Source organism: Bifidobacterium pseudocatenulatum DSM 20438 = JCM 1200 = LMG 10505 (assembly GCF_001025215.1).
Lineage (GTDB): Bacteria > Actinomycetota > Actinomycetes > Actinomycetales > Bifidobacteriaceae > Bifidobacterium > Bifidobacterium pseudocatenulatum.
The window spans coordinates 403699-460686 of record NZ_AP012330.1; the positions used below are offsets into that span (position 1 = coordinate 403699).

60 protein-coding genes, 2 tRNA genes and 2 pseudogenes (2 of these 64 cut by a window edge) are annotated in these 56988 nt (G+C 56.7%); 59 read left to right on the forward strand and 5 right to left on the reverse strand.

From position 1 onward, the window contains the following. The 9 genes from BBPC_RS01575 to BBPC_RS01615 all read left to right on the forward strand — a co-directional run. On the forward strand, positions 1-928 hold the 3' portion of the coding sequence (locus BBPC_RS01575; RefSeq protein WP_003836045.1) for an ABC transporter permease. 65 nt of this gene lie to the left of the window's left edge; the window shows 928 of its 993 coding nt (coding positions 66-993); the start codon falls outside the window, past its left edge; the stop codon is at positions 926-928. A gap of 8 nt (positions 929-936) precedes the next feature. Next, complete coding sequence (locus BBPC_RS01580) at positions 937-1866, forward strand: ABC transporter permease (protein WP_226678156.1); 930 nt, start codon at positions 937-939, stop codon at positions 1864-1866. 5 nt (positions 1867-1871) lie between these two features. Next, positions 1872-2723: an ABC transporter ATP-binding protein gene (locus tag BBPC_RS01585; RefSeq protein ID WP_003836043.1), complete on the forward strand. Its 852-nt coding sequence runs from the start codon at positions 1872-1874 to the stop codon at positions 2721-2723. A gap of 11 nt (positions 2724-2734) precedes the next feature. Beyond that, positions 2735-3556 (forward strand): ABC transporter ATP-binding protein, encoded by an 822-nt coding sequence (locus tag BBPC_RS01590; RefSeq protein WP_199801680.1) that lies wholly within the window; start codon positions 2735-2737, stop codon positions 3554-3556. Positions 3557-3642: 86 nt separating this feature from the next. Next, positions 3643-5274, forward strand: coding sequence for a glycoside hydrolase family 43 protein (locus BBPC_RS01595; protein WP_003836041.1), 1632 nt, complete (start codon positions 3643-3645; stop codon positions 5272-5274). Between the two features lie 256 nt (positions 5275-5530). Continuing rightward, positions 5531-7573, forward strand: coding sequence for a right-handed parallel beta-helix repeat-containing protein (locus BBPC_RS01600; protein WP_004220043.1), 2043 nt, complete (start codon positions 5531-5533; stop codon positions 7571-7573). A 1-nt stretch (position 7574) separates the two neighbouring features. Then, on the forward strand, positions 7575-8714 hold the full coding sequence (locus BBPC_RS01605; RefSeq protein WP_004220042.1) for a glycosyl hydrolase family 8: 1140 nt from the start codon (positions 7575-7577) through the stop codon (positions 8712-8714). Then, positions 8711-10300 carry a glycoside hydrolase family 43 protein gene (locus BBPC_RS01610; RefSeq protein ID WP_004220041.1) on the forward strand — a complete coding sequence of 530 codons (1590 nt, stop codon included), beginning with the start codon at positions 8711-8713 and terminating at the stop codon, positions 10298-10300. The genes BBPC_RS01605 and BBPC_RS01610 overlap by 4 nt, the downstream gene beginning before the upstream one ends. Beyond that, positions 10297-11748: a carboxylesterase/lipase family protein gene (locus tag BBPC_RS01615; RefSeq protein WP_004220040.1), complete on the forward strand. Its 1452-nt coding sequence runs from the start codon at positions 10297-10299 to the stop codon at positions 11746-11748. The genes BBPC_RS01610 and BBPC_RS01615 overlap by 4 nt, the downstream gene beginning before the upstream one ends. Before the next feature lie 366 nt (positions 11749-12114). Here BBPC_RS01615 and BBPC_RS01620 read toward each other — a convergent pair. Beyond that, positions 12115-12202, reverse strand: a tRNA-Ser gene (locus BBPC_RS01620). Between the two features lie 234 nt (positions 12203-12436). Between BBPC_RS01620 and dinB the strand changes: the two genes are divergently transcribed. From dinB to rpsI, 8 genes are all read left to right on the forward strand, one after another. Next, complete coding sequence (gene dinB / locus BBPC_RS01625) at positions 12437-13741, forward strand: DNA polymerase IV (RefSeq protein ID WP_004220039.1); 1305 nt, start codon at positions 12437-12439, stop codon at positions 13739-13741. 67 nt (positions 13742-13808) lie between these two features. After that, a complete protein-coding gene (locus BBPC_RS01630; protein ID WP_004220038.1) occupies positions 13809-15173 on the forward strand; it encodes a CapA family protein in 1365 nt (454 codons plus the stop codon). 79 nt (positions 15174-15252) lie between these two features. Then, positions 15253-16239: a D-2-hydroxyacid dehydrogenase family protein gene (locus tag BBPC_RS01635; protein WP_004220037.1), complete on the forward strand. Its 987-nt coding sequence runs from the start codon at positions 15253-15255 to the stop codon at positions 16237-16239. Between the two features lie 65 nt (positions 16240-16304). Continuing rightward, a complete protein-coding gene (locus tag BBPC_RS01640; RefSeq protein ID WP_004220036.1) occupies positions 16305-16943 on the forward strand; it encodes a YigZ family protein in 639 nt (212 codons plus the stop codon). Between the two features lie 54 nt (positions 16944-16997). After that, positions 16998-17705: an AbrB family transcriptional regulator gene (locus tag BBPC_RS01645; protein ID WP_004220035.1), complete on the forward strand. Its 708-nt coding sequence runs from the start codon at positions 16998-17000 to the stop codon at positions 17703-17705. 69 nt (positions 17706-17774) lie between these two features. Further along, complete coding sequence (gene malQ, locus BBPC_RS01650; protein WP_004220033.1) at positions 17775-19937, forward strand: 4-alpha-glucanotransferase; 2163 nt, start codon at positions 17775-17777, stop codon at positions 19935-19937. A 345-nt stretch (positions 19938-20282) separates the two neighbouring features. After that, positions 20283-20732, forward strand: coding sequence for a 50S ribosomal protein L13 (gene rplM, locus BBPC_RS01655; protein WP_003836021.1), 450 nt, complete (start codon positions 20283-20285; stop codon positions 20730-20732). Between the two features lie 20 nt (positions 20733-20752). After that, positions 20753-21244, forward strand: coding sequence for a 30S ribosomal protein S9 (gene rpsI / locus BBPC_RS01660; RefSeq protein WP_003836019.1), 492 nt, complete (start codon positions 20753-20755; stop codon positions 21242-21244). A gap of 83 nt (positions 21245-21327) precedes the next feature. Here rpsI and glgX read toward each other — a convergent pair whose 3' ends face one another. Then, on the reverse strand, positions 21328-23775 hold the full coding sequence (glgX, locus tag BBPC_RS01665; RefSeq protein WP_004220032.1) for a glycogen debranching protein GlgX: 2448 nt from the start codon (positions 23773-23775) through the stop codon (positions 21328-21330). Between the two features lie 312 nt (positions 23776-24087). Here glgX and BBPC_RS01670 point away from each other — a divergent pair, with 312 nt between their 5' ends. Continuing rightward, the gene (locus BBPC_RS01670; RefSeq protein ID WP_004220029.1) at positions 24088-24489 is read left to right on the forward strand and encodes a VOC family protein; all 402 of its coding nucleotides are present in this window, start codon (positions 24088-24090) and stop codon (positions 24487-24489) included. Between the two features lie 168 nt (positions 24490-24657). Here BBPC_RS01670 and BBPC_RS01675 read toward each other — a convergent pair whose 3' ends face one another. Further along, positions 24658-25788, reverse strand: coding sequence for an ROK family protein (locus tag BBPC_RS01675; RefSeq protein ID WP_022245321.1), 1131 nt, complete (start codon positions 25786-25788; stop codon positions 24658-24660). Between the two features lie 217 nt (positions 25789-26005). On the opposite strand from BBPC_RS01675, the gene BBPC_RS01680 reads away from it, so the two are divergent. The 36 genes and pseudogenes from BBPC_RS01680 to BBPC_RS01850 all read left to right on the forward strand — a co-directional run. Further along, complete coding sequence (locus tag BBPC_RS01680; RefSeq protein ID WP_033524200.1) at positions 26006-27274, forward strand: MFS transporter; 1269 nt, start codon at positions 26006-26008, stop codon at positions 27272-27274. A 73-nt stretch (positions 27275-27347) separates the two neighbouring features. Then, a complete protein-coding gene (locus tag BBPC_RS01685; protein WP_004220024.1) occupies positions 27348-28388 on the forward strand; it encodes an NAD(P)-dependent alcohol dehydrogenase in 1041 nt (346 codons plus the stop codon). A gap of 39 nt (positions 28389-28427) precedes the next feature. Next, a complete protein-coding gene (locus BBPC_RS01690; RefSeq protein WP_004220023.1) occupies positions 28428-29399 on the forward strand; it encodes a helix-turn-helix domain-containing protein in 972 nt (323 codons plus the stop codon). A 353-nt stretch (positions 29400-29752) separates the two neighbouring features. Further along, positions 29753-32482, forward strand: a complete 2730-nt coding sequence (gene adhE, locus BBPC_RS01695; protein ID WP_004220022.1) for a bifunctional acetaldehyde-CoA/alcohol dehydrogenase — start codon at positions 29753-29755, stop codon at positions 32480-32482. A 477-nt stretch (positions 32483-32959) separates the two neighbouring features. After that, complete coding sequence (rpsJ, locus tag BBPC_RS01700; RefSeq protein ID WP_003808013.1) at positions 32960-33268, forward strand: 30S ribosomal protein S10; 309 nt, start codon at positions 32960-32962, stop codon at positions 33266-33268. 17 nt (positions 33269-33285) lie between these two features. After that, positions 33286-33927, forward strand: a complete 642-nt coding sequence (gene rplC, locus BBPC_RS01705) for a 50S ribosomal protein L3 (RefSeq protein ID WP_003836003.1) — start codon at positions 33286-33288, stop codon at positions 33925-33927. Positions 33928-33933: 6 nt separating this feature from the next. After that, positions 33934-34599 (forward strand): 50S ribosomal protein L4, encoded by a 666-nt coding sequence (gene rplD, locus BBPC_RS01710; RefSeq protein ID WP_004220019.1) that lies wholly within the window; start codon positions 33934-33936, stop codon positions 34597-34599. A gap of 5 nt (positions 34600-34604) precedes the next feature. Further along, positions 34605-34901 carry a 50S ribosomal protein L23 gene (gene rplW, locus BBPC_RS01715; protein ID WP_003808021.1) on the forward strand — a complete coding sequence of 99 codons (297 nt, stop codon included), beginning with the start codon at positions 34605-34607 and terminating at the stop codon, positions 34899-34901. 36 nt (positions 34902-34937) lie between these two features. Then, positions 34938-35768, forward strand: a complete 831-nt coding sequence (gene rplB, locus BBPC_RS01720; protein ID WP_003835999.1) for a 50S ribosomal protein L2 — start codon at positions 34938-34940, stop codon at positions 35766-35768. A gap of 15 nt (positions 35769-35783) precedes the next feature. Next, positions 35784-36062 carry a 30S ribosomal protein S19 gene (gene rpsS / locus BBPC_RS01725; protein ID WP_003808025.1) on the forward strand — a complete coding sequence of 93 codons (279 nt, stop codon included), beginning with the start codon at positions 35784-35786 and terminating at the stop codon, positions 36060-36062. Positions 36063-36078: 16 nt separating this feature from the next. Further along, complete coding sequence (gene rplV / locus BBPC_RS01730; protein ID WP_003808026.1) at positions 36079-36438, forward strand: 50S ribosomal protein L22; 360 nt, start codon at positions 36079-36081, stop codon at positions 36436-36438. Positions 36439-36440: 2 nt separating this feature from the next. Next, complete coding sequence (gene rpsC / locus BBPC_RS01735; protein ID WP_003835997.1) at positions 36441-37244, forward strand: 30S ribosomal protein S3; 804 nt, start codon at positions 36441-36443, stop codon at positions 37242-37244. Between the two features lie 8 nt (positions 37245-37252). After that, the gene (gene rplP, locus BBPC_RS01740) at positions 37253-37672 is read left to right on the forward strand and encodes a 50S ribosomal protein L16 (protein ID WP_003835996.1); all 420 of its coding nucleotides are present in this window, start codon (positions 37253-37255) and stop codon (positions 37670-37672) included. Beyond that, positions 37672-37929, forward strand: coding sequence for a 50S ribosomal protein L29 (gene rpmC, locus BBPC_RS01745; protein ID WP_003835994.1), 258 nt, complete (start codon positions 37672-37674; stop codon positions 37927-37929). Before rplP ends, rpmC begins: the two co-directional genes overlap by 1 nt. After that, a complete protein-coding gene (rpsQ, locus tag BBPC_RS01750; protein ID WP_003808036.1) occupies positions 37929-38189 on the forward strand; it encodes a 30S ribosomal protein S17 in 261 nt (86 codons plus the stop codon). The genes rpmC and rpsQ overlap by 1 nt, the downstream gene beginning before the upstream one ends. A 91-nt stretch (positions 38190-38280) precedes the next feature. Beyond that, complete coding sequence (rplN, locus tag BBPC_RS01755; RefSeq protein WP_003808038.1) at positions 38281-38649, forward strand: 50S ribosomal protein L14; 369 nt, start codon at positions 38281-38283, stop codon at positions 38647-38649. Between the two features lies 1 nt (position 38650). Beyond that, positions 38651-38986 (forward strand): 50S ribosomal protein L24, encoded by a 336-nt coding sequence (gene rplX / locus BBPC_RS01760; protein ID WP_003808040.1) that lies wholly within the window; start codon positions 38651-38653, stop codon positions 38984-38986. Continuing rightward, positions 38983-39555: a 50S ribosomal protein L5 gene (rplE, locus tag BBPC_RS01765; RefSeq protein ID WP_003835992.1), complete on the forward strand. Its 573-nt coding sequence runs from the start codon at positions 38983-38985 to the stop codon at positions 39553-39555. Before rplX ends, rplE begins: the two co-directional genes overlap by 4 nt. A gap of 1 nt (position 39556) precedes the next feature. Then, positions 39557-39742, forward strand: coding sequence for a type Z 30S ribosomal protein S14 (locus BBPC_RS01770; protein WP_003808046.1), 186 nt, complete (start codon positions 39557-39559; stop codon positions 39740-39742). An 84-nt stretch (positions 39743-39826) separates the two neighbouring features. Continuing rightward, positions 39827-40225, forward strand: coding sequence for a 30S ribosomal protein S8 (gene rpsH, locus BBPC_RS01775; RefSeq protein WP_003808048.1), 399 nt, complete (start codon positions 39827-39829; stop codon positions 40223-40225). Between the two features lie 17 nt (positions 40226-40242). Continuing rightward, positions 40243-40782: a 50S ribosomal protein L6 gene (gene rplF, locus BBPC_RS01780; RefSeq protein ID WP_004220018.1), complete on the forward strand. Its 540-nt coding sequence runs from the start codon at positions 40243-40245 to the stop codon at positions 40780-40782. Then, complete coding sequence (gene rplR, locus BBPC_RS01785) at positions 40782-41153, forward strand: 50S ribosomal protein L18 (protein ID WP_003835989.1); 372 nt, start codon at positions 40782-40784, stop codon at positions 41151-41153. The genes rplF and rplR overlap by 1 nt, the downstream gene beginning before the upstream one ends. After that, on the forward strand, positions 41150-41875 hold the full coding sequence (gene rpsE / locus BBPC_RS01790) for a 30S ribosomal protein S5 (protein ID WP_003835987.1): 726 nt from the start codon (positions 41150-41152) through the stop codon (positions 41873-41875). The genes rplR and rpsE overlap by 4 nt, the downstream gene beginning before the upstream one ends. Continuing rightward, a complete protein-coding gene (gene rpmD, locus BBPC_RS01795) occupies positions 41872-42057 on the forward strand; it encodes a 50S ribosomal protein L30 (protein WP_171842402.1) in 186 nt (61 codons plus the stop codon). The genes rpsE and rpmD overlap by 4 nt, the downstream gene beginning before the upstream one ends. Positions 42058-42059: 2 nt before the next feature. Beyond that, positions 42060-42506 carry a 50S ribosomal protein L15 gene (gene rplO, locus BBPC_RS01800; RefSeq protein WP_003835984.1) on the forward strand — a complete coding sequence of 149 codons (447 nt, stop codon included), beginning with the start codon at positions 42060-42062 and terminating at the stop codon, positions 42504-42506. A 236-nt stretch (positions 42507-42742) separates the two neighbouring features. Continuing rightward, positions 42743-44080, forward strand: coding sequence for a preprotein translocase subunit SecY (secY, locus tag BBPC_RS01805; protein ID WP_003835983.1), 1338 nt, complete (start codon positions 42743-42745; stop codon positions 44078-44080). 108 nt (positions 44081-44188) lie between these two features. Continuing rightward, positions 44189-44749, forward strand: coding sequence for an adenylate kinase (locus BBPC_RS01810; protein WP_004220017.1), 561 nt, complete (start codon positions 44189-44191; stop codon positions 44747-44749). Positions 44750-44936: 187 nt separating this feature from the next. Further along, complete coding sequence (infA, locus tag BBPC_RS01815; protein ID WP_003808114.1) at positions 44937-45155, forward strand: translation initiation factor IF-1; 219 nt, start codon at positions 44937-44939, stop codon at positions 45153-45155. A 22-nt stretch (positions 45156-45177) separates the two neighbouring features. Next, positions 45178-45291: a 50S ribosomal protein L36 gene (gene rpmJ, locus BBPC_RS01820; RefSeq protein ID WP_003808136.1), complete on the forward strand. Its 114-nt coding sequence runs from the start codon at positions 45178-45180 to the stop codon at positions 45289-45291. A 136-nt stretch (positions 45292-45427) separates the two neighbouring features. After that, entirely contained in the window at positions 45428-45805 is a 378-nt protein-coding gene (gene rpsM / locus BBPC_RS01825; protein WP_003808138.1) for a 30S ribosomal protein S13, read from the forward strand. Positions 45806-45889: 84 nt separating this feature from the next. Further along, on the forward strand, positions 45890-46288 hold the full coding sequence (gene rpsK / locus BBPC_RS01830) for a 30S ribosomal protein S11 (RefSeq protein WP_003808141.1): 399 nt from the start codon (positions 45890-45892) through the stop codon (positions 46286-46288). A gap of 80 nt (positions 46289-46368) precedes the next feature. Then, positions 46369-47367 carry a DNA-directed RNA polymerase subunit alpha gene (locus tag BBPC_RS01835; protein WP_003835980.1) on the forward strand — a complete coding sequence of 333 codons (999 nt, stop codon included), beginning with the start codon at positions 46369-46371 and terminating at the stop codon, positions 47365-47367. Positions 47368-47455: 88 nt separating this feature from the next. Next, entirely contained in the window at positions 47456-47938 is a 483-nt protein-coding gene (rplQ, locus tag BBPC_RS01840; RefSeq protein ID WP_033500843.1) for a 50S ribosomal protein L17, read from the forward strand. A 102-nt stretch (positions 47939-48040) separates the two neighbouring features. Beyond that, on the forward strand, positions 48041-48961 hold the full coding sequence (gene truA / locus BBPC_RS01845) for a tRNA pseudouridine(38-40) synthase TruA (RefSeq protein ID WP_033524201.1): 921 nt from the start codon (positions 48041-48043) through the stop codon (positions 48959-48961). Between the two features lie 92 nt (positions 48962-49053). Beyond that, positions 49054-49170: pseudogene (locus BBPC_RS09490) on the forward strand (circularly permuted type 2 ATP-grasp protein); the annotation flags it as partial. Further along, positions 49160-49429 (forward strand): annotated as a pseudogene (locus BBPC_RS01850) (transglutaminase domain-containing protein); the annotation flags it as partial. The pseudogenes BBPC_RS09490 and BBPC_RS01850, both read left to right, overlap by 11 nt. Before the next feature lie 44 nt (positions 49430-49473). On the opposite strand, the gene BBPC_RS01855 reads toward BBPC_RS01850, so the two are convergent. Together BBPC_RS01855 and BBPC_RS01860 are read right to left on the reverse strand one after the other, a co-directional pair. Continuing rightward, a tRNA-Ser gene (locus BBPC_RS01855) sits at positions 49474-49559 on the reverse strand. Between the two features lie 197 nt (positions 49560-49756). Further along, positions 49757-50446, reverse strand: coding sequence for a hypothetical protein (locus BBPC_RS01860; protein WP_050775081.1), 690 nt, complete (start codon positions 50444-50446; stop codon positions 49757-49759). A gap of 272 nt (positions 50447-50718) precedes the next feature. On the opposite strand from BBPC_RS01860, the gene nusA reads away from it, so the two are divergent. The 5 genes from nusA to ribF form a co-directional block, all read left to right on the forward strand. Beyond that, on the forward strand, positions 50719-51771 hold the full coding sequence (nusA, locus tag BBPC_RS01865) for a transcription termination factor NusA (RefSeq protein ID WP_003835972.1): 1053 nt from the start codon (positions 50719-50721) through the stop codon (positions 51769-51771). A 213-nt stretch (positions 51772-51984) separates the two neighbouring features. Further along, on the forward strand, positions 51985-54825 hold the full coding sequence (gene infB, locus BBPC_RS01870; protein ID WP_033524203.1) for a translation initiation factor IF-2: 2841 nt from the start codon (positions 51985-51987) through the stop codon (positions 54823-54825). Between the two features lie 135 nt (positions 54826-54960). Further along, entirely contained in the window at positions 54961-55464 is a 504-nt protein-coding gene (gene rbfA, locus BBPC_RS01875) for a 30S ribosome-binding factor RbfA (RefSeq protein WP_004220007.1), read from the forward strand. Further along, entirely contained in the window at positions 55448-56512 is a 1065-nt protein-coding gene (gene truB, locus BBPC_RS01880; RefSeq protein ID WP_004220006.1) for a tRNA pseudouridine(55) synthase TruB, read from the forward strand. The genes rbfA and truB overlap by 17 nt, the downstream gene beginning before the upstream one ends. Before the next feature lie 48 nt (positions 56513-56560). Then, on the forward strand, positions 56561-56988 hold the 5' portion of the coding sequence (ribF, locus tag BBPC_RS01885; protein ID WP_033524204.1) for a bifunctional riboflavin kinase/FMN adenylyltransferase. 799 nt of this gene lie beyond the right edge of the window; the window shows 428 of its 1227 coding nt (coding positions 1-428); its start codon is at positions 56561-56563; its stop codon lies beyond the right edge, outside the window.

The window sequence follows — 56988 nt, forward strand, 5'->3', positions numbered from 1 at the left end:
CTTTGCCATCCCGCGACTGATGCCAGGTGATCCGGTTTCAGCTGTTCTTACCAGGCTCGCATCGCGAGGTGGTACTGTTGCGCCCGAAACAAGGGAAGCGATTACTGCAATGCTGGGACAAGATGGAGGCAACATCTTCCAGCAGTATATTGGTTATCTGAAGAATATCTTCACCGGCAACTGGGGCGTATCTGTAACGTATTTCCCCAACCAAGTTACAACGTCCATTGCTTCTGCACTGCCTTGGACCATTTGTCTTGTCGGCACAACCACGATTATATCGTTCTTTGTTCAACAGGCTCTTGGTATCTGGGCTGGTTGGCGTCGTGGTGGCGCTTTTGATAACATCATTTCCCCTGTGTCCACCATTTTCCAAGCTGTTCCTTACTTCTGGCTTGCACTCATCTTCATTTGGGTGTTTGCCCGTACGCTGCATTGGTTCCCTCAGTCAGGCGGATACAATTATCGTGAAGTTGTGCCCGGCTTCACTTGGGAATTCTTCTCGAGCGCAGTGCAGTATGCAATCTTGCCGGCCTTGACGATTCTTGTCAGCTCTCTGGGCATGGGTGTTGTCGGTATGCGTAATATGATGGTCTCCACGTTGTCTGAGGACTACATTGTTACTGCTGAGGCCAAGGGTTTAAGTCCTAAACGCGTTATGATGTGCTACGCAGCTCGTAATGCAGTGTTGCCATCCATTTCTGGCTTTGGCACGTCTATCGGTGCAGTGGTGGGTGGATCGCTGCTTACTGAACAGGTGTTCTCCTATCCAGGTGTTGGTCAGATGCTTTTGCAAGCGGTGACCAGTAACGATTACGCGCTGATGCAAGGTATCTTCCTGATTATTACCGTTACTGTTCTAGTCGTGAACTTTATCATTGATTTGCTTTACGGCATTATCGATCCACGTACGCGGCAACAGGATTGAGGTTAAATATGTCTGCAACAAATTCTTCTGCTGCTGTGGCTCGTAGCCAAGCTAAACGTCGTCGCTCCGCTTTGGATTCTCTCAAGCGAGTTCTTCCTGAGCGTTCTGCAAAATTGACGGCTGGATTAACCATTGTGATCGCAATGGTTTTGTTCGCCATTATTGTTCCTATCTTCACGAAGGATCCTAATAAGATCAATGACATTGGCTTGTCTGCGCCATCTGCCCAGCATTGGTTGGGCACTACGCAGTCTGGCCAGGATGTTTTCACTCAGCTTGGCTATTCTGTCCGTGGCTCTCTGATTATTGGCTTTGCTGTTGGCTTGATTGCAACTGCGTTGTCGTTCATTTTCGGTGTTTTGGGCACATATATTGGCGGAATTTGGGATGATTTGTTCTCTCTGATTACCAATATCATGCTGGTGATTCCGGGGTTGCCTCTGACCATCGTGATTTCTGCATTGATGCCTTCCAAGGGCACGATGATGTTGGTCATTGTTATTTCAATCACTGCATGGGCTGGCGGTGCCCGTGTACTGCGGGCGCAAACATTGTCGATGCGTGGGCGTGATTATGTTCTTGCCGCAAAAATTGCAGGTGAACGTCCGTGGCGCGTGATTACCGTTGAAATTCTGCCTAATCTGTTGCCTGTGATGGGATCGCAGTTTGTGTTCTCCGTTATTATGGCAATCCTGAGTGAGTCTTCGTTGTCCTTCATTGGCCTGGGGTCGACCCAATCCTTCTCGCTGGGAACCATGCTGTATTACGCGCAGAACGGTTCTGCTCTGAACACGGGCGCATGGTGGTGGTTCCTGCCACCGGGACTGATGATCGCTATCATCGGCGCCGGATTGTCCTTCATTAATTTCTCCATCGATGAAGTCATCAATCCGCGACTACGTAAGCCTACCAAGAAAAGCAAGGGAAGGAAAGGGTGAACACGATGGCGACTCAGAATTCTGATATCCTGCTTTCGGTCGATAACCTCGACGTTATCTACGATACGGATAATCCGGTGCACGCCGTGCAGAACGCTACATTCGAATTGCGTCGCGGTGAGATGCTTGGTTTGGCTGGTGAATCCGGTTGCGGCAAGAGTACATTGGCGTATAGCATCAATCAAATGCTGAAAGCTCCGGGTAAGATTAACTCTGGCTCTGTGATTTTCCATGATAAGTCAGGGAAAGATATTGATATCCGTGCTTTGTCGGGGCGTTCATTGCGTGAATACCGTTGGGAGAAAACCTCCATGGTGTTTCAGGGCGCCATGAATTCATTAAGTCCTGTAACTAAGATTGGTAAGCAACTTGCCGATATTTATAAAACTCATCGTCCTCAGATGGCGAAGAGCGAACGACAAGACCGTTGCGCACATTTGCTTGAGATGGTGCATGTTGATCCGAATCGTCTAGCTGCTTACCCGTTTGAACTTTCCGGCGGCATGCGTCAGCGTGTGATGATTGCCATGGCTTTGGCTCTTGAGCCGCAGCTGATTATTATGGATGAACCGACCACGGCGTTGGACGTTGTTGTACAGCGTGAAATCATCGAGGAAATTTCGGAATTGCGCCGTGACAAGGGCTTCTCTGTTATTTTTATTACGCATGATTTGCCGATGCTCTTGGAGATCACGGACAAAATTGCTGTGATGAAAGATGGTGTCATCGTAGAACAAGGCGTTTCTGAAGACGTGTATTTCAATCCGAAGCATCCGTATACACAACGGTTGCTGAGCTCGTTCCCATCTTTGACAGGAGATCGTGGCTCATTCGTTCGTGTTCCACGCCATGCGTGAAAGGAATAATCATGTCAGTATTGAAGCTTGAACATGTGAAAAAAGATTTTACCCTGCGTAATGGTTTGAAAACCACGACGATTCATGCGGTGAAGGATGCATCATTCGAGTTAGCTTCGGATAAGACCATTGCTCTTGTTGGTGAGTCTGGTTCCGGTAAATCGACAATCGCCCGAATGATTACATGTTTGGAGACGCCGACTTCTGGAAGCATCACGTTGGACGGCAAGCCTGTCCCTACGCATGGTAAGGATTTGTACGAATACCGTCATAATGTGCAAATGGTATTTCAGGATCCGTTCGCTTCCTTGAATCCATATCATACGATTTTCCACCATATTCTTCGTCCTCTTATGATTAATCACATGGCAAATAGCCAAGAGGAATATGAGCAGAAGGTTATCGAACTGCTGGAACGCGTTGAATTAACGCCTGCCGTCAATTTCATGTATCGACGCCCTCATGAGCTGTCTGGCGGACAGCGTCAGCGCGTCGCAATTGCACGTGCATTGGCTCCTAAGCCAAAGGTTCTAATTGCGGATGAGCCTGTTTCGATGTTGGATGTTTCTTTGCGGTTAGGCGTGCTTAACCTGCTGTCTAGAATTCAGCAGGAAGAACACATCGGCATGCTGTACATTACCCATGATCTGGCGACTGCTCGCCATTTTTCGGATGAGATTATGGTGATGTGTCATGGAGACATTATTGAACATGGTCCTTCTGATGATGTGATTTTGAATCCGCAGCAAGACTACACGAAAGTGTTGCTTAATGCCGCGCCTGATCCGGAGAAGCATTTCGCGAAGATTCGTGACGAGCGTAGCCGTCAGTAATGCCGCATGGAATACGTCTGATCATCATCTGATTGCTTGCAACTCCCTCGGCCTATGGCCGAGGGTTCCATATAAAGGAGTACTTTATGCAAATCGCAAACCCCGTTCTCCCGGGATTCAATGCCGATCCCTCGATGATTCGGGTCGGGGATACCTACTACATCGCCAATTCCACGTTCGAATGGTTCCCAGGTGTCCGTCTGCACGAGTCCAAGGACATGGTCCATTGGAACCTGTTGCCGAGTCCACTGAGCCGCACGAGCCAGCTTGACATGCGCGGCAATCCGTCATCCGGTGGCATCTGGGCTCCGGATCTTTCCTATGCGGATGGCAAATTCTGGCTGATCTACACGGACGTGAAGGTCGTGAATGGTGCGTTCAAGGATTGCACGAACTATTTGGTCACTGCCGAAAGTATCCATGGTCCGTGGAGCGAGCCGATTCGCGTGAACGGTGTCGGCTTCGACGCAAGCCTGTTCCATGACGACGATGGTCGCAAGTATCTGGTGCAGCAGACTTGGGATTTTCGTGAGTACCATCATGGCTTCGACGGCATCACACTGACCGAATTCGATGTGAAGACGATGAAGCTCAAGCCGGAAACTGAACGTACGATTTGGCGCGGTACGGACGTCAAACTCACCGAGGGACCACATCTGTACAAGATCAATGGCTATTACTACCTGTTCGCCGCTGAAGGCGGTACCGTGTATACGCATCAGGAAGTCGTGGCCCGATCCAAGTCTTTGGACGCGTTGTCCTTCGAAGGCATGCCGTCGAATCCGTTCATCACGAATTTCGACACGCCGCGTTCCTATCTGCAAAAGCAGGGGCATGGCGCGCTGGTCGATACCCCGTCCGGCGAATGGTATTACGCCTCGCTGTGCGGTCGTCCGTGGCATCACGACAATGAATCCTTCACTGATCCGCGCGGCTGGTGCACGCTGGGGCGTGAAACCTCCATCCAGAAGGTCGAATGGACCGAGGATGGCTGGCCGTATATTGTCGGAGGCCATGGCGGACAGCGTTATGTGGATGCTCCGAAGGATGCCATCGAGACCGAGGCACCTGCGGATCACAGCCAGCATGACGATTTCATGTCCGATACGTTGGATTTGAATTGGAATACGCTGCGTGTGCCGTTCGATGGCGAGATGGGCAAGGTCGGTGGCGGCGTGTTGGAACTGCGTGGCCAGGGCTCGCTGTGCAACCTTTTCGATCTGTCGTTGGTGGCACGTCGTTGGCAGGCGTTCAACTTCGATGCGACCGTAAAGGTTGAGTTCGATCCGAAGAACTACCGCCAGATGGCCGGCCTGACGAACTACTACGATGATTTATGCTGGTCGTGGGTGTTCGTGACTTGGGACGAGCGGCGGCAATGCCGCGTGATTGAGGTCGCTCAGAACGATTTCAACAACTACACGTCGTTCCTGCGGGATACCGCTCCAGCAGTGCCGGATGACGTGAAGTCCGTGTGGCTGCGCACGAAGGTGCGCAAGCAGTGGTATTCGTATGAATATTCGTTTGATGGGACTTCATGGGTCGATTTGGGCGTGAAACTGGACGCGAAGATCCTGTCGGACGACTATATCCTGCGTCGATACGGCGGATTCTTCACCGGAGCATTCGTCGGTTTGGCTGCAGTCGATCTTTCTGGATACGACAGGGTTGCGAAATTCAGCGAATTCGATTATCGGGAATTGCCCGATAACGAGTAGGTGTTTTGGTGGCGACGGGAGCTGTGTTTTCGTCGCCACTGACGTATGCAAGCCGTCATGAATCGTATACGGAGGCTTTATGTGGACTTGTCAAAGATGGAAGAAGGAAGAGCAACGATGCTTGCGATGCCGAAGATTTTCGATGACGGATGTGTGCTGCAATCCGGGCAGGACGTACCGGCATGGGGCTGGTGCGAACCATGGCGGAGCGTTACTGTCACGGCTTAGGAACATGTGTGAATAAGGAGATTCAGCAATGAAGTTTGAATACCACGTCAAACCAACCGGCAGCGATGCTGCGTGCGGCGACGCGGAGCATCCGTTCGCCACGATTTCCAAGGCCGCGCAGATGGCCTCTCCGGGTGATACGGTAATCGTGCATGAAGGCGTATACCGCGAACAAGTCGATCCGAGACGCGGCGGTCTGAGTGAACATGAGCGCATCACCTACTGCGGAGCCGAAGGCGAAGCACGGCCGGTTATCAAAGGCTCGGAATGCGTGCAGGGCTGGACGGAATTGGCCGATCATCCGCATGTGTGGACGGTGATGCTTGATAATACGATGTTCGGGGATTTCAATCCATTCGCGACCCCGATTTTCGGCGACTGGCTGGAAATGCCCAAGTTCGGCAAGGATCCGGACAAACATCTTGGCGATGTGTATCTCAACGGTGTTTCCTTCTTCGAATCGACGACGTTGGAAGGCGTATACGATCCGCAGCCGCGTGATACGGATGAGGATTTCGCGTTGAAGATTCCCTGCCCCGTGCCGGATGTGGACCGTACACGTTATGTATGGCATGCCGAAGTGGACGAGAATGCCGGCACCACAACGATCTGGGCGAATTTCCAAGGTGCCGATCCGAATGAGGAACTGGTGGAGGTCAGTGTTCGTCGCACATGCTTCTTCCCTTCCCGCAACCATGTCAACTACATCACCGTGCGTGGCTTTGAAATGGCGCAGGCCACTGGAGATTGGGCGCCGCCTACCTCGCAGCAGTGGGGCATGATCGGCCCGAACTGGTCGTATGGCTGGATCATCGAAGACAACGTGTTGCATGACGCCAAATTCTCCGCGGTGTCATTGGGCAAGGAAATCTCATCCGGCGACAACGAGTGGGCGAAAACCGAGCGCAAGACCGGTTACCAGTACCAGTTGGAGGCCGTGTTCAAGGCCCGTCGCATCGGCTGGGAAAAGGGGCTGATCGGCGGTCATATCGTACGCAACAACGACATCTACGAGTGCGGACAGAATGCCATCGTCGGACATATGGGCAGCGCATTCTGCCGTATCGAGCATAACCATGTCCATCACATTGCGTTGAAGCGTGAATTCTTCGGATGGGAGGTCGCTGGCATCAAATTCCATGCCGCATTGGATACGGTCATTGCCAACAACAACATCCACGACTGCTCGCTGGGCATGTGGATGGATTGGCAGACGCAGGGCACGCGCATCACGCGCAATGTGTTCCACGATAACGTCCGTGACCTCATGATTGAAGTGAGTCATGGGCCGTATCTGGTGGACAATAACGTTTTCGCCTCGCCGGTGATGTTCCAGAACTGGTCGCAAGGTGGTGCTTTCGTCAACAATCTGATTTGCGGCGGCATTGAACCGCATACCGTCCCCGACCGTTCCACGCCGTATCACTATCCGCACACCACCGAGGTGGCCGGGTGCGCTGTGGTATCCGGCGGCGATGAGCGTTGGCTGAACAACATGTTCGCGCCGCAACCGGTGAAACCGACCGTCGGTGAATATGGTTTGTCCGCCTACAGCGATTGTCCGATGTCGATGCATGAATACTTGGAACGCCAGCGGGGCATGTGGGCAGATTCTTCGCAGGGTGGTGACGAGCGCAATCCTCTGCAGTCTCTATACGCGGGCGGCAACATCTATCTGTCCGGCGCACAGGGGCTGAACAAGCAGGAAGGTACAGCCGATGATTCGGAGCGCATGCAGGAGGACGCCCCGTTCTTCGGCGGCACCGCCTCCACGAGCGTTGCGTGTGATGAGCCCATGCCGGTGACATTGGTCGAAGAACCCGATGGACTGTACCTGCAGTGCACTGTGCCACAGGCCGTCGCCGATACCAGGATGCAGGTCGTCACCAGCGATATGCTCGGCGTGCCTCGCATCGTGGAGGAACGCTATGAACAGCCCGATGGCAGTGACTATGTGCTGGACACCGACTTGCTGGGACAAGCCTTGACGACAACGGAACGCAAGGCCGGGTCGTTGAATGGTCTTGTCTCCGGAGAGAATCACATCCGAATCTGGGAATGGAACAACTGATATGACAAATGCAACCGATACCAACAAGACATTGGGCGAGTCCATGTTCGCACAGTGCGGATATGCCCAGGACGCCATCGATAAGCGCGTGTCACAGGTCTGGCATGAAATTTTCGAAGGTCCGAACAAATTCTATTGGGAGAACGACGAAGGTCTTGCCTATGTGATGGACACCGGCAACAACGATGTACGTACCGAGGGTATGAGCTATGCGATGATGATCGCCCTGCAATACGACCGTAAGGACGTATTCGACAAGCTGTGGGGCTGGGTAATGCGTCACATGTACATGAAGGACGGTCATCATGCGCATTATTTCGCATGGTCGGTCGCGCCGGACGGTACGCCGAACTCGAATGGTCCTGCACCTGACGGCGAGGAATATTTCGCGATGGACCTGTTCCTCGCCTCCCGTCGCTGGGGTGATGGCGAGGATATCTATGAATATTCCGCATGGGGACGCGAGATCTTGAGATATTGCGTTCATAAGGGTGAACGCTACGACGGCGAGCCCATGTGGAATCCCGACAACAAGCTCATCAAGTTCATTCCGGAAACCGAGTGGAGCGATCCGTCCTACCATCTGCCGCACTTCTATGAAGTATTCGCCGAAGAAGCTGACGAAGAAGACCGTCCATTTTGGCATGAGGCAGCCGCCGCAAGCCGTCGCTATCTGCAGGCGGCCTGCGACGAGCGGACCGGCATGAACGCTGAATACGCGGATTATGACGGAAAGCCGCATGTCGACGAGTCCAATCATTGGCATTTCTATTCCGACGCCTACCGTACCGCGGCGAATATCGGACTGGATGCAGCCTGGAACGGTCCTCAGGAAGTGCTGTGCGACCGCGTCGCCGCACTGCAGCGATTCTTCCTGACCCACGACCGTACTAGCGTCTACGCCATCGACGGCACCGCCGTGGACGAGGTCGTGCTTCATCCGGTCGGATTCCTGGCCGCGACCGCGCAAGGCGCACTTGCGGCGGTGCATTCGGCCCAGCCCGACGCGGAACATAATGCCCGTGAATGGGTGCGCATGCTGTGGAATACGCCGATGCGAACCGGCACGCGTCGTTACTATGACAATTTCCTCTATGCTTTCGCCATGCTGGCGTTGAGCGGAAAGTATCGGTATGAATGATGATTACCTCAACTAATCCTATGGTCTACACGGATTTTCCTGATCCAGACATCATCCGGGTCGGGGACGTGTATTACATGGCCACTACGACTATGCATTTCACACCCGGGTGCGATATTCTGCGCAGCTATGACCTAGTGCATTGGGAATTCATTGCGCACGCATTGAATATCGTGGCGGATACCCCTGAAGAACGTTTGGAATGTGAAGGTGCCAACGCCTACGGTCGAGGCATGTGGGCGCCGTCACTGCGTTACCATCGGGGCACCTGGTATGTGTTGTTTGCCGCCAACGATACGCATACCAGCTATCTGCTGACGGCGGACGATCCATGCGGCCCATGGCGAAAGCGTGAGCTTGACGGCTTCTATTACGACAGCGGACTGTTCTTTGACGACGATGATCGAGCCTATGTCGTACATGGGCAGTCGACATTGCGCATCACGGAGTTGAATCCTGAATTAAGCGGGCCGATGCCGGGTGGGCTCGACCGGGTCATCGTGCAGGACGATCCGCAGGCTGACCTTGGTTATGAGGGCAGTCACCTGTACAAGCATGATGGACGCTATTACGTCTTCACCTGTCACTTCCCGCAAGGCAAGGGCAAAACAGAAGCCTGCTTGATGGCCGAATCCTTGGATGGCGCTTTCGAAGTGCGTGAAATTATCGAAGACGACCTGTCCTTCCACGGTTACGGAGTCGCGCAAGGCGGTATGGTGGACACTCCGGACGGCGACTGGTATGCATTCATGATGCAGGACCGCGGCGGTGTGGGACGCGTGCCGATACTGATGCCGATGCGGTTCGGCGAGGACGGATTCCCCGTTGTCGGCGAGAACGGCAAAGTGCCGCAGTCGGTCAGCGTGCCGGCTGCGAGCTGTGCCGAACCTGTCACACCCATCAACGGCAGCGAATTCATAGCCCGGTATAACGCCGAAGGCGGAGTCGATGCCAACTGTCTGCAGCCATACTGGCAGTTCAATCACATTTCACATAACGAATACTGGTCACTGACGGAACGTCCGGGAGCATTCCGCCTGCATTCCGGACGCATCAGCTCGAATCTCAATCATGCATGGAACACGCTGACGCAGCGCACGATGGGGCCTGTGACGGTGGCCGAAGTCACCGTCGACGCGTCGACATTGCATGATGGCGACTTCGCCGGATTGGCGGCGTTCCAAGGATGCTATTCCTACATCGCGCTTACGCGAAGGAACGGCCGCACGATGCTGACCGTCCAATACAAGCCGGTGAATGACGATTCCATCTTCTCCGACGATGATTGGGACAGTCCAGCCGTAACGGATGCGGAAATCATGGCGGATGCGGATTGCATGCGCCTGCGCGCGGTATATGATTTCACCGATTGCAAGGATGAAGTGACGTTCTTCTACCGCGATGCGGATACGCCGGAATCCGAATGGTGTCCATTGGGGACAGCGCACCGGATGGTCTTCAAAATGGATCATTTCACAGGTTGCCGTATCGGATTGTTCCTGTATTCGACAAAAGAGACCGGTGGAATCGCCGATTTTTACGACTTTGCGTATTCGACGCCGGATACGAAGGAAAGAGAGCAATGAAGCGACAGGTCATAGTGTCGCAAGGAACTGTCGAAGGCTTGGCGGCTGAAGATCAGGGCATCACCGTGTTCCGAGGGGTCCCGTTCGCCCAGCCTCCCGTCGGCGGTCTGCGCTGGCGTGCGCCGCAGCCAGCCCTGCCATGGGATGGTGTGCTGCAAGCCTTCGATTTCGGGCCTACCGCGATGCAGCCGACGCCGGGCGCCTCCGATGATTTCTATGATCGTGAATGGGGCACTGATCCGGCCGTGCCGATGAGCGAGGATTGCCTCTACCTGAATATTTGGACTCCGGCATTACGCGGATATGGCGCGGATAGCATGGTAGCCTCCGAAAAGCTGCCAGTCATGGTCTGGATTTACGGCGGAGCCTATCAATGCGGCGGCACATTTGAAAAGGAATTCGACGGCACACATCTCGCCGCGAACGGCGTCGTTGTGGTCAGTGTGGCCTATCGTCTGAATGCATTTGGGTTTATGACGCACCCTTTGCTGCATGAGGAGGCCGTAGAACGCGGCGACGGCGAGCCATATGCGAATTTCGGATTCCTGGATCAGCGTGCCGGAATCCAATGGGTGAAGGAAAACATCGCGAAGTTTGGCGGAGATCCGGAAAACATCACGGTTTTCGGCCAATCGGCCGGTGCCGCCAGCGTCTTGGCCCAGATCTGCTCGCCGATGAATCATGGCCTGTTTCAGAAAGCCATCATGCAATCCGGCGCAGGCTTAGGGTATTTCAATGCGCGGCAGGACACGCTGGAGCATGCGCAGGCCAACGGAATCCGTCTGTTCGAAGCATTGGGTGTCTCCACGCTGGAGCAGGCCCGTGCAATCCCGGCCCGAACGGTATTGGAAGCCGCCGAGTCCCTGCCTGTTCCACCGGACAGCGGACGTGAAGATGACTGGTCGATGATTGTCAATTGGGTGCCATGCGTGGACGGCCTGTTCCTTCCCGATCAGGAGGAGCGTATCGTCGGGGGCTGCAAGGCCAACAACGTTGACATGCTGGTCGGCAACACGACCAATGAGTTCATCGCTTCGACTGAAGATGGGAAGCCTGTGCATGTCGGCCAGCTCGGCAATCTCACGCTGATCCGTAAATGGACCGCAAGCGGTGGGACCGCGCCATACTACTATCATTTCGATGTCGCTATGCCGGGGGATGATGCCGGAGCCTTCCACTCGTCCGATCTGTGGTTCTCCTTTGGAAGCCTTGCGAAATGCTGGCGTCCGTTCGTTGGATGGCATTACGATCTGGCAAGGCGAATGGGGCTGTATTGGACCAATTTCGCCGCCAATGGCGATCCCAACGGAACGGACCGTGACGGAACGCCGCTTCCTGTATGGGATCCTTGCATCGGTGAGGAATGTCCCGCCATGCATTTGTGCCAAGAACCGGGCATGCGGACGGATTGGCTTACCGAAACGGATCGAAAAGCATTTGGCCTGTGACGGCATGCCGTTGATGTATAAATGCTGATATGTAAACAGGGACGGTCTTTGTGGATCGTCCCTGTCGCATAATGGTTTGCCGTTGCGCGTGCAGGAGGATTTCGAGACTGATTATCCGACTTTTCACCGTTTCCGTCGTCTGGTTCGTCGGTGGCATCTCGCGGAGGCTCGGGCCGTTAAAGACCCTGTTCGGCGTCGTGCGGATATCACGTAGTCGGTAGGAGCCTTGCCGTTTATCTGCTGTTTGAGCATGTCGGTCATGGCGTCGCCCATGTGTATCGTCGCGTTGGATGCCTTGAAATCGTTGGTATTCCATCGTTTTGGCATGAAAAAAGGGCTTCCGGATTTCTCCGAAAACCCTCAAGGCGGAGTCAGAGGGATTCGAACCCTCGAGCCGCTAAAAACGACTAACACCTTAGCAGGGTGCCCCTATCGGCCACTCAGGCATGACTCCACTGTTTTACCGTTTTCACGGCGCAACAGCATGTAACTATACCATCCATTTGCGGGCAAAACACCATATCTCGAAAAAAAGATGAAAGAACGTTGAAATATCGGGAAAAATCCGTGCTGTATGCATGTGCGTGCCTTATGAAATCGCAACTGTCGACACGCCGTTTTCATAAGATAAACTGCGATATTCGAACATTTGTTTCAAAGGAACGTGAAAAACAGCTATCATGGAATCATGAGTACCGCACCGAGAATCGCAGCAGCCAAACGTGACTGGGGCCATGACGAGGCTGGGTGCACGGTGCTGCATATCGACATGGATGCTTTCTATGCGTCTTTGGAAGTGGCCCGGCACCCGGAATACCGCGGCAGGCCGGTGATCATCGGCGTGGGCAATCGTTCGGTGGTGTCCGCGGCCAGCTACGAGGCACGGCAATACGGCATCAACTCGGCCATGGCAAGTTCCAGGGCGCAAAAGCTATGCCCGAACGGCATTTTCCTTCCGGTCGACATGAGTTACTATCGCGCGATGTCGCATCGCATTTTCAAGGAAGTGCTCAGTCGGATTACCGGCCGCATCGAACAGGTATCGGTTGACGAATGCTATATGGACGTTTCCGGAGCGTTGCTGCGGTGGGGCAGTCCCAGTGCCATTGGAGCGTGGATACGAGAACAGGTGGCCTTGCGCTACAACATCACCTGTTCCGTCGGCATCGCGGCGAACAAGCTGGTCGCCAAAATGGCATCCACCAATGCCAAGCCCAACGGCATGTTGATGATTCCCGTGGCGCGGCATGCGCAATTCGTGCAGATGATGCCATTGCGTGGCATTCCCGGCATCGGACCTTCTCTGGAAAAGCGTCTGAACGCGTGGGGCATCGACTCGGTCGCCGACCTTGCACGCATGAGTCTCGAATCTCTGGAGCGGGCCACCGGATCTGCTATCTCCGCACACGGCCTGTATCAGGCGGCCCGAGGCCTGGACGATAGGCCCGTCGTACCGTACACGCAGGAAAAATCGATTGGTGCGGAACGCACCTTCGAAGCAGACACACAAGACATGCGACAGGTGTGTTCTATGCTTCGCTGGTGTTGCGATGACGTGGCTACGTCGTTGCGTAAGCGTGGTTTCCTCGCACGCAAGGTCATGGTCAAACTCCGATTTCCGGACTTGAGTTATGCGACGAAAGGGCGCACGCTGGACTGTCCTACGGACGCGGCGAGCGTGCTTTACCCGCAATGCGTAGACCTGCTGCTCGCCATGATGGGCATGGTTCCGGAGTCCGTGCATGCCATTTCCCTTGCTCGACCCGTGCGTTTGGCGGGAATGAGCACCAGTGGACTTGTGCTTGCCGAAGAGACTGCGATCCAGCCCTCACTGGATGATCTGCTGGAAGAAAACGAAGCCGAACGGCATGCGGCGGTTCAGGCAAAACCTGCGCAAATGCAGACCCACGCAAAACGTTTGCGTGGTGCGGAAGCGGCACTGGATGCGGTGCGTCAAAAATACGGCAACGACATCGCCAGTTTCGGAGTGTAGAAACCGTGGTGCGTCCGTTATTCTTGAATTGAAGAGTTGAGAAGGTTTCAGAGGAAGGCGGGGTGCCATGAAATACAGAAAAGAGGCAGTGCACGCAACCAACACGGAAGTGCTTGCAGCCGGCCGACGCAGGCTCGCGTTCGCGGCGTTGGCCGTGCTTGCCGTCGTGCTTGTTGCGGGAATATGGCTGCTGGTGCATAGCCTTCAATCAAAGCAGCGTGATGCCGATACGAAGCCGGCAACAACGGTGAACGAGCCAAAAACGGTTGAAAAGAAACAAGTGACCGAACCTGCGGAGCATCATGGCAATTCCCCGGATTGCCCCGATACCGATTGCATCGCCATGCTTGTCAACGGTGATCTGCTGTTCCATGAGGGATTGTGGAACCAGTATGCCAGCGCCAACACCGCGGCCACCGACGGCACCGCATTCGATTTCACCGGTCTGTTCGAGCCGATGCGCAAATATATCGAAGCTTCCGACATCGCCGTATGTGAATTCGAAACACCTATCGCACAACGTGGCGGTCCATATTCCGCCTATCCGATTTTCAATATTCCTCCAGAAGTGGCCGATGCCGCGAAAAATGTGGGATATCATGCCTGCACTCATGCTTCGAATCATTCTTGGGATCAAGGTGCCGACGGCATCGCACGTTTGTGGGACACGCTTGAACAGGACGGCATAGCGCAAACCGGTTCCTATAAAACCGAAAAGGATTCGTATGAGCCGTTGGTCATCGATTCGCCGACGGGCGGCGGCAAAATCGGACTCGTTGCGGGAACCGTATCGTTGAATGCGCAAACGCCTGACTACGACTGGCGTGTGGATCGCCTTCGCGAATCCGGAGATCCGAACCATCAGGCCGATATAGACAAGGCCGTGGCCAAGGCGAAGGCCGCTCGAGAACAAGGTGCCGACGTGGTGGCCATGGCCATGCATTCCGTGCAGGAATACTTGGACTACGCCGATTCCTGGCAGCAGGATGAAGCGCACGAGCTAGCTGATACGGGCGCATTTGATGTGATCTATGGTGCAGGTTGCCATTGCGCGCAGCCGATCGAGAACTATAACGGCACTTGGATCATCTACGGTTTGGGTAATGCCGTAACCGAATCGGCCAATACTGCAGACACCATCGTAAACAACCAAGGTGTGACCGCGCGCATTCAATTCGCAGGCAAAAAAGGCGTGGCAGACTCGTGGCGCGTCAACCGTATCGACTGGGTGCCCAGCGCCAATGTGACGCAAGGCAAATACCAATGGTGTTCGCTGGCAAGCGACCATCCGGACGGCCCCTGCTGGGATGAAACGCAAGACGCGAATGTGCGCCAACGCATCTGGGACGTGCTCTATTCCATGGGCGCCGATCAGAACGTGGTCAAGGAATGGAATATTACCGCGGAGCAAACGAGTTCATCTGGCCAGTAGTTTTCCGTGGCACAATATGCCTCATGCCGTGAGTCGCATATGCGTAAGAACTCTCGAACATACAATGTGAGGTGAAAACATGGAAATCTACGAAACCCAACCGGAACGCACCGATCTGCCACTGGTGGTCATGCCCGTCATCATCGAATCGATGATCGAACCGTTCGAAAAGAACTTCGAACTGCTCAAAGACATTGCCCGCGTGCGCATGTACAAGGATTTCACGCTTGACGAAGACACCATCGTCGAACGTTGCGCCGAAGCTGACGTCATCATGGTGATCGGATTCCACTGCGCCGATTCCATCCTCGATCGGTTGAACGCCAAATGCTATGCATTCGGCGGCACCGGCGTGGCCAGTTACATCGATCTCGACAAAGCCAAGGAACGTGGAATCCGCGTATGCAATGTGGTGCACTATGGCGACCATGCCGTGGCCGAACACACCATCGCACTGCTTATGGAACTCGCCAGACAGGTCGGCAAACTCGACAGGCAAGTCAAAACAGGCGATTGGGACGGTGCCGACGGCTACGAGCTGTACGGCAAGAAGCTTGGCATCATCGGCCTTGGCGGCATCGGTCAGACCGTGGCACGCATCGCCGGAGCTTTGGGCATGAACGTGTCCGCATGGAACTCCCATGTGCCGGAGCAGGTGTTCGCCGATCTGAATATCACTCCAGTCAACGATATGAACGAGCTGATTGCCGGTTCCGACGTGGTATCCATCCATATGCCGCTGCTGGACTCCACAAAAGGCATCGTCACTGCGGAAAACCTCGAAGCTCTGAAACCGGGAACCATGTTCATCAACACGGCCCGTGCGGAAATCATCGAACCGGGCGCATTGCTCGCCAGACTCCAGCGAGGCGACATTCCTGCGGCGCTCGATGTGTTCGAACACGAGCCGCTCACTGCCGACGATCCGCTCTGTTCGATTCCAGGCATCATCCTCACCCCGCACACCGCGTGGCGCACCGATGGCGCCTATGTGGGCATCACCAGACAGGTGGTCCAATCCGTTGCGGCATTCTGCAAGGGCGAGGATTTCAACGTCGTCGTGTGAATAACCGCAAAACCGGTATGGGCAAAACATGTGGACGGTCGGCGTGATTGGGTAGGTTGAAAGACATGCAGACCATACTCGATTCCGCCGATCAGCCCGCGCATGATGCGTTCGCCGAGAAAAAATCGGAATTCATCGGCGACGCCTGTCATATCGACTCCTTGGATGAGGCGCTCGCGTTTGTGCAGACGATTCGCGACCAGCATCCGAAAGCGCGTCATGTCGCCTATGCTGCGGTGTGCGGCGGTTCCGACGGTCGTTTGGCCGAACGCATGAGCGATGACGGCGAGCCATCGGGCACGGCGGGCAAACCGATTCTTGACGTGTTGCGCGCCAACGAGATGACGGATTGCGTGGTTGCCGTCACCCGATATTTCGGAGGTATTCTACTGGGTTCCGGAGGCCTGATCCGCGCATATTCCACGGGTGCGTCCATTACGGTCAAAGCGGCGAACAAAGCGAAGATCGTGCCATGTTGCGAATATCAGGTGACGCTTGACTATCCGCAATTGGGAAGCTTTCAGAATCTGCTTGCGTCAGTGGACGGCGAGCAGGCGGATGCGCAATATACCGATCGCATCGTGCTGTCAATTATCGTTCCGCAGGAACAATCGCAGAAATTCAAATCACGAATTATCGAAACGTTCAATGCGACCGTCACGCCGCGGCAAACGGGCACGTCCAATCGCCCGGTGCGATACTGAAATCCAACGATGACGAATGGAATATTGAGCAGAACATAACGTAAGGTGGAACGCATGACCGAAGATATGAGCTCGCAAGACACTACTGCCGTGGAAACCGCCGAAAATACCGTCGAAACCGTTGTGGGGAACGCCGACGAACAAGCATCAAACCAAGAGGTTCCTTCGGATTTCGAGCCTTTGACCGCAACCTACGAGCGGTTGCGTCACTCCACGGATGCCGCCGAATTGAGCGAATTCGCGCGCCGTCCGCTGCCTGACCGTTCCGAACAGGCCGCTTTCTCGCGTGCCACGGCATTGCTGGAAGCCGTCGCCGGCAATGCGCATACACCGTTGGAAGATCGCGTTTTTCTTGCGGAAACCATGCCGTTTCCGAATATTCTCGTCAAACTGTCCACCGACGAATCCGTTGAGGTGCGTAAAGCTGTTGCGGGCAATGCCAATGATAAGAATTGGCTGGTGGGGCGTCTCACCAAGGATGAGTCCCTCGAAGTGCGCGATGTCGCGTTGCGCAACAAGCAGACGTCTTGGAAGATGCGGCTCGAAGGCGCGCAGGATCCGGGTATGGATTCCACGGCCCTTGATTTTCTGGGATCTTTGGGGGTCGACGTCGAGCCGAATGCTCCTGCCGTGCTTGCTTCCATGGTACGTAGGGCCGTTGCTTTGAACCCGAACACGTCTGATCAGATGTTGGAAAAACTTGCGCAGGATGCGTCAGGAGAGGTGAAAAGGGCCGCTGAACGGCATCTTTCGGAAAAATAATTGCATACGTTGTCATTTTTATGAGATTTTTGCGCGTGGTGCATGTGATTGGGGCATAGACTGTTGTTTATGACAGAACAGACCGAAAATGCAACGCGTCTAGCCCGTCCGATCATTCGCCTGGCAAAGTTGGTGGGTATCGCCACCAGTTACGTCGGCATGAGCCGCGACTACCACGAAATCGAAGACGATGTTCTCGTGGCGGTGCTCAAGGCGCTCGGAATCGACGCTTCCAACGATGGGGCGATCGAGCAGTCCATCACCACCATTCAGCGCGAACGCGACACACGTATCGTTCCTCCGACCGTGCTGCACGTTGTCGGCAAGGAAAGCAAGGTTGAGGTTCACGGCGGAGCGCTTGACGTTCCTGAAGCTTCCATCATGCTGGAAGACGGTGGGGCGTATGCCGGCAAAATCGAGCTCGAGGGTGGCAGCGATACCGTGGTCGAGGTCGACGGCGGCTTCGTGTGCACCTCATATCTGGTGCTTCCGGCAGATCTTCCCGAGGGGTATCACACCCTTGAAGTCACCGTTGGTGGCAAGACGGAGATTGCAACCGTTATCAGCGCTCCGGAAAAGATCGAGCTGCTTGACGACATGAAGGAAGGCTCCCTGTGGGGCTGGATGAGCCAGCTCTACTCCATTCGTTCCAGCGGTTCCTGGGGCATCGGCGACTATGAGGATCTGAAGACCCTGCTCGTCGAGTCCAAGAAGAAGACCGGCGCCGACTTCATGCTGATCAATCCGCTGCATGCCGCCGAACCGGTGCCGCCGATCGAGCCATCGCCGTATCTGCCGATTTCGCGCCGTTTCATTAATTTCAGCTATATTCGACCGGAATCCATGCCGGAATATGCCGTGCTTTCGCCGGAAGACAAGGCGAAAGTGGATGAACTGCATGAGCAGGTCAAGCCGCTCAACGGCAATGCGCGGATCTTGGATCGCGAAACCATGTGGCGTACCAAGATGCAGGCGTTGTGGATCATCTACAAGTCCGGCCTTTCCGCACAGCGTCAAGCCGAGTTCGACCAGTATCTCGCCGAAGTGGGCGATGAGATCGAATCCTATGCCACATGGTGCCTGTGCTACGACAAGTGGGGCGCCTCGAATGGCAGCGACGACGATTGGGTGCGCAAGTACAATCGTGATTCCGAGGAAGTCGCGCAGCTTCGCGCACAGTACCCGGACACGCTTGAATTCTATCGTTGGCTCGAATGGGTCGCCACCGAGCAGCTGCATGCGGCCCAGCAGGCGGCGCGCGAGGCCGGCATGAAGATCGGCATCGTCGCCGACATGGCTGTGGGCGTGCATCCGGCCGGTTCCGACGTGTGGTGGAACCCGGAGCGTTTTGCCAAGGGCGCCACGGTCGGCGCTCCGCCGGACATGTTCAACCAGCAGGGTCAGGATTGGAGTCAGCCGCCGCTGAATCCAATCGCTCTCGAACAGACCGGCTACAAGGTGTACCGAGATATGGTGCACGGCATGTTCTCCAATGCGGGCGCGGTACGTATTGACCATATTCTCGGCTTGTTCCGCTTGTGGTGGATTCCGGAAGGCAAGAAAGCCATGGACGGCACCTACGTGCATTACGATTCTGACATCATGCTCGGCATTCTCGCATTGGAAGCATCCCGCGCCGGTGGTGTGGTCGTGGGCGAGGATCTCGGCGTGGTTCCGGCATACGTGTCCAAGTCGCTGTCCGAGCACGGCATTCTCGGTTGCGCTGTGGAATGGTTCGAGCAGTTCGACGGCGAATTCCGTGCGCCGAAGGATTGGCGTCCGTATGCGTTGGCATCCGTCAACACGCACGATTTGCCTCCGGCAGCCGGCTACTTGGAGTACGGGCATGTCAAATTGCGTGAACAGCTTGGACTGCTGTCCGGTCCGGTCGAAGAATTCCAGAAGTCCACGGAAGCCGAACATAACGCCATGCTGAGCATGCTTGTTGACGAAGGCTATCTCGACGCTTCCGCGCTGGAAGACGAGCTTGCCAACGAAAACGAGATCATCGACGCGCTGTACCGCGGTTTGAAGGGATCGCCATGCAAGCTCATGGCGGCGTCCATCGTCGACGCGGTCGGCGAAAAGCGCACGCAGAACCAGCCGGGCACCAGCAACGAATATCCGAACTGGCGTATTCCGCTGGCTGACGGCGATGGCAATGTCGTGCCGCTGGAGCAGTTGTTCGACAATACTCGACTGCAGGAGATCGCAGCGATTATGCGCGGCTGAGCTTGCAGCGGATTGAGGCTGATTGCAGCTGATTTCGATTGGCGGAAGGCCGGCGATGCAAGGTAGGGAGACCTGCCAAGCGTCGCCGGCTTTTGCGTGTCGATTGCTGTGTTTCCGTATTCGCAAGTACTAGGGGTTGATGTGTCGCGAATGTCAAGGCTGGCGATATACTAGTAGATTGTTGTGTTTCCCTACGGGGTCCTTCAAAGCGCTTTTCCCACTCGCCATCGAGGACTTTCAGGGAGCCCACGGATAATGAGACCTGAAAAAGGCATCATTCCGCGCCTAACCAACGCAGAGATGTTGATGGAAGGTCCGGAACACAATATATAGAAAAGGTACATCGTGAAAACTTTCACTCCGAAGCCAGCTGATCTGACTCACGACTGGTACGTCATCGACGCCACCGACGTGGTGCTCGGCCGTCTCGCTTCCCAGGCAGCCATCCTGCTGCGTGGCAAGAACAAGCCGACCTACGCTCCGCACGCCGATTCCGGCAACCACGTGATCATTCTCAACGCCGATAAGATCGCTCTGACCGGCAATAAGTTGGGCAAGGAACTGTACATGCACTCCGGTCGTCCGGGTGGCCTGCGTCGCGATAGCTACGGCAAGCTGCTCAAGACCAACCCTGAGCGCATCATCAAGTCCGCTATCAAGGGCATGCTGCCGAAGAATCGTCTGGCCAAGGTCCAGCTGGATCGCCTCCACATCATCTGTGGCACCGAGCATCCGTACGCTGGCCAGAAGCCGCAGGTTTTCGAGATCGCTCAGGTCTCGCAGCAGGCTAAGTGAACCGAAGGGAGATAAGAAACATGGCTGAAAACACCAACAACTCCGCGGTTCTCGAGACCGAAGAGGAGCTCACCTCGTACACCACCGAGACCAACGCTGGCGCTGGCACCGGTACTTCCGCTATCGCTCCGGGCTATGGCACCGGTCGTCGTAAGGAAGCCGTCGCTCGTGTCCGCCTGGTTCCGGGCACCGGCAAGTGGACCATCAATGGTCGCACCCTGGAAGAGTACTTCCCGGCCAAGCTGCTGCAGCGTGAGGTCAACTCCCCGATCGTGCTTCTCAAGCTCGAAGGCAAGTTCGACGCTATCGTCCTCGTTGACGGTGGCGGCACCACCGGCCAGGCTGGCGCAATCCGCCTGGGCGTTGCCCGCGCTCTGAACGCTATCGATCGTGATGCGAACCGCGCAGCCCTGAAGAAGGCTGGCTTCCTGACCCGCGACGCTCGCGTCGTGGAACGCAAGAAGGCCGGTCTGCACAAGGCTCGTCGCGCTCCGCAGTTCTCGAAGCGCTAAAGCTTTACGGCTTATACGAAACCCCTCGGAAATTCGACTTCCGAGGGGTTTCTTGGTATTCCAGACGGTATTTTGACTGGCGTTTAGATGGTTGGCATCTGCTTCATCGCGCTGATGCTCAATGCCGGAAGCGTCCACAATGTCGGATCATCTTCCGACAGCCCATCATCGGCGGATTGCAGATTGTCCGCATCGTCTTTCATTTGCCAGTACATCATGTTGATGCGGTGCAGATGGTTGCGGAGCCTGCCCGCGGGCTTGCTTTCCGATTCTTCGTCGAATTCCGACACCCGTTCGATGGACGTTCCCAATCCCGGATATTCGCCGACAATCTCCGATGAGGACCAGACCATCTCCCATTCGATGTCTTTCGGCAGATGAAAACGCGTGACCTCATCGGAACCGTTGATCAGAATCAGCAGACTTGGCTCGTCGGGGGATAGCAGCTGCATGGCGAACGAACGGACGGAAGGATTCGTCCAATCCGCATCATTTGGCATCTGTCCATTCGGCAAATACCAATGCACGCGATCGGATTTCTTCAGCAAACCGATTTCGCTCAGGCGAGTGAAGAAATCCTCATGATTGTACAAATCGCGGGATTTACGCAATGTGATTAAACGGGAAGTGAGATTGAACTGCTTCAATTCCGGCGTTTGTTCGGTACTGTACAGCCAATCCCAATCAAGCCAGGTGGTGTCGTTATCCTGCGTGTAGGCGTTGTTGTTGCCGTTCTGCGAATTGCCGAATTCGTCGCCGGCAAGCAGCATTGGCGTGCCTAGCGAAAGCAGCAGCGTACCCAGCAGGTTCATGGTGGCGCGTTGCCGTTGCTGCACGATGATTTGATCGCCGCTGGGGCCCTCGTGACCGAAGTTGACGGAATGATTGTCGTTTGTTCCGTCGCGGTTGTTTTCGCCGTTGGTCTCGTTATGCTTGGTTTTGTACATGGTCAGATCGGCTGTGGTGAAGCCGTCATGGCATGCCACGTAATTCACGGACGCGGTCGAACCGCGGCCTGGATCGGTGGCGAACAGGTCGGATGATCCGCACAAACGTGTGGCCATCTCCTGCATGGTCATTTCGCCGTATTCTCCACCGCGCATGCGATCCACGTCGGTCAGCCAGAATTTGCGTGTGCAATCGCGGAACCTGTCGTTCCATTCGGCGAAGGGGATGCCGAATTCGCCGGTGCGCCAGCCATTTGGACCGCAATCCCAAGGTTCCATGATCATTTTGAGATTGCCGAGCAGCATGTCGGAACGCAATGCATACAGGAACGGATGGTAGCGGGTGAATTCACCGTCGAGACGTGCCAGCGTCGCCGCGAGATCGAATCGGAATCCGTCGATGCCAATGCGTTTGGCCCAATAGCGCAACGAATCCACGGCGAATGTGGTGACGTGCGTGTTGGTGAAATCAAGCGTGTTGCCGCAGCCGGTGGTGTCGTACAGGCGGCTGATCTTATCTTTGGTGCGTCGATAATATGCCAGATTGTCGAGTCCGCGCCAGCATACGGTCGGTCCTTCCGGACCGGATTCGCAGGTGTGGTTGTAGACCACGTCCATAATCACTTCGAATCCGGCCTCATGCAAGGCTCGTACCATGTCGATGACTTCCTGGCGTACTGCGGCCGCACCGGCCTCCTGGGAGCGCTTGGTGGCGTATGAGGCTTCCGGCGCGAAATAGCCGAGCGTCGAATATCCCCAATAGTTGACGCGTCCGCGTTCCTGCAGAAACAGTTCGGATTGCTTGGCTTGAATCGGCAGCAGCTCAATGGAAGTGACGCCCAAATCCTGCAGGTAGGAGAGCGTCGCCGGATGTGCCAAACCTGCATAGGTGCCGCGAAGCTCTTTGGGAAGCCAAGGCGCGTTGGCTGTGAAGCCTTTGACATGCAGCTCGTAGATCACGGTTTTGCTCCATGCTACATGCGGGTGTGATGGCTCACCGTCATGCTTGTTGGTGGCACGATCGTCTATCGCCACGGAAACGGGAACATGCCCCACGGAGTCGATGGTGCTCATCGGGCCGAATGGCGAACCTTTGACTTTGCCGTTCACGATCTCGCATTCATAGGAGAACGCTCCGGGATCAAGCTCCATTGATCCTTCGATGCCTTTGGCATAGGGGTCGAGCAACAGTTTGTACGGGTTGAAGCTCACGCCGTGGTCGGGGTCCCATGGGCCGTTGACGCGGTATCCGTATTGCATGCCGTCCCATGCTTGCGGCACGTGCACGTACCACAGTCCGTAATTGGGCCCGTCCATGCGGAATAGTGTTTCGCGAAGATTGAGCGAGGGGATTCGCCGAGTGCAGATGCGCTGTTTCATCGCCTGATCGATGAAGGTCAGCCCCGGCTCGTTGAACAATCGTACTGCGTCGGCATAGAAGGCACTGGGTTGGTCGAGCGGCTCAAGTACGCAAAACCACACTTGGTCCGCTGTTTCCGAGCGGACGATGGCATCCGCCCCACCATCATCGGTGAAGTAGAGACCTGGACGAGTTGCATAACGGTGCAAAGACGGGTTCTTCATAACCTCATTCTAAACACTTTGAAATTATCTGTTGACTTACTATGTCGAGGCTGTCGACGCTCGTGCCGGTCTGATCCGGCCGTGAGCTTGAACTCGAGCAGGTGCAGGACTTCCTCGACGGCAAAATCGCCGCCGCTTCCAAGGCTGTCGTCAAAATCGGTGCTGACGCTGTTTATTCGTCCTGAACAGCCTGGAATTAGCAAAAAAGTGTCACGATATGACGGCAAATGCGCCGCTGACATCGCCGCATAGCGCATATCCTAATCACAAAAGGGAAAAACGTATCGTACCAACCATCACAAGGAGGGTATTATGACCAAACCAATGTCTGAATTCACCACCGATCTGCAGCATTCCGGCATGCCGGCGAAAGATCTGGACGAAACCATCGAATTCTATACCAAGAAACTCGGTTTCGAGTTGGCGGGACTGTTCCATAACGGTGAAAACCGTTGCGCATTCCTGCGTTACGGCCATCTGACCATCGAAACCTGGGAAGGCGACCCAGCGCCGCTGACCACCGGTGCCATCAACCACTGGGCGTTCGATACTCCCGACATTGAAGCCGCGTTCGAAAACGCGAAGGAACTCGGACTGAATTTCAAAGACACTGAAATTCAGCATATCGACAGCTTCTGGGAGCACGGCATTCGCTACTTCAATGTATACGGACCGAACGGCGAAACCATCGAATTCTGCCAGATTGTCAAATAACTATCATTAGATGATTACCGTCAAATAATCGCTGAAAAAATACAACAAGTGAAGCAGACGGAAGCGAACAAAGAAGCGTGCGTTGAACCTTATATACGGGTTCGGCAACACGCTTCTTTTGTTATGCAAGCGATGCGATTAATGCGATTAATATATGTGTAAAAGCGGTCACATATCGCATAGTTCGCGTACGTACGGTTCCACAAAACGCAGGGCCGCGCCGATAATGTCTTGATGGTCGAGCGCCATTCCCTTGCGCAGGGTGAAATCCGTGGTGCCGAATGGCGTATGTTCCACCACGCGTTCGCGTAGTCCGGCCATATCGTCATCATCGAGATATTGTGCTGCCTCACCGCTGATGATCACGTCACCGGCCAGCACCGAGCGAATGTTCGTTACCGCCAGCGCCACATAATCCAGCCATTGCGAGAATCGTTTGCGGTGCTCCTGCTCGCCTTGTTCCAATACCGAGAAGAAGCCGGGCAGGCTTTCGCCGTCCTCCATCAGCGTTTCCGGCGAGCAATACGTGTCCATGCATCCCAATTGCCCGCAATAGCAAGGGTTTCCGCCCGGAATCAGCGTCATATGTTCGATTGAGCCATTGCATTGGTTCGGCCCTTGGTAGAGCGATCCGTCCACGATGACCGCGCCTCCTGGGCGTCGTTCGAGGTAGATGCAGACGGCATCCTTCAGATTGTGGTCGAACCAGAGTTCCGCCATGGCAGAAGCGTCGGAATCGTGAATCATCAGCGACGGATAGTTGAGACCATGGCTGAGTTCGCTGAGTTTCAGGCCGGTGTTGCCCATGATTTTGCCGAAAGTGATCGACTGGCCGTCCGCCGACACGATGCCTTGCATGCAGAAGGCCACGCCGAGTACCGTGCTGCCTTGTTTCGCCAGTTCTTGCGCGAAATCGTTGATGATGCCATTCATGCGCTGGTAGTAGGCGTCGTTGTTGCGATAGGGGAGTGTGCGCTGTCTGGTGGCTACGGATTTGCCGTTCAGATCAATGGCGATGGCCGTGATTTGTGTGGTTTGGATGCGCACGCCGATCGCCACGCTGGAGTGTGCCGCGAATTCGTAGATTTGCGCTTTGCGTCCACCGGTGGATTGCTGCATCTCGCCTTTGACGATGAGCCCGTCGGCCTCCATGGCGCGCAGATTCTGCGTGATGGTTGGCAGGCTGAGCCCTAATTCGTGTTCGAACATCTGCTTGGTGGCTGAACCTTGGGTATAGATGAACGCGGTCATGGCCTTGAGATTGGCTTCTTTGACTGATAGGGCGGATTGGGCTTTCACTGGTTGATCCTTCCTGCACAACTTCTTTTTCAAGACTACTTCATAAAAGTCCTTTCCTTATGTCTCGTGTTGGTCTGAGATATCAGGTATTGCAAAAAAGTATCAAAAATAGCTGTGCATAAAGGATTTTCTGCCACTTTTCTGCGTCGAAAATATGTTTATCAACAAAAAAGTTGAGACGGTGACAACGACGTTCTACCAAGAAAAGAGACATGTTATGAAGATAGGTCTGCCGCGCACGCTATTGGCCGGCTTGGTCGCCATAGCGGTGTTCATGACTGGCGATGGCTTTGAATTGACTTTTTTGTCCAAATACATCGTGGACCAGGGATTCAGTTCTTCACAATCGTCGCTGATGTTCACCATGTACGGGCTGATGGCTGCGCTTGCTGGCTGGGCGTCCGGTGTGCTAGCTGAAATGTTCGGTGCCAAACGCATCATGCTGATCGGCGCGAGCGCCTGGGTCGTTTTGCACCTGCTGTTCGTTGGTGTGGCGCTGCCGAGCGGCGTCTATCCGCTGATGTTAGGCGTGTATGCGTTGCGGGGTGTTGGCTACCCGCTGTTCATCTACTCGTTCGTGGTGTTGATGGCGCAAACCATCGATACTGCCAAGCTCGCGTCGGCCATGGGGTGGTTTTGGGCCGCCTACTCGTTCGGCATTGGCGTGTTCGGCGCATATTTGCCGAGTTTCACCATTCCGCTGGTGGGCGAGTACTACTCGCTGTGGCTTTCGTTGCCTTTTTCTATAGCTGGACTGCTGATTTGCCTGCTGATGGTGCCGAAAAGCAAGGGTGCTGACACCTCTTCCATGAGCAATGCCGACAAGCTGCGCGAGCTTAGTCGAGGAGTCACCATTCTGGTGCATAATCGCCAAATCGCTTTGGCTGCGGTGGTGCGTGTGATCTGCAATCTGACGTTGTACGGCTTTCCCGTCATCATGCCACTCTACTTGGCCACTACCAACAATGGTGGCGGCGCTTGGTTTAAGGTTTCGCAATGGAGTCAGATTTGGGGATTCCAGTTTGTGGTCACCATTTTCGGCAATGTGTTCTGGGGTCGTATGGGCGATTCGCATGGTTGGATGCGGCAAATGCGCTGGTTTGGCTGCTGGTTCTGTGTGATCGGCACGCTGGGCATGTATTACATTCCGCAGTTTTTCGGGGCGAATATGGTGCTTATGTGTGCTGATGCGGTTGTTCTTGGATTGGGAATTTCCGCTTTCGTTCCTATGGGAGCCGTGTTTCCCGCGTTGGCGTCGGAACATAAGGGTGCTGCGATTTCCGCGCATAATCTCGCTTCCGGCCTGACTACGTTTTTCGGTCCGCTGATTGCGACGGTGCTGATTTCCACTATCGGATTCGGCGGCGTGTGCTGGACGTATGCGATCTGCTATGCGATCGGATCGTTGGTCACGCTCGGCATTCATCCTCATCAACCCGGATTTGACGATCGTGGCCATCGCATTACCGCGGTCGAACGTAACTAATCGCAATTGAATATCAATTGCTCAATCATCATTTTTCTCAAAAAAATATCATTATCCACAAAGGAGAATAATCATGAAGGCAGTCGTTCTCGAAGAGCAGGGCGTCATCAATGTGCGTGAGGTGCCGGACGCCCCCGCACCTGGTCTAGGCGAGCTGAAGATCGCGCCACATACCGTTGGTGTGTGCGGTTCCGACCTGCATTATTACACTCATGGTCGCGTGGGTAAATATGTGGTGGAGCAGCCGATGATTCTCGGTCATGAGGCTTCCGGCACGGTGGTTGAGGTCGGTCCTGGCGTCGAAGGCTTCAAGGTGGGCGATCGTGTGGCCATGGAGCCCGGCATTCCGGATATGAGTTCGCGTGCCAGCAAACTGGGCATGTATAACGTCGATCCTGCGGTGCGTTTCTTTGCCACTCCGCCGATTGATGGCTGCCTGTGCGAAACGGTGAACCATCCTGCGGCGTTCACCTACAAGCTGCCCGACAATGTGAGCTTCGGTGAGGGTGCGCTGCTTGAACCGTTGGCTGTGGGCATGTGGTCCGCCACCAAGGCTCGTATCAAGCCGGGCGATGTCTGCGTGGTCACCGGATCAGGCACGGTCGGCATGCTGACCGCGTCGTGCGCGTTGGCGGGTGGCGCTTCCAAGGTGCTGATCTCCGATGTGTCGGCAATCAAACTGGCGATTGCGGCTCAGATTCCAGGTATTATTCCGGTGGATCTCACCAAAGAGGATCTGGTGGAGCGCGTCCGTGAGGAAACGGGGGGCTGGGGTGCTGATGTGGCTTTCGAGTGCTCGGGCTCGCCGAAGTCATACGAGACATTCTGGAAGCTGATTGCTCCCGGTGGCGCTGCCGTTATCGTTGGCATTCCGGTCAATCCGGTGGCCATCGACATTACGGAACTGCAGGCTACCGAGGTGCGCATCGAAAATATCTTCCGTTATGCCAATGTGTATCAGAAGGCCATTGACCTCGTGGCTAACGGTAAACTGAATCTGAAGCCATTCATCACCGACACCTATGCGATGGAGGATGCCCAGGCGGCGTTCGATCGCATGGCTGAGGGGCGTCCTGGAGACATTAAGCTGCAGATTACCGTGAAAAACGACTGACGTTACGCACGTTACGGAACGACGAAAGGGGTCTGTGTCATGGGTGCTGTTGCACAAGTCAACGATAATCGGCATGGGAAGGCGGCTTTGGCTCAGACCTCTTTTGGTGGATTCGTGCCGAAAGGTGGAAGTCCGAACGATTCCGGCGTATTGGAGATCATTGTGCCGGACGCGCAGGCTTCGGTGCGTTGGGCGAAGCATGGCTACCCAAGCTCGTTGGCGAAATGGCATCATCATCCTCATATTGAAATTCATCTGATTCGGGAAGGTACCGGATTGATGATGGCGGGCAATGCCGTTGTTCCGTATGAGGCCGGGCAGGTTGCGCTGATTGGTTCAAATCTTCCGCATAATTGGGTGTCCGACATCGCTCCGGGGGAGCGGCTTCGTCAGCGTGATGTGGTGTGCCATGTGCGTCCGGAAACCATGCGTCTGCTGATGTCTGGATTTCCGGAAACGTCTGGTTTTGCAATGGTGTTGAAACGTGCGGGGCAGGCATTGGTGCTGAGCGGTGAATCCGCTCGTCAGGCCGGTTCGATTCTGGAAAACATGGAGGAACATAGTCTTGCTTGCCGTGTCAGTGATCTGATTCGTGTGTTGGATGTGTTCGCGCATGCCCCCGCAGATGAATCCTATACGGTGGTTGCGTCCGGATACGATCCGGCTGTATGCAGTGGTGCGGAACGTGTGGTCAATGATGCCATCGAGTACATTTCATCGCATCTGAGCGGTGAAATTAGCATGGATTTGGCCGCCCGCCAGGCCGGAATGAGCGTTTCGGCTTTCTCTCGTCTGTTCAAAAGGGCTGCAGGAATAGGGTTTTCGGATTTTGTTCGACGATTGCGTATCGGGCATGCATGCAGATTGCTGACGACCACGAATCAAAGCGTCGCTTCGATTCGTCGCGCTTGCGGATATGGTAACGCTTCGAATTTCAATCGTCGCTTCTTTGAAGAAACAGGCGAAACTCCTACTGGCTGGCGGAAAAAATACATTGAACGAACAAGATAAATAAATCGACTTTGTAAAAGCTCGATATGATTGATATCATATAGAAGATACTTTTATAAAAGATATGGAGGTGAGACTTGAGAAAGTGTGTGTGATTTATGATAAAAAGCAACAAAAACGCTCAAAATGATGTTTTTGAGGCTTTTTGATTCCATAAAAGAACGCAATCTAAACATTAAATGAACAGAAGATAACATTTCTCTTGCGACACGACACAGTGGAACATCATATTGCATACTCACTAAAGTGTGTCCTAGGTCACAAAAGACCAGCAACGCGTCCATCCGCTTCGAGGCGGATGGAATAACGGGAAACTACTTTGCAAACCCCCAAAGAATCGAGGAGGACTTCAAGTGGCAGACGCAAAGAAGGAAGAGCCGACCAAGCCGACTCCGGAAGAGAAGCTCGCCGCAGCTGAGGCTGAGGTCGACGCTCTGGTCAAGAAGGGCCTGAAGGCTCTTGACGATTTCGAAAAGCTCGATCAGAAGCAGGTTGACCGTATCGTCGCCAAGGCTTCCGTCGCAGCACTGAACAAGCATCTGGTGCTCGCCAAGATGGCCGTTGAGGAAACCGGCCGTGGTTTGGTGGAAGACAAGGCCACCAAGAACATCTTCGCCTGCGAGCACGTCACCAACTATCTGGCCGGTCAGAAGACCGTCGGCATCATTCGTGAAGACGATGTCATGGGCATCGACGAGATCGCCGAACCGGTCGGTGTCGTCGCCGGCGTGACCCCGGTCACCAACCCAACCTCCACCGCCATCTTCAAGTCGCTGATCGCGCTGAAGACCCGCTGCCCGATCATCTTCGGCTTCCACCCGGGCGCACAGAAGTGCTCCGTCGAAGCCGCCAAGATCGTGCGCGACGCAGCCATCGCGGCAGGCGCTCCTGAGAACTGTATCCAGTGGATCGAGCACCCGTCCATCGAAGCCACCGGCGCCCTGATGAAGCATGATGGTATCGCCACCATCCTCGCCACCGGTGGCCCGGGCATGGTCAAGGCGGCATATTCCTCCGGCAAGCCGGCCCTCGGCGTCGGCGCTGGCAACGCTCCGGCATATGTCGACAAGAACGTCGACATCGTGCGCGCCGCCAACGATCTGGTGCTCTCCAAGCACTTCGATTACGGCATGATCTGCGCCACCGAGCAGGCCATCATCGCCGACAAGGAAGTCTACGCTCCGCTGATCAAGGAACTCAAGCGCCGCAAGGCCTACTTCGTGAACGACGAAGAGAAGGCCAAGCTCGAGCAGTACATGTTCGGCTGCACCGCATATTCCGGCCAGACCCCGAAGCTCAACTCTGTGGTGCCGGGCAAGTCCCCGCAGTACATCGCCAAGGCCGCAGGTTTTGAGATTCCGGAAGACGCCACCATTCTTGCCGCCGAGTGCAAGGAAGTCGGCGAGAACGAGCCGTTGACCATGGAGAAGCTCGCTCCGGTCCAGGCCGTACTGAAGTCCGACAACAAGGAACAGGCCTTCGAAATGTGCGAAGCCATGCTCAAGCATGGTGCAGGCCACACCGCAGCCATCCACACCAACGATCAGGCTCTGGTCCGCGAATACGGCCAGCGCATGCACGCATGCCGCATCATCTGGAACTCTCCGAGCTCCCTCGGCGGCGTGGGCGACATCTACAACGCCATCGCACCGTCGCTGACCCTCGGCTGCGGCTCCTACGGCGGCAACTCCGTGTCTGGCAACGTTCAGGCAGTTAACCTTCTCAACATCAAGCGCATCGCTCGGAGGAACAACAACATGCAGTGGTTCAAGATTCCGGCCAAGACTTACTTCGAGCCGAACGCCATCAAGTACCTGCGCGACATGTACGGCATCGAGAGGGCCGTCATCGTGTGCGATAAGGTCATGGAGCAGCTCGGTGTGGTCGACAAGATCATCGACCAGCTCCGCGCACGTTCCAACCGTGTGACCTTCCGCATCATCGACTACGTCGAGCCGGAACCGAGCGTCGAAACCGTCGAGCGCGGTGCCACCATGATGCGTGAGGAGTTCGAGCCGGACACCATCATCGCCGTCGGCGGTGGTTCCCCGATGGACGCCTCCAAGATCATGTGGCTGCTGTACGAGCACCCGGAAATCTCCTTCTCCGACGTGCGTGAGAAGTTCTTCGATATCCGTAAGCGCGCCTTCAAGATCCCGCCGCTGGGCAAGAAGGCCAAGCTCGTGTGCATCCCGACCTCTTCCGGCACCGGTTCCGAAGTCACGCCGTTCGCTGTGATCACCGATCACAAGACCGGCTACAAGTACCCGATCACCGATTACGCGCTGACCCCGTCCGTCGCCATCGTCGATCCGGTGCTGGCGCGTACCCAGCCGCGCAAGCTCGCATCCGATGCTGGCTTCGACGCCCTGACCCACTCCTTCGAGGCTTACGTCTCCGTCTATGCCAACGATTTCACCGATGGCATGGCGTTGCACGCGGCCAAGTTGATTTGGGACAACCTCGCCGAGTCCGTCAACGGCGAGCCGGGTGAAGACAAGATCAAGGCCCAGGAGAAGATGCACAACGCCGCCACCATGGCCGGCATGGCATTCGGCTCCGCATTCCTCGGCATGTGCCACGGCATGGCCCACACCATCGGTGCCCTGTGCCACGTTGCCCATGGTCGTACCAACTCCATCCTGCTGCCGTACGTCATCCGCTACAACGGCTCCATTCCGGAGGAACCGACCAGCTGGCCGAAGTACAACAAGTACATCGCTCCGGAACGTTACCAGGAGATCGCCAAGAACCTTGGCGTGAACCCGGGCAAGACTCCGGAAGAGGGCGTTGAGAACCTGGCCAAGGCCGTCGAGGACTACCGCGACAACAAGCTCGGCATGAACAAGAGCTTCCAGGAGTGCGGTGTGGACGAGGACTACTTCTGGTCCATCCTCGATCAGATCGGCATGCGTGCCTATGAGGATCAGTGCGCTCCGGCAAATCCGCGTATCCCGCAGATCGAGGATATGAAGGACATCGCCATCGCCGCATACTACGGCGTCAGCCAGGCCGAGGGGCACAAGCTGCGCGTCCAGCGTCAGGGCGAGGCCGCCACGGAAGAAGCTTCCGAGCGTGCATGAGTCGCTTCATGTATAGGCCATCAGCAGTGACCTACATATAAGGTGCTTGCGTTATATCGGCAAGCATCATAGATAACGAGGAATTTGGTTGGATTCGTTCAACCGGATTCCTCGTTTTTTATATGTGGAAAAGCATTTTCGGATGATGCTGCAGTATGATCGCAACAGACGATCGGCAATGTGCATCTCATTCGTTTTCAGGGACTTGAAAACAGGACTTGAGACCGCGACACGCGAGGATTTCTTAAGACTACCCCTGATGCTTAAATAAAGAAGTTGCCTGATTTTAGGGCTCGCAAATTGGAATTAAAAAAGCGAGCGTGGCACAGTGATCACGAGAGTGAAAACTGCATGGCTGCGCACTGATGTGGTATGACCACGGAACTTCCACGGTTTCGGGGGTCTTCTGCGCCGGTGCCCTTTGAGAAGCAGGCTGGTAAACAGTAACTAACGAATCGCTAGAAAGGGCGGAAGGCAATGGCGGGACAGAAAATCCGCATCAGGCTTAAGTCCTATGACCATGAGGTCATCGACCAATCGGCGAAGAAGATCGTCGAAACGGTGACGAACGCGGGCGCAACTGTGGTTGGCCCGGTTCCGCTCCCGACCGAGAAGAACGTGTTCGTCGTTATCCGTTCTCCTCACAAGTACAAGGATTCTCGCGAGCATTTCGAGATGCGTACTCATAAGCGTCTCATCGACATTGTGGACCCGACCCCGAAGGCCGTGGATTCCCTTATGCACATTGATCTGCCCGCAGATGTGAACATCGAGATCAAGCTGTAAGGGAGGAGGGAACCATTATGTCTAATCGCACCGCACTGCTGGGCAAGAAGCTCGGCATGTCTCAGGTCTGGGACGAGAACGGTTTCTTCGTTCCTGTGACCCTCGTTGACGTCTCCACCAACGTGGTGACTGCTGTCAAGTCCGAAGAGTCCGACGGCTACAAGGCTGTTCAGCTTGGCTACGGCCAGGTTGACCCGACCAAGGTGACTAAGCCGCTTGCCGGCCACTTCGCCAAGGCTGGCGTCACCCCGCGTCGTCACCTCGCTGAGGTCCGCACCGATAACGCCGAAGAGTTCGAGCCGGGTCAGGAGCTGACCGCTGAGCTGTTCCCGGAGGGCACCCTGGTCGATGTGACCGGTACCACCAAGGGCAAGGGCTTCGCAGGCACCATCAAGCGCTGGGGCTTCAAGTCCTATCGTCGTACCCACGGCTCTCACAAGAACGAGCGTCGTCCTGGCTCTGTTGGCGCATGCGCTACCCCGAGCCGTATCCTCAAGGGCAAGCGTATGGCTGGCCGCATGGGTCATGTAACCAACACCACGCTGAACCTCACCATCGTTTCGTCGGATGTTGAGAACGGCGTGCTCGCCATCAAGGGCGCCATCCCGGGCCCGAAGGGCAGCATCGTTCTCGTCCGTTCGGCAGTGAAGGGAGCCTGATAAATCATGGCAAACGTTACTCTGAACGTTACCGATAACCAGGGCAATGCAGCCGGAACCGTTGAGGCTCCGGCTGAGATCTTCGGCTTCTCCGCCGAAGAAGTCCAGTCCCGTATCCCGCTGATCCACCAGGTTGTGGTGGCCCAGCGCGCCGCTGCTCGTCAGGGCACTCATGCCACCAAGACTCGCGGTATGGTTTCCGGCGGTGGCCGCAAGCCGTGGAAGCAGAAGGGCACCGGTCGTGCTCGTCAGGGCTCCATTCGTGCACCGCAGTGGTACCACGGTGGCACCGTGTTCGGTCCGCAGCCGCGTGACTACTCCCAGCGCACCCCGAAGAAGATGAAGGCCGCTGCTCTCAAGTACGTGCTTTCCGATCGCGCCAACGCAGGTCGCGTGGCAGTCGTGGACTTCGGCGTTTCCGAAGCCCCGTCCACCAAGGCCGCTGTTGCCGCTCTTACCCCGGTGACCGAGAACAAGTTCACCACCGTGGTGCTCTCTCGCGAGAATGTGAACGAATGGCTTTCCGTTCGTAACATCCCGACCGTTCACCCGATCTTCGCCGATCAGCTCAACACGTACGATGTGGTCACCGCTCAGTACGTGGTCTTCTCCAAGGAAGGCTTCGACGCTTTCCTTGCTGCGAAGGCTGAGCCGGCTGCAAAGGAGGCCTGATTTTCATGGTCGCTATTCACAAGCCCGCACACGACATCATCCTCAAGCCTGTCGTTTCTGAGAAGAGCTACGCTCTGTCCGATCGCGGTCAGTACACCTTCGTGGTGGCCCCGAACGCGAACAAGGTCCAGATCAAGCAGGCAATCGAAGAGATCTTCAATGTCAAGGTGACGAACGTCAACACCCTCAACCGCGCCGGCAAGCGTCAGCGCACCCGCAACGGTTTCGGCCAGCGCGTCAATCAGAAGCGCGCTATCGTGACCGTCGCCGAGGGCCAGACGATCGACATCTTCGGTAACTGAAGGCTAGCCGAGAAAAGTTAAAGGAAGAACTAGATTATGGCTATCCGCGTTTATAAGCCGACGACTGCAGGCCGCCGTAACGCGTCCGTCTCGGACTTCTCCGAGCTTACGCGTTCCACGCCTGAGAAGTCGCTGGTTCGCAAACTCAGCAAGACTGGCGGTCGTAACTCCTACGGCCGTATGACCTCCCGTCATCGTGGCGGCGGTCACAAGCGCCAGTACCGTCTCATCGACTTCAAGCGTTGGGACAAGGACGGCGTGCCGGCAACGGTCGCTCACATTGAGTACGACCCGAACCGTTCCGCTCGCATCGCACTGCTGCACTACGCAGATGGTGAGAAGCGTTACATCATCGCTCCGGAAGGCATCAAGCAGGGTGACGTCATCGAGACCGGCGCCCAGGCTGATATCAAGCCGGGCAACAACCTGCCGCTGCGCAACATCCCGACTGGTACCGTGGTGCACGCGATTGAGCTCCGCCCGCTGGGTGGCGCCAAGATCGCTCGTTCCGCAGGTGCTTCCGTGCAGCTCGTCGCCAAGGATGGCGCTTACGCCCAGCTGCGTATGCCGTCCGGCGAAATCCGCAACGTGGATGCTCGCTGCCGCGCAACCGTTGGTGAGGTCGGCAACTCTGATCACGCCAACATCCAGCTCGGTAAGGCAGGTCGTGCACGTTGGATGGGCAAGCGCCCGATCACCCGTGGTGAATCCATGAACCCTGTCGATCACCCGCACGGCGGTCGTACCCGCGGTGGCAAGCCGCCGGTTTCTCCGTGGGGCAAGGGCGAGGTTCGTACCCGCCGTCCGAAGAAGGCTTCGAACAAGATGATTGTTCGTCGTCGCCCGAATGGTAAGAACCGTAAGTAAGGGAGTGTCGAGTAGATGACTCGTAGCATCAAGAAGGGCCCCTTCGTCGACGCCCACCTGCAGAAGAAAGTCGACGAGCAGAACGAGAAGGGTACGCACAACGTCATCAAGACGTGGTCCCGTCGTTCGATGATCACCCCTGATTTCATCGGACACACCTTCGCCGTTCACGATGGCCGCAAGCACGTTCCGGTGTTCGTCACCGAATCCATGGTTGGCCACAAGCTCGGTGAGTTCGCCCCGACCAAGACCTTCAAGGGTCATGTGAAGGACGACAAGAAGGCACGCCGCTAAAGGAGAGTAAGGACACATGGAAGCTAAAGCAATCGCTCGTCACGTCCGCGTGACGCCGCGCAAGGCTCGCCGTATGGTCGACCTCATCCGAGGCAAGAAGGCGACCGAAGCCATCACCATTCTGAAGTTCGCTCCGCAGGACGCATCCCTTCCGGTGCGTAAGGTCCTAGAGAGCGCCATCGCGAACGCTCGCGTGAAGGCCGACAAGGCCGGCGAACCGTTCCGTGAGAACGACCTGGTCGTGAAGGAGACCTATGTGGACGAAGGCGTGACGCTCAAGCGTTTCCGCGCTCGTGCACAGGGCCGTGCCGCTCGTATCAACAAGCGCACCAGCCACATCACGGTCGTCGTCGCTAACAAGGAAGGAAACCGCTAAAGATGGGTCAGAAGATCAATCCGTTTGGCTACCGCCTGGGAATCACTGAGAGCCATCGTTCCAAGTGGTTCTCCGATTCCAACAAGGTCGGCGAACGCTACCGCGACTTCGTTCTCGAAGATGACGTCATCCGCAAGGCCATGAGCAAGGATCTCGAGCGTGCGGGCGTGTCCCGTATCGTCATCGAGCGTACCCGCGACCGCGTGCGTGTGGACATCCACACCGCTCGCCCGGGCATCGTCATCGGCCGCCGTGGTGCTGAAGCTGAGCGCGTTCGCGCCAAGCTTGAGAAGCTCACCGGCAAGCAGGTCCAGCTCAACATCTTCGAAGTGAAGAACGCAGCACTGGACGCCCAGCTCGTCGCACAGGGCATCGCTGAGCAGCTCACCAACCGCGTGACCTTCCGTCGCGCGATGCGTAAGGCCCAGCAGGATGCCATGCGTGCAGGCGCCAAGGGTATTCGTATCAAGCTCTCCGGCCGCCTTGGTGGCGCCGAAATGAGCCGTTCCGAGTTCTATCGCGAGGGTCGCGTTCCGCTGCAGACCCTGCGCGCCCTCATCGATTACGGCTTCTTCGAAGCCAAGACCACTTACGGCCGTATCGGCGTGAAGGTCTGGATCTACAAGGGTGACATGACCGAGCGTGAGTTCGAAGAGCAGCAGGCACAGCAGAGCAACAACCGCCAGGGTCGCCGCGGCGATCGCCGTCCGCGTCGTGGCCAGCGCAATGCTGCCCCGCAGCAGAACGCAGCAGCAGAGGCTCCGGCCGCAGCTGAGGCACCTGCCGCAACGGAAACGAAGGAGTGAGCTGAGAAATGCTTATCCCAAAGAGAACCAAGTATCGTAAGCAGCACCGTCCGGTCCGCCGTGGCATGTCCAAGGGCGGAAACGAGATCGCATTCGGCGATTTCGGTATCCAGGCTCTGGCTCCAGCTTATGTGACCAACCGCCAGATCGAGGCCGCTCGTATTGCCATGACCCGCTACATCAAGCGTGGTGGCCGCGTGTGGATCACGATCTTCCCGGATCGTCCGCTGACCAAGAAGCCGCTTGGCACCCGAATGGGTTCCGGTAAGGGTACTCCGGAATTCTGGATCGCTAACGTCCACCCGGGTCGCGTTATGTTCGAGATCGGTGGCGTGTCCGAGGATGTCGCTCGCGAGGCTCTGCGCCGCGCAATCGACAAGCTCCCTATGAAGTGCCGTGTTATTGCTCGTGAAGGCGGTGACATCTGATGGCAGTCGGAACTGCAGACTACACCATGAAGAATCTGAACGAGAAGACCAACGAGGAGATCGAGGGCTTCCTCAAGAAGTCCAAGGAAGAGCTGTTCAACCTGCGCTTCCAGTCCGCGACCGGTCAGCTCGAAAACACCGCCCGCCTCAAGGCGGTCAAGCACGACATCGCCAGGATGTACACCGTCCTGCGCGAGCGTGAGCTCGGCATCAGCCAGGCCCCCGAGGCGACCGAAACGAAAGCTGAGGAGAAGTAATGGCTGAAGAGCGTAACTTCCGCAAGGTTCGTCGCGGTTACGTCGTGTCCGATAAGATGGACAAGACGATTTCCGTCGAGCTCGAGCAGCGTTCGACCCACCCGCTGTACGGCAAGGTCGTGCGTTCCACTCGTACGGTCAAGGTCCATGATGAACACAACGAGGCTCACATTGGCGACCTCGTGAGTATTATGGAGACTCGGCCCCTGAGCAAGACCAAGCGTTGGCGTCTCGATAGCATCATCGAGCGCGCTAAGTAAATAAGTTCGGCAAGGCTCCGTGAGTCACCCCGCCTGCTTCAAGCAGGCAGGCGGGGTGCTTGGGGAGAACCAGCTCGGCTAAGGAGAATCAATGATTCAGCAGGAAACGCGGCTTCATGTCGCCGACAACACGGGTGCGAAGGAACTCCTCGCCATCCGAGTGCTCGGCGGATCGAAGCGACGCTATGCCGGCATCGGCGACGTGATCGTCGCCTCCGTCAAGGACGCCATCCCTGGCGGGTCGGTCAAGAAGGGCGACGTCGTCAAGGCTGTCGTCGTCCGCACTGTCAAGGAGCACCGTCGTGTGGACGGCTCCTACATCAAGTTCGACGAGAACGCCGCCGTCATTCTCGGCTCTGGCCGTGAACCGAAGGGCACTCGTATCTTCGGACCGGTCGGTCGTGAACTGCGCGACAAGCGCTTCATGAAGATCGTGTCCCTCGCCCCGGAGGTGATCTGACATGGCAGCCAAGATTAAGAGCGGCGACCTGGTCAAGGTCATCCGCGGCAAGGATCGCGGCAAGGAAGGCACCGTCAAGCAGGTGCTCAAGGACGATCGTTTGATCGTTGAAGGCGTGCAGATCGTCAAGAAGCACGTTCGCGCTACGCAGCAGGGCCAGCAGGCCGGCATCGTGGCTGTCGAGGCTCCGATTCATCGCTCCAACGTGATGGTCATCGATCCGGAGACCAAGCAGCCGACCCGCGTGCGCATCGTCGAAAAGGAAGAGGCTCGCGACGGCAAGGTGAAGACCGTGCGTGTGCGTGTTGCCAAGAAGTCCGGAAAGGAGCTGGCATGACCGATACCACTGTCGAAGCGCCGGCAACTCCGCGCTTGAAGCAAAAGTATAACGAGCAGATCGTGCCGGAGCTGGAGAAGGAATTCCACTACTCCAACCCGATGCAGGTTGCTCGCGTCCAGAAGGTCGTCGTCTCCATGGGCGTTGGCGCCGCTGCTCGCGACTCCAAGCTCATCGAAGGCGCCGTCAAGGACCTCACCCTGATCACCGGCCAGAAGCCGAAGATCACCAAGGCCAAGAAGTCCGTCGCACAGTTCCACCTGCGTGAAGGCCAGGCCATCGGCGCTTACGTCACCCTGCGTGGCGAGCGCATGTGGGAGTTCCTGGATCGCCTTCTGACCATGGCTCTGCCGCGTATCCGCGATTTCCGTGGCATCAACGGCAACCAGTTCGACGGTCAGGGCAACTACAACTTTGGTCTCACCGAGCAGTCCATGTTCCACGAGATCGATCCGGATTCGATCGATCACCAGCGCGGTATGGATATCACCGTGGTGACCAGCACCAAGGACGACAAGGAAGCTCGCGTGCTCCTGAAGCATCTCGGCTTCCCCTTCAAGGAGAACTGATATGGCAAAAACCGCTCTTAAGAACAAGGCGGCCGCTAAGCCGAAGTTCAAGGTGCGCGCTTACACGCGTTGCCAGGTCTGCGGTCGTCCTCACTCCGTCTACCGCAAGTTCGGCCTTTGCCGCATCTGCCTTCGTGAGAAGGCCCACCGCGGCGAGCTGCCCGGCGTTACGAAGTCCAGTTGGTAAATAACGACGCTGAAGGTCCGCGGCCCAATCGCTGAAAAGCGTGCGGGCGGCGGAAACCACGGCGAGAAAGGGCAATAAGCCCAAATGACAATGACAGATCCGATCGCAGACATGCTTACGCGTCTGCGTAATGCGAGCGCGGCAAAGCACGAAACCGTGGATATGCCGTACTCCAAGTTCAAGGCGAACATCGCCGAGATTCTGAAGCGCGAAGGCTACATCAAGGACTTCACCGCTAAGGAAGCCAAGGTCGGCCAGACTCTCGAGGTCACCCTCAAGTATGGTCCGAACGGCGAGCGTTCCATCCAGGGCATCAAGCGCATCTCCAAGCCGGGCCTGCGTCGTTACGCAAAGTCCGATGCTCTGCCGATGCCGCTCGGTGGCCTTGGCATCGCAATCATCTCGACTAGCTCGGGACTGCTGACCCAGAAGGAATGCCTCGACCGAGGCATCGGCGGCGAAATCGTCGCTTTCGTTTGGTGAGAAAGGAGAGCTGAAACATGGCATCGCATATTGGTAAGCTCCCCGTCACCATTCCTGCTGGCGTGGAAGTTAAGATCGACGGTCAGTCCTTCACCGCCAAGGGCGCTAAGGGCACTGACTCCTACGAGATTCCGGAAGGCATCACCGCTCAGGTCGAAGGCAACGAGATCATCCTCGTCCCGGCTGACGATCTGCGCCCGACCCGTGCAAAGCACGGCCTGGCTCGTTCCATTGTGGCGAGCATGGTCAAGGGCGTGCACGAGGGCTATGCCAAGACCCTGGATATCGTCGGCACCGGTTACCGTGCTCAGGCGAAGGGTAAGGGTATCGAGTTCTCCCTCGGTTATTCCCACACCATCACCGTTGAGCCGCCGGAAGGCATCGAGTTCGAACTGCCGAACCCGAATCAGGTGATCGTCAAGGGTATCGACAAGCAGGCTGTCGGCCAGTGCGCCGCTAACATCCGCAAGCTTCGCGCTCCGGAACCCTACAAGGGCAAGGGCGTCAAGTACTCGGATGAACGCATCCTGCGCAAGGCTGGAAAGGCTGGTAAGTAATGAGCGTCCAGATTTTCGGTAAGGGCAAGAAGGTCGCGCTCCAGCGCCGTCACGCTCGTCTGCGCAAGCGTATCAGCGGTACCCCGGAGCTCCCGCGTCTGGTGGTTACCCGTTCCAACCGTCACATGGTTGCCCAGATCATCGACGACACCAAGGGCATTACCTTGGTGAGCGAATCCACTCTGATGAGCGATTTCGCTGGTTTTGAGGGCACCAAGACCGAAGCCGCCAAGAAGGTCGGCGAACTGATTGCCAAGAAGGCTCAGGACGCAGGCATCACCGCGGTTGTGTTCGATCGTGGCGGCAACAAGTATCATGGCCGCGTCGCAGCTGTCGCTGAAGGCGCCCGCGAGGGAGGTCTGGCACTGTGAGCGACAACGAAAAGGAAACCCAAGTGGCTGAAGAAACTCAGAACACTCAGGCTGCTGCTGAGGCTACCAACGAGGATCGCAAGTCCCGTCGTGGCCAGCGTGGTGAGGGTCGTCGTGGCGAGCGTCGCAACCGTCGTGAGGAATCTCACGAGAACGAGATGCTCGATCGCGTGGTGACCATCAACCGTGTGTCCAAGACCCACAAGGGTGGTCGTACGTTCAGCTTCGCCGCCCTCGTGGTGGTTGGCGACGGCAACGGCACCGTGGGCGTCGGCTACGGCAAGTCCCGTGAGGTCCCGGCTGCAATCGCCAAAGGCCAGCTGGATGCCAAGAAGCACATGTTCACTGTTCCGCGCGTCAAGGGCACCGTCACCCACCCGGTGATCGGTCATGATGCCGCAGGTACCGTGCTCCTGCGCCCGGCTGCTCCGGGTACCGGCGTTATCGCCGGCGGTGCAGTCCGCGCTGTCATGGAATGCGCTGGCATCACCGACGTCTTGACCAAGTCGATGGGCTCCGCCACCGCCGTCAACGTGGTGCGTGCGACTGTCGACGCTCTCAAGAAGCTCGAAGAGCCGGAAGAGATCGCAGCTCGTCGTGGCATGTCCCTCGAAGAGGTGGCTCCTGACTCCCTGCTGCGTGCTCGCGCCGAAGGCATCGCCGAGGCTCGCAAGGCCCGTGAAGAAGCACAGGCCAAGGCCGCTCAGAAGGACGGTGAGTGATGACTAACCTGAACATCAAGCTGCACCACGGTCTGGTGAACTCCACTCCGAAGCAGCGTGCTGCGGCTCAGACTCTGGGCCTGAACAAGATTGGCAAGACCGTGACTCGTGAGGACACCCCGGCCCTTCGTGGCCAGCTGCTGGTTCTCCGTCACCTGGTCACCGTTGAGGAGGCTGACTGATTATGGCAGATATTCTGCAGATGCATGACCTGAAGCCGGCTCCGGGCGCCAAGAAGGATCGCATTCGCGTCGGTCGTGGTGAAGGCTCCAAGGGTAAGACCTCGGGCCGTGGCGACAAGGGTACCAAGAAGCGCTATCAGGTTCGCCCGGGCTTCGAAGGTGGCCAGCTGCCGCTGTACATGCGCCTTCCGAAGCTGCGTGGCTTCAAGAGCCCGTTCAAGAAGGAATATCAGGTCGTCAACGTCGCAGCTCTTGCGGAACTGTTCCCGCAGGGTGGCGAGATTACCGTTGCCGATTTGGTTGCCAAGGGTGCCGTGCGTGACGGCTACCCGGTCAAGGTCCTGGGCGACGGCGAGGTTTCGGCTGCCTACACCATCAAGGGTGTCAAGGCTTCCGCTTCTGCCAAGTCCAAGATTGAGGCTGCCGGCGGCTCCATCTCCGAGGACTGATTCCACGGAATGTAGCTGACTTAAGCTCGTAAGTGAGGCTTCTCCCGCTGGGGCGGGGGAGGCCTCACTTCGTTTTTTCGGTCCAGTACGGGGATCGAAAAACAGTGCCCAGAGATCTAATGAAAACCGACAATGGAACACTCCATGTGTAGGTAGACGCCGTACGCTAGACTCAACCGGTAGAGTCTGTTTTTGCACGGGTGCGCCGGCGCGCACGTCGATGGAAGGAATCCCAGGTGAGGACGTTAATCCAGGCCTTGAAAACCAAGGAGTTGAGGAACAAGATCCTCTTCACTCTTGGTATCATCATCATTTATCGTATTGGTTCGTTCATTCCGACCCCAGGTGTCGACTACAAGGTGGTCCAGCAGTGCGTCGGCTCGATGAACAGCACCTCCGAGAACTTCATTGGTCTGGTGAACCTCTTCTCTGGCGGCGCAATGTTGCAGCTGTCGATCTTCGCGCTAGGCGTCATGCCGTACATCACGGCATCTATCGTCATCCAGCTGCTCCGCGTGGTCATTCCCCGCTTTGAGGCGCTGCATAAGGAAGGCCAGTCTGGTGAAGCCAAGCTGACCCAGTACACCCGTTACCTGACCATTGGCCTCGCTGTGCTGCAGTCCACCACCATTCTGGTGACCGCCCGCTCCGGTGCCCTGTTCAACTATCAGTGCTCCCAGGTCGTGCCTGACGGTTCCGTCTGGAACCTCGTGGTCATGGTGCTGATCATGACCGGTGGTACGGGCCTGATCATGTGGATGGCCGAATTGATCACCGATAAGGGTCTTGGCCAGGGTATGTCCATCCTTATCTTCATGTCCATCTGTTCCGGCTTCCTGCCGCAGTTGTGGGAGATCGGTTGGGGCACCAAAGGCACCGATGGCAATTGGGCGAAGTTCGCCGCGGTCGTCGGCGTACTGTTGGTTATCATGATCCTCGTCATCTACGTCGAGCTTTCCCAGCGTCGTATTCCGGTGCAGTACACCCGTCGTATGATTGGCCGCAAGATGTACGGCGGATCCTCTACCTATCTGCCGCTGAAGATCAATATGAGCGGCGTTATTCCGCCGATCTTCGCGTCCTCCATTCTGGCCATCCCGACCCTGATCGCACAGTTCGGCAAATCCGACCAGTCCTGGGTCAAGTGGATTAACTCCAACCTGGCCAATACCACTTCCGTGTGGTACATCGCACTGTACGCGTTGATGATCGTGTTCTTCTGCTTCTTCTACACGGAAATCACCTTCAACCCGGACGAGACCGCAGACAACATGAAGCAGTACGGCGGCTTCATTCCGGGAATCCGTGCAGGCAGCGCCACCAGCCGTTATCTGAGCTACGTGATGAACAGGCTCAACACCGTCGGTGCCGTGTATCTGCTATTCGTGGCGCTTATTCCGACCGTGCTCATCATGGCGCTTGACCTCAACACCAAGTTGCCGTTCGGCGGCACCACCATCCTGATCATCGCAGGCGTCGGCCTCGACACCCTGCGTCAGGCCAAGGCCCAGACCGAACAGTTCCAGTACGCTGGATTCCTGTTCGAGGGCACTGACCACAAGGAAGGCAAGTAAAGCCTCAAAATCGTGATACCGTTTCGACGTGAGGCGGTATCACGATTTTCATGTAACCAATCGAAAATCAGAAAGCCTCGAAAGAGGCCAAATGAAACGGAGAATAACATGCGACTGCTGATCATGGGACCTCAGGGCGTCGGCAAGGGCACCCAGGCTGCTCTGCTGAGCGAGCACTACGGTATTCCGGCAATCTCCACCGGCGATATCTTCCGCTACAACATTAAGAACAAGACCGAACTTGGCGTTGAGGCACTGAAATACATCGATAAAGGCGAACTGGTTCCTGACGAGCTGACCAACAAGATCGTCAAGGATCGCTTGGCCATGGACGATGCCAAGAACGGTTGGATTCTTGACGGTTACCCGCGCAACGCCTCCCAGGTCGAAGCGCTGGACGCCATCCTCGCCGATCTGAACACTCCGCTGGACGCAGTGGTGGCTCTCGACGCCGACCATGACGTGCTTATGGAGCGCATGAAGAAGCGCGCCGAGATCGAAGGTCGCTCCGACGACACTCCGGAAGCAATTGCCAAGCGCCTCGATGTATACGCCAAGGAAACCGCTCCGTTGCTGACAACCTACGAAGAGCGTGGCCTGCTGAAGACCTTCAACGGCGTCGGTTCCGTCGAAGAGATCCAGTCCACCATCGTGGCTGAACTCGGCTGAAATAGCTGAGGATTGGGCTGATTCGAAGCATATTCATAGATAAGAAAGCCCAATAAAATACCACAAATCAATCGAAAACGGGAATTGCGACACGCCGAATGTGCCGTAATTCCCGTTTTCGTGTATTCTTGCAAGTTGGTGTGTCTTCGGGCACGCATAGTAATCGCCAAAGAACGGAACGAGGCTCATGGCTAAAGACGGTGTGATTGAAGTCGAAGGACAGGTAGTGGAAGCACTGCCGAACGCGATGTTCCGCGTTGAACTCGAGAACAAGCATATCGTGCTCGCAACCATCTCGGGCAAGATGAGGAAGAACTACATCCGCATTCTGCCGCAGGATCGTGTTGTGCTTGAAATGAGCCCTTATGATCTGAACCGCGGCCGTATTACGTACCGTTACAAGTAAGGTACATAAGCAAAGGAAAACCATGAAGGTCAGCCCTAGTGTGAAGAGGATCTGCGAGAATTGCCGCGTGATCCGTCGTCACGGCCGCGTCATGGTGATCTGCGTCAACCCGCGCCACAAGCAGCGTCAGGGCTGAGAGTAGATCCAGCGGCACAATAAGTACAGGCGCTGAGTCACAGATCGCGCAAGCGATATGAACCCCGGGTACGCAGGCCCGGGCCGGGAAACCGGACGACTCGGTGCAAGACCTGCGGAAAACAGAAGGAATCGCAATGGCACGTCTTGCCGGAGTCGACATCCCCAATGAGAAGCGCATCGAGATCGCCCTCACCTACATCTTTGGTGTGGGTCGTACTCGTGCCAAGGAAACGCTTGCCGCGACCGGTATCAACCCGGATATTCGCGTCAAGGATCTGACGGATGAGCAGCTGATTACGCTGCGTGACTACCTCGAGGGTAACTATAAGATCGAGGGTGATCTGCGTCGTGAAATCGATGCGGATATCCGTCGTAAGATTCAGATCAACTGCTACCAAGGCCAGCGTCACCGTAAGGGACTTCCTGTGCGCGGTCAGCGCACCAAGACCAATGCACGTACCCGCAAGGGTCCGAAGCGTACGGTCGCCGGAAAGAAGAAGGCCACCAAGTAATCGGTGGCTGTCAGTTCAGACCACGAGACGTAAGTTTCATCGCCTGAACAACAAAGCAAATTCGTTATTAGGAAACGAGGGTCAATGGCAGCTCAAAAGCAAGCCGCGCGCAAGCCGCGTCGCCGCGACCGTAAGTCGGTCCCGGTTGGGCAGGCGCACATCAAGTCCACTTTCAACAACACCATCATTTCGATCACCGACCCGTCCGGCGCAGTTGTGTCCTGGGCGTCCGGTGGCGATGTCGGCTTCAAGGGCTCCCGCAAGTCCACGCCGTACGCCGCTGGCATGGCCGCTGAGTCCGCAGCCCGCAAGGCTATGGAACACGGTCTGAAGAAGGTCGACGTGTTCGTGAAGGGGCCGGGTTCCGGTCGTGAAACCGCTATCCGTTCCCTGCAGTCCGCCGGACTCGAAGTCGGTTCCATCACCGACGTCACCCCGCAGGCACACAACGGCGTTCGTCCTCCGAAGCGCCGTCGCGTCTGAGCACTAGAAGAAATCATCAATCCAACGCCGCTTATGGCCGGTGAGTGCACCACCGGCCTGAAGCTGAAAGGATAACCACAGTGCTTATCGCACAGCGTCCGACACTTACCGAGGAATCTCTCAACCCTCAGCGTTCCCGCTTCACCATCGAGCCTCTCGAGCCTGGTTTCGGTTACACGCTTGGCAACTCGCTGCGCCGCACCCTCCTGAGCTCCATCCCTGGAGCGGCTGTGACTTCGGTGCGTATCTCCGGCGTCCCGCACGAGTTCACCACTCTGCCGGGTGTTGAAGAGGACGTTACCGAGATCCTGCTGAACATCAAGGGCATCGTGCTCACCAGCGAATACGATGAGCCGGTTGTCATGTATCTGCGCAAGAGCGGCAAGGGCGAGGCCACCGCGGGTGACATCACCCCTCCGGCCGGCGTCACCATCGCCAACCCGGATATGCATATCGCAACCCTCGCGGAAGATGGCGAACTTGAAATCGAGTTCACCGTCGAGCGTGGTCGCGGCTATGTGCCTGCCCAGATGAACAAGCAGGATAACGCCGAGATCGGTCGTATTCCGGTCGACTCGATTTACTCCCCGGTGCTCAAGGTGAGCTATCGTGTGGAAGCCACTCGCGTTGAACAGCGCACTGACTTCGACAAGCTCATCCTGGACGTGGAGACCAAGCCGGCAATCTCCCCGCGCGATGCAGTCGCATCCGCAGGCTCCACCCTGGTGGAACTCTTCGGTCTGTGCCGTGAGCTTAACACCCAGGCTGAGGGCGTCGAGGTTGGACCTGCCCCGGTGGCAGAGGAAACCAACCCGGAGATGGCTGTTCCGATCGAGGATCTCAACCTCACCCAGCGCAGCTACAACTGCCTGAAGCGTGAAGGCATCCACACGATTGGCGAGCTGGTCGCCCACACTGAGCAGGATCTGCTCGACATCCGCAATTTCGGTATGAAGTCCATCGACGAAGTCAAGGAAAAGCTCCAGTCCTTGGGTCTGGCTCTCAAGGCTTCCCCGCTGGGCAACTTCGATACCAACAACCTCGAAGGCGGCACCTTCTTCTCGCCGGAAGACGAGTGATTCGCCGCTTTTGACCTAACCGCTTCGTTGGATTCGGATGTTCGGGCGATTGCCCACCTGAATCCAACGGGGCTTTCAAGGAGAAACAATGCCTACACCAAAGAAGGGTCCGCGTCTGGCCTCCAGCCCGGCTCATGAGCGTCTTATGCTCGCGAACATGGCTACCAGCCTGTTCCAGCGCGGCCGCATCACCACCACCCTGCCGAAGGCTAAGCGCCTTCGTCCGTTGGCTGAGCGCCTGATCACGCTCGCCAAGCGTGGTGATCTGCACAGCCGTCGTCGCGTGATGCGTGTCATCCGCAACAAGTCCGTTGTGCACAAGCTGTTCACCGAGATCGCCGAGCAGATGGAGCAGCGTGAGGGTGGCTACACCCGCATCGTCAAGATCGCTCCGCGTCGTGGCGACGCCGCTCCGGCAGCCATCATCGAGCTCGTCACCGAGCCGGTGAGCCCGAAGCAGGCCGTGGTCAAGGAAGCTGAAGCTGCAACCAAGGTTGCCGCTGAAGAAGCTCCGGTTGTCGAAGAGGCACCGGTTGAGGCTCCGGAAGCCACCGCAGAGAACGCCGAGTGATTGGCATCAAGCAGGCTTGACTAGCTGATGAAAAGGCTGGGAATCGAAAGGTTCCCAGCCTTTTTGTTATGCGTTGTCATGTGTTGTTATGCGCCTTTTGTTATGCTCATTGCCGTGAGATTACGTATCGACTTGGCATATGACGGCACCGATTTTTACGGATGGGCGAAACAGCCTGACATACGCACCGTGCAGGGGGAAATCGAACGTGTGCTGCATACCATTCTGCGCGTGCCGGAAGGCGACGACAATGAGCCGCTGCGCCTGACCGTCGCAGGTCGTACTGATACCGGCGTGCACGCGTCGCACCAAGTTTGCCATCTCGACATCAATGAGGAGACGCTTGCACGTTGCGTCGGGCATATGCAGGTCGAACCGGTGATGGCGTTGACGCGACGACTGCAACGCATGCTGCCGAACGATATCGCCATTCGTTCCATCAAAGAGGCTCCTGAAGGATTCGACGCACGCTTCTCCGCGTTGGAACGCACTTACGTATATCGCATTGCCGACCGATCAAGCGAAATCGATCCACGTACCAGAAATAGCGTGCTGCATATCGACGATAATCTTGACATCGGCGCCATGAACAAGGCTGCTGAAATGACAATCGGTCTGCATGATTTCGGCTCGTTCGCAACTCCCAATCCAGGAGGAACCACCATACGCGAGGTCAAAACCGCGTATTGGAGGCGCATACCGCAGCATCCGCTTATCGACGACGGAACCACCATGGGGGAGCGGTACCGAACGCCCGCCTTGGAGTCGGGACTGCTCTGCTTCACCATCGTCGCCGACGCATTCGCACGCAATATGGTGCGTTCGTTGGTTAACGGTTGCGTACAGGTTGGTATCGGCAAACGTTCCTTGGATTGGTTCGCCGGAAAAATGGCGACGCCGTTGCGTGAAGGCAGCACTGGCCCGATCGCTCCGCAAGGATTGACGCTCGAACATATCGAATATCCGGAAGACGACCAGTTGGCGATTCGTGCCGAAGCGATTCGTGCGAAACGTACTTTGTAAGAGCACATACTGTACAGTTGCACGCAAACTGGCGACGGAACTGGTGAACCGCCGGGAGTCGATCAACCGCGAGTTGAGCCGTAATGGTGTGCGTTTCGGTATTTGATTATGCGGGCAAAAGACATCGTGTGGGCGTGGTCTACCGTCGCTTGTCGGACGAATATCTCGATCCGTTCGCATTCAATCCGGATTCCGTGATCGGTGTGCCGCCATGTTGGTCTCACCGCGTGTTATACCGCCGGATTGTTGGGTGGAGAGGGTGCCACGCACGCTTGGGTGGAGGTGTACCATAACGAGCGTTGGATTGGGTTTGATCTGACACATAACCGTATGGTCGACGACAACTACATCACCATCGCGCACGGCCGTAATTACCGTGACTGCATGCTCGACATCGGTATTTTCTCCGGTTGCAATGTGCAACAGCATCAGTGGGTGAACGCTTCCGTGCACGAACAGGAGCTGTAGGCAATAAAAAAACCGAAGCGCCGTTGCTCCGGTTTTTCTACTTGCGGATAAGGCGAGATTCGAACTCGCGGAGGGGTTTGCCCTCACACGCTTTCGAGGCGTGCTCCTTAGACCGCTCGGACACTTATCCATTGCGCCGCTTGAAAACAAGCAACTTGATTATTTTGCCACAGCTTTGTCGATTGTCAAATCCAGCTATGAGATTTTTGCGATGTCCGCGATTGTTCGGCGTGTCTTATCTGCATGGATGATGCGTCACGTTGTCAGGCTCGCGGCTGCGCAGGTATCGCGTAGGTTGTTGTATGAACTGGCGTGTGTTGGTGTGCGCTATTCGAACAATGCTTCGTCGAATGATGGATAGCCCCAAGTGAGAGCTAGGTCCACACGGTCGGCGATCATGCTGGTAAGTATGCCCAGAGACTGTTGCCTTGAATCATCTGAAGAGTTTTCTGCGGTCGTGCGGGATTGCGCCGAATCGCTCGTCGAATTCGAACTTGATTCGACGGCTGCGATTTCGCTGCGTGCGCAATTCATTTCAATGACGGCGTCGGTCGGTGCGAACAATCCAGTTGCGGAATCCACAATAGTATCGGGATGGGCGAGCAATTGCGCGACATCATAGGTTTTCGCACGGGTATCTTCAGCTCCAGAGAAGGAAATCAGCCGCTGCGAAGTTGTTTTATGACGATCGCTGATATCGAGCGTCGCATGTCCGATGGAACGTGCCGCGAAAACCTCCATTGCGAATCCGGCCTGATCTTCCGCAACGGACATGGCGGAAAGCGAATCCGCGTCAATATCAAATGAATCGATGCCGTCGCAACGTGACAGCGTGGGCTGTGCGATGTTGATCGTAAGTCGCGCCGCCATCAAACGGGCGGTGTGACGGGCCTGCGCGCTACGCAACGTGCCGTCGGCGAACCGTGCAGGGCAGTAGGCCGCGGTGTTTGCCCAATCTGAAACCGCTTCCTGCGCGGCAAGATAGCGCATAATGATATGGCGTGACCTGTCTGCCATGATGTCGGCGTTGGCGGTCGCGTCAGCATACGCCTTCTCGCAAGGACTTGGCTGCAGTTCAGCCTCGGCGCGGCCCGCGATTCGGGGTGCGGAGCAAGCAGTCAGAGACGCTACAAGCACGCCTATGCATGCCAAGACGCAGACGCGTCTTGAGGTCGACGAGACCGAGGGGAAAAGAGGGGAACGTGTCTGCATGAAACATTAGACTAATAGTTGACTGTGACCATTGGGCCGAGCGCTCGGAATAACTTCATATAGGAGGTCTTGGAAGTATGGAACTGGACCTGGCAGGAATGCACCAGCTCGCAGCTGGGCAGGGAATCGATCCCGAGACGCTGGATGCCGCACTCTCGGAAGCATTACGACTGGCATATCTGAAAACGCCGCACGCGGCGAAGCATGCTCGTGTGGAGCTTGATCCGCGTGCCGGAAGCTTTACCGTTTGGGCTCAGGATGAGATTCCGGTCGAACCGACCGAGGATAATCCGCACCCTGCGCCGACTTTGGGCGAGGAATACGATGACACTCCGCGTGACTTTGGCCGCTTGGCCGCAGCCACCGCACGTCAGGTCATCAGCCAGCTGTTCCGCAAGGCCGAGGACGACAAGGTGTTCGGCGCGTTCTCAGGGCAGAAAGGCAAGCTGATCACCGGTATCGTGCAGCAGGACGTGAAGGACACTTCCAATGTGCACGTAGCCGTTGGCGATGTCGAGGCGTTGCTTCCCCGTCGTGAGCAGGTGCCGGGAGAACGCTACCGCCACGGTGAGCGCATCCGCGTATATGTGGTGAATGTTGCACGCGGTCTCAAGGGCCCGGAAATCGTAGTGTCCCGCTCCCATCCGGAGCTTGTTCGCCGCCTGTTCGAGCGTGAGGTTCCGGAACTGGTTTCCGGCGCCGTGTCGATTATGGCCATTGCGCGTGAGGCCGGTGCCCGCACCAAGATCGCGGTGCGAGCCAACACTGAAGGCGTTAATCCGAAGGGTGCCCTGATCGGCCCCGGCGGCGCTCGCGTGCGTGCGGTGATGGAGAATCTCGGACCGGAAAAGATCGATATCGTCGACTGGTCTGCCGATCCGGCGAAGTTCGTCGCCGCGGCGCTGTCTCCGGCGGTCGCCACCGGTGTGCAGGTGATCAGCGAGAAGAACCAGACCGCAATCGCCTTCATCCATGATGATCAGCTGTCTCTTGCCATCGGCAAGGAAGGTCAGAACGCACGCTTGGCCGCCAAGCTGACCGGATGGAAGATTGGTATCGAATCCGCCGAGGCACACGCCAAGAAGATGGCAGAAGCGCAGGCTTCGACCAGTGAGGAAACTGCCGAATAACCAACGCTTTCAGCAACGGCAAGCCCGTGGGCGTTCAATCCACGGGCTTGAGTATGCTGGACTCGATAATCCAAAGCGTGGGGGTTTATGCCGTCATGCCCAGGGAAAAGACGAGGTATCACGAACATGGTTGCACGATGAGAAGGAACAAGCTCGCCGTGAATCAGTAGCGGTCGCGCTCGTATGCGCGCGGCCCAAGATAGGAGAAATTGAGTGCCGAAAGCACGCGTATATGAACTTGCCAAGGAACTTGGCGTTGACAGCAAGACTGTTTTGAACAAACTTGAGGCGATGGGCGAATTCGTGAAGTCTGCATCGTCTACCGTTGAACCTCCGGTTGCCCGTAAGCTGAGGAATGCTTTCGTTTCCAACGCGCAGAGCAACGCATCTGAATCCAAGAAGCCTGCGGCCCCGGCCAAGAAGCCGGCTGCCCCCGCGGCTTCGCCCACTCCTGCGCCTCGCGCCACTCCTGCTGCTCCCGCGGCATCCGCGGCAAAGCCTGCCGCTCCAAAGCCGGCACGTCCTGCAGCATCCAAGTCCGAAGCCCCGAAGCCCGGCCAGCGCATGCCTCGTCCGGGTGATTCCCGCCAGCATGGCAATCGCGCCAACGGTAACACTCCGCGTCCGCAGGGCGAACGCCGTCAGGGCGGCAAGTCGGCTCCGGTTCCGGGACCTCGCGCACAGCGCAACAATACCAATGCTCCGCAGGGTGGCAATGGCAACAATGCCGCCAATGGTGCGAAGCCGCACACTCCGGGTCCGCGTCCGGGCAACAATCCGTTCAGCCGCAAGCAGGGCATGCGTACCCCGACACCGGGTGACATTCCGCGTCCGCATCCGATGAACCGTCCGAGCGCCAACAACAATGGCGAAGGCCGTCGTGGCGGCCGCCCGGGTCAGGGTGGCGGTCAGCGTGGTGGTTTCCGCGGTCGTCCGGGTCAGGGCACCGGCGCGAAGCCGGGCCAGTGGGGCCAGCATCGTTCGGGTCAGGGTGGCGGTCAGCGCCCTGCAGGCGGTGGCAACCGTTTTGGTGGCGGCTCCAATACCAACGGCGGCGGTTTCCAGGGTGGCAATAGCGCTCCGGGCAACGGTCCGGCACGCGGCGGCGGTCGCGGTCGCGGCGGTGCTGCAGGCGCATTCGGACGTCAGGGCGGCAAGTCCTCGAAGGCCCGTAAGAATCGTCTGGCAAAGCGTCAGGAATTCCAGGAGATGAAGGCCCCGGTCATCGGCGGTGTGCGCATTCCTACCGGCAACGGCCAGACCGTTCGCCTGCGTCAGGGTGCATCCCTCGCCGATTTGGCCGAAAAGATCAATGTCAATCCGGCTGCTTTGGTCACTGTGCTCTTCCATCTTGGTGAGATGGCCACGGCAACCCAGTCCTTGGACGAGTCCACCTTCCAGATTCTCGGCGAGGAAATCGGCTGGGATATCAAGATCGTGTCTGCCGAAGAGGAAGACAAGGAGCTGTTGCAGCAGTTCGACATCGACTTGGATGAGGAAGAGCTGCAGGAGGATGAGGACCTGAAGCCGCGTCCGCCGGTCGTTACCGTGATGGGCCATGTCGATCACGGTAAGACCCGACTGCTCGACACCATTCGCCGTACCAACGTCATCGCACGTGAAGCCGGTGGCATCACCCAGCGTATCGGTGCATATCAGGTGACCGTCGATCTTGAGGGCGAACCGCGTAAGATCACGTTCCTTGATACCCCAGGCCACGAAGCCTTCACCGCCATGCGTGCCCGTGGCGCCGAGCTCACCGACGTCGCGATTCTCGTGGTCGCGGCAGATGACGGCGTGATGCCACAGACCGTGGAAGCCATCAACCACGCGCAGGCAGCCAACGTGCCGATCGTGGTGGCCGTCAATAAGATCGATAAGCAGGGAGCGAACCCCGACAAGGTCCGCGGCCAGCTCACCGAATACGGTCTCGTGCCGGAAGAATACGGTGGCAGCACCATGTTCGTTGACATTTCCGCCAAGCAGGGCACCAATGTCGACAAGCTGCTCGAAGCCGTGCTTCTTACCGCCGATGCTGAGCTTGATCTGCGTGCCAACCCGGATATGGACGCTCGCGGTGCCACCGTGGAAGCTCGACTTGACAAGGGCCGTGGTGCCGTGGCAACCGTGCTTGTTCAGTCCGGTACGCTGCACATCGGCGACTCCATCGTCGCTGGCACCTCCTACGGACGCGTCCGCGCCATGCTTGACGAGAACGGCAACCACATGAAGGAAGCCGCACCGTCCACTCCGGTGCAGGTGCTTGGCTTGACCTCCGTGCCGACCGCAGGCGACCTGTTCCTGGTGGCCTCCGACGACCGTACCGCACGCCAGATCGCCGAGAAGCGTCAAGCCACTGAGCGTGCCGCCCAGCTGGCAAAACGTCGTAAGGTCGTGTCTCTGGAAAGCCTCAAGGAGCAGTTCGCCAAGTCCGAAGTCGACATGCTCAACATCGTCATCAAGGGCGATTCCTCCGGTTCTGTCGAAGCGCTGGAAGATTCCTTGATGAAGATCGAAGTGTCCGACGAGGTCGGCATCCAGGTGATCCACCGCGGCGTCGGCGCCATCACCCAGAACGACGTCAACCTGGCTACCGTCGACAAGGCCGTCATCATCGGCTTCAACGTTCGCCCGAACCGTCAGGTGGCGGATCTGGCCGAACGCGAAGGCGTGGAAATCAAGTACTACTCGATCATCTACAAGGCCATCGAAGACATCGAGGCATCCCTCAAGGGCATGCTCAAGCCGGAATTCGAAGAGGTCGTCACCTCCCACTCCGAGATTCGCGAAATCTTCCGTTCCTCCAAGTTCGGCAACATCGCGGGTGTCATGGTGCAAGACGGCGAAGTCAAGCGCGGTACGAAGTGCCGTATTCTGCGCAACGGCATCGCAACCGTCAACGATCTCGAGATTTCCTCGCTGCGTCGTTTTAAGGACGACGTTACTTCTGTCAAGGAAGGTTACGAAGCGGGTATCAACCTCGGTTCGTTCAACGATATCGAGCTTGGCGATATTATCGAGACCTTCGAAATGCAGGAAATCGAACGTAAGTAGTCGATTGATTCGGACCAGCGATCGATAACAGGAAAGGAACGCCCACAGCTGACATACGGCTGCGGGCGTTCCGCGATACAACAAGAACTTATTTCAAAAACTAAGCTGATACATTCATCTGATTGAAGGACGATAATGGCAGGAACCAATCCTCGCGCTGCACGTATCGCGGCGTTGATCCAACGTGTGATCGCATCCTCCATGGAGGCGCAGCTGCACGACAAGCGTCTCGCAAACGTGACCATCACCGAAGTGCGTGTGACCAACGATCTGCAGATTGCCAAGGTCTACTGGACCCAGCTTGGCCGTGAAGGCCACGAACAGGGCGAGCGTCGCCGCGCACAGCAGGCGTTGAACCAAGCCAAGGGCCGTCTGCGTTCCCTCGTGGGCACTAAAGCCGGCCTGCGCCTGACTCCGCAGCTCGAATTCGTGTTTGACGAGGTGCCGGGCGAAGCACATGAAATCGAAGATATTCTCGCCATCGCGCGCAAGCGTGACGAAGAGCTCGCCAAAACCCGCAAAACCGCACAGTATGCGGGCGAAGCCGATCCGTACAAGCATCCGGAAGAGGATGACGACGATGATTTCGACGATGACGACGTCGAAGTCGAAGATTGGGACGATGACGAAGAAGCCTGAACATTCCGGTCTGCTGGTCATCGACAAGCCGCAGGGCGTCACCAGCCATGACGTGGTCGCGGCCGTACGCGGCGCCCTGCATATGAAACGAGTCGGGCATGCGGGCACGCTCGATCCGATGGCCACCGGCGTGCTGGTGGTCGGATTCGGCAATGCCACGCGACTACTCAACTACATTGTCGACCATAACAAAACGTACGAGGCCACCATTCGCCTTGGGCAGCGCACTACCACGGACGATGCCGAAGGCGAGTTGCTGCCGGGGGAGTGGGCAGCGAGCTTTCCCTCGCGTCAAGCTGTGGAACAGCTGATCGCAGAACGTTTCACCGGGCGCATCGAACAGGTACCGAACGTCTACTCCGCCATTAAGGTCAACGGTCAGCGCGCCTATGATCTGGCGCGTGAAGGTAAGGATGTGGAACTTAAGGCACGTCCTGTGACCATCGAAGAGTTCAACGTACGGCAGGTGCGTTACGGCTACACGCATAGCGATCGTGCCGGCGCGGAACTTGTTGGCGCAGTCGTGGCCGAGAAGGCAAGCAATGGATGGATTGCCAACATTGCACCGCATGAAGACATGCAGCCCGTTATGGAACTCGACGTGACCGTGACCTGTTCCGCAGGCACTTACATTCGCGCGCTCGCACGCGATCTGGGCGAGGAACTCGGGTTGGGAGGCCACCTGACGATGTTGCGGCGCACGCGCGTCGGCAGATTCTCAGTGAATATGCCCAACGTCATGAGCGCCCACGCTGAATCCAAAACATTCACCGATCGTGAAGGCATGGAAGTGACGCGCAATCGTGCGGTGCTTGACGATGCCGAGCATGCGCTCGATCATGCGCTCGATCCCGTGGCCAGCGCCGCGGCTTCCATGAGTATGCTGGCCGTCAGCGAGCAAGAGGCGGCCGACTTGCGTTTCGGACGCAGAATCGCGCATGACATATGTACGACCACGGCGGCGTACGTTGAGGAAACCAACGATTTGGTCGCTATCCTCGAACGTGCGAAACGCGGTGAGGCCAAACCGGTCGCGGTATTCAACTGAACCATCCAATCAGACTACAGATACGAATTCATACACAAGAAGGACATGATGAAGACAATCACGCTCACGCCTGATGCCAGTGGCATGGTGGATTGGCCTACGCTGAGCAATGATAAGAAATCCGTGGTGACCATCGGTTCGTTCGATGGCATGCATCAGGGCCATCAGGCGGTGATTCGCCGCGTGGTGGAACTCGCCAAGAAGGAGCAGTCCTTCTCCGTGGTGGTGCTATTCGATCCGCGCCCTGCATTGGTACACGGTTACGCGGCGAAGAACGGCGGTCAGGAGCCGCCGGCCGACATGGTTGATACGCAAGCGCTCACCAGCATGCAGGAACGTCTTCGCGCCATCGACAAGCTGGGAGTGGATTACACGCTCATCGTGCACTACACACTGGCATTCGCGGCGAAATCATACCGATTCTTCCTCGGCCAGATGGTCGGCAAGCTGGGTATGCGCACTTTGGCGCTCGGCTC

Bases quoted from the DNA above. Each gene is read 5' to 3' on its own strand.
- BBPC_RS01860 (WP_050775081.1), bottom strand. From the start codon at position 50,446: ATGGCAGACAGGTCACGCCATATCATTATGCGCTATCTTGCCGCGCAG.
- rplW (WP_003808021.1), top strand. From the start codon at position 34,605: ATGGTCGCTATTCACAAGCCCGCACACGACATCATCCTCAAGCCTGTC.
- BBPC_RS01590 (WP_199801680.1), top strand. From the start codon at position 2,735: ATGTCAGTATTGAAGCTTGAACATGTGAAAAAAGATTTTACCCTGCGT.
- BBPC_RS01595 (WP_003836041.1), top strand. From the start codon at position 3,643: ATGCAAATCGCAAACCCCGTTCTCCCGGGATTCAATGCCGATCCCTCG.
- rpsQ (WP_003808036.1), top strand. From the start codon at position 37,929: ATGGCTGAAGAGCGTAACTTCCGCAAGGTTCGTCGCGGTTACGTCGTG.
- BBPC_RS01770 (WP_003808046.1), top strand. From the start codon at position 39,557: ATGGCAAAAACCGCTCTTAAGAACAAGGCGGCCGCTAAGCCGAAGTTC.
- infA (WP_003808114.1), top strand. From the start codon at position 44,937: ATGGCTAAAGACGGTGTGATTGAAGTCGAAGGACAGGTAGTGGAAGCA.
- rpmJ (WP_003808136.1), top strand. From the start codon at position 45,178: ATGAAGGTCAGCCCTAGTGTGAAGAGGATCTGCGAGAATTGCCGCGTG.
- rplQ (WP_033500843.1), top strand. From the start codon at position 47,456: ATGCCTACACCAAAGAAGGGTCCGCGTCTGGCCTCCAGCCCGGCTCAT.
- rplF (WP_004220018.1), top strand. From the start codon at position 40,243: ATGGCATCGCATATTGGTAAGCTCCCCGTCACCATTCCTGCTGGCGTG.
- BBPC_RS01685 (WP_004220024.1), top strand. From the start codon at position 27,348: ATGAAGGCAGTCGTTCTCGAAGAGCAGGGCGTCATCAATGTGCGTGAG.
- BBPC_RS01645 (WP_004220035.1), top strand. From the start codon at position 16,998: ATGACCGAAGATATGAGCTCGCAAGACACTACTGCCGTGGAAACCGCC.
- rpsJ (WP_003808013.1), top strand. From the start codon at position 32,960: ATGGCGGGACAGAAAATCCGCATCAGGCTTAAGTCCTATGACCATGAG.
- BBPC_RS01640 (WP_004220036.1), top strand. From the start codon at position 16,305: ATGCAGACCATACTCGATTCCGCCGATCAGCCCGCGCATGATGCGTTC.
- BBPC_RS01630 (WP_004220038.1), top strand. From the start codon at position 13,809: ATGAAATACAGAAAAGAGGCAGTGCACGCAACCAACACGGAAGTGCTT.
- nusA (WP_003835972.1), top strand. From the start codon at position 50,719: ATGGAACTGGACCTGGCAGGAATGCACCAGCTCGCAGCTGGGCAGGGA.
- BBPC_RS01680 (WP_033524200.1), top strand. From the start codon at position 26,006: ATGAAGATAGGTCTGCCGCGCACGCTATTGGCCGGCTTGGTCGCCATA.
- rplB (WP_003835999.1), top strand. From the start codon at position 34,938: ATGGCTATCCGCGTTTATAAGCCGACGACTGCAGGCCGCCGTAACGCG.
- rpsK (WP_003808141.1), top strand. From the start codon at position 45,890: ATGGCAGCTCAAAAGCAAGCCGCGCGCAAGCCGCGTCGCCGCGACCGT.
- BBPC_RS01635 (WP_004220037.1), top strand. From the start codon at position 15,253: ATGGAAATCTACGAAACCCAACCGGAACGCACCGATCTGCCACTGGTG.
- malQ (WP_004220033.1), top strand. From the start codon at position 17,775: ATGACAGAACAGACCGAAAATGCAACGCGTCTAGCCCGTCCGATCATT.
- rplC (WP_003836003.1), top strand. From the start codon at position 33,286: ATGTCTAATCGCACCGCACTGCTGGGCAAGAAGCTCGGCATGTCTCAG.
- BBPC_RS01605 (WP_004220042.1), top strand. From the start codon at position 7,575: ATGACAAATGCAACCGATACCAACAAGACATTGGGCGAGTCCATGTTC.
- dinB (WP_004220039.1), top strand. From the start codon at position 12,437: ATGAGTACCGCACCGAGAATCGCAGCAGCCAAACGTGACTGGGGCCAT.
- rpsI (WP_003836019.1), top strand. From the start codon at position 20,753: ATGGCTGAAAACACCAACAACTCCGCGGTTCTCGAGACCGAAGAGGAG.
- rpsS (WP_003808025.1), top strand. From the start codon at position 35,784: ATGACTCGTAGCATCAAGAAGGGCCCCTTCGTCGACGCCCACCTGCAG.
- rplO (WP_003835984.1), top strand. From the start codon at position 42,060: ATGGCAGATATTCTGCAGATGCATGACCTGAAGCCGGCTCCGGGCGCC.
- rplX (WP_003808040.1), top strand. From the start codon at position 38,651: ATGGCAGCCAAGATTAAGAGCGGCGACCTGGTCAAGGTCATCCGCGGC.
- BBPC_RS01585 (WP_003836043.1), top strand. From the start codon at position 1,872: ATGGCGACTCAGAATTCTGATATCCTGCTTTCGGTCGATAACCTCGAC.
- BBPC_RS01810 (WP_004220017.1), top strand. From the start codon at position 44,189: ATGCGACTGCTGATCATGGGACCTCAGGGCGTCGGCAAGGGCACCCAG.
- BBPC_RS01615 (WP_004220040.1), top strand. From the start codon at position 10,297: ATGAAGCGACAGGTCATAGTGTCGCAAGGAACTGTCGAAGGCTTGGCG.
- truA (WP_033524201.1), top strand. From the start codon at position 48,041: ATGCTCATTGCCGTGAGATTACGTATCGACTTGGCATATGACGGCACC.
- BBPC_RS01600 (WP_004220043.1), top strand. From the start codon at position 5,531: ATGAAGTTTGAATACCACGTCAAACCAACCGGCAGCGATGCTGCGTGC.
- rpsM (WP_003808138.1), top strand. From the start codon at position 45,428: ATGGCACGTCTTGCCGGAGTCGACATCCCCAATGAGAAGCGCATCGAG.
- rplE (WP_003835992.1), top strand. From the start codon at position 38,983: ATGACCGATACCACTGTCGAAGCGCCGGCAACTCCGCGCTTGAAGCAA.
- rplN (WP_003808038.1), top strand. From the start codon at position 38,281: ATGATTCAGCAGGAAACGCGGCTTCATGTCGCCGACAACACGGGTGCG.
- rpsC (WP_003835997.1), top strand. From the start codon at position 36,441: ATGGGTCAGAAGATCAATCCGTTTGGCTACCGCCTGGGAATCACTGAG.
- truB (WP_004220006.1), top strand. From the start codon at position 55,448: ATGACGAAGAAGCCTGAACATTCCGGTCTGCTGGTCATCGACAAGCCG.
- rplP (WP_003835996.1), top strand. From the start codon at position 37,253: ATGCTTATCCCAAAGAGAACCAAGTATCGTAAGCAGCACCGTCCGGTC.
- rplV (WP_003808026.1), top strand. From the start codon at position 36,079: ATGGAAGCTAAAGCAATCGCTCGTCACGTCCGCGTGACGCCGCGCAAG.
- rplR (WP_003835989.1), top strand. From the start codon at position 40,782: ATGAGCGTCCAGATTTTCGGTAAGGGCAAGAAGGTCGCGCTCCAGCGC.
- rplD (WP_004220019.1), top strand. From the start codon at position 33,934: ATGGCAAACGTTACTCTGAACGTTACCGATAACCAGGGCAATGCAGCC.
- BBPC_RS01580 (WP_226678156.1), top strand. From the start codon at position 937: ATGTCTGCAACAAATTCTTCTGCTGCTGTGGCTCGTAGCCAAGCTAAA.
- BBPC_RS01610 (WP_004220041.1), top strand. From the start codon at position 8,711: ATGATGATTACCTCAACTAATCCTATGGTCTACACGGATTTTCCTGAT.
- rbfA (WP_004220007.1), top strand. From the start codon at position 54,961: ATGGCAGGAACCAATCCTCGCGCTGCACGTATCGCGGCGTTGATCCAA.
- rpsH (WP_003808048.1), top strand. From the start codon at position 39,827: ATGACAATGACAGATCCGATCGCAGACATGCTTACGCGTCTGCGTAAT.
- glgX (WP_004220032.1), bottom strand. From the start codon at position 23,775: ATGAAGAACCCGTCTTTGCACCGTTATGCAACTCGTCCAGGTCTCTAC.
- BBPC_RS01670 (WP_004220029.1), top strand. From the start codon at position 24,088: ATGACCAAACCAATGTCTGAATTCACCACCGATCTGCAGCATTCCGGC.
- BBPC_RS01690 (WP_004220023.1), top strand. From the start codon at position 28,428: ATGGGTGCTGTTGCACAAGTCAACGATAATCGGCATGGGAAGGCGGCT.
- rpmC (WP_003835994.1), top strand. From the start codon at position 37,672: ATGGCAGTCGGAACTGCAGACTACACCATGAAGAATCTGAACGAGAAG.